This window comes from Polaromonas sp., from assembly GCF_029945925.1.
GTDB lineage: Bacteria > Pseudomonadota > Gammaproteobacteria > Burkholderiales > Burkholderiaceae_C > Polaromonas.
In genome coordinates, this window is the sequence record NZ_JAQSDN010000039.1 from 111324 (window position 1) to 167837 (window position 56514).

The 56514-nt window shown below is 64.0% G+C and carries 51 protein-coding genes (2 of these 51 running past the window's edge); 32 read left to right on the top strand and 19 right to left on the bottom strand.

All coding sequences use genetic code 11. From position 1 onward, the window contains the following. Window positions 1–1036, bottom strand: the 5' portion of a protein-coding gene (locus PSV40_RS11930; protein ID WP_300537709.1) for a DEAD/DEAH box helicase. 215 nt of this gene lie to the left of the window's left edge; the window shows 1036 of its 1251 coding nt (coding positions 1–1036); it begins with the start codon at window positions 1034–1036; the stop codon falls past the left edge of the window. A gap of 175 nt (window positions 1037–1211) precedes the next feature. Here PSV40_RS11930 and PSV40_RS11935 point away from each other — a divergent pair, with 175 nt between their 5' ends. Continuing rightward, complete coding sequence (locus tag PSV40_RS11935) at window positions 1212–1544, top strand: DUF6172 family protein (protein WP_300537711.1); 333 nt, start codon at window positions 1212–1214, stop codon at window positions 1542–1544. An 8-nt stretch (window positions 1545–1552) separates the two neighbouring features. Further along, window positions 1553–1852 carry a hypothetical protein gene (locus tag PSV40_RS11940; RefSeq protein ID WP_300537712.1) on the top strand — a complete coding sequence of 100 codons (300 nt, stop codon included), beginning with the start codon at window positions 1553–1555 and terminating at the stop codon, window positions 1850–1852. Between the two features lie 3 nt (window positions 1853–1855). On the opposite strand, the gene PSV40_RS11945 is transcribed toward PSV40_RS11940, so the two are convergent. The 5 genes from PSV40_RS11945 to fdxA form a co-directional block, all read right to left on the bottom strand. After that, window positions 1856–2461 carry a 3'-5' exonuclease gene (locus PSV40_RS11945; RefSeq protein WP_300537714.1) on the bottom strand — a complete coding sequence of 202 codons (606 nt, stop codon included), beginning with the start codon at window positions 2459–2461 and terminating at the stop codon, window positions 1856–1858. A 15-nt stretch (window positions 2462–2476) separates the two neighbouring features. Continuing rightward, complete coding sequence (locus tag PSV40_RS11950; protein WP_300537716.1) at window positions 2477–3673, bottom strand: amidohydrolase family protein; 1197 nt, start codon at window positions 3671–3673, stop codon at window positions 2477–2479. A gap of 56 nt (window positions 3674–3729) precedes the next feature. After that, a complete protein-coding gene (locus PSV40_RS11955; RefSeq protein WP_300537718.1) occupies window positions 3730–4419 on the bottom strand; it encodes a TetR/AcrR family transcriptional regulator in 690 nt (229 codons plus the stop codon). 138 nt (window positions 4420–4557) lie between these two features. Continuing rightward, the gene (locus PSV40_RS11960) at window positions 4558–5331 is read right to left on the bottom strand and encodes a ferredoxin--NADP reductase (RefSeq protein WP_293593975.1); all 774 of its coding nucleotides are present in this window, start codon (window positions 5329–5331) and stop codon (window positions 4558–4560) included. Window positions 5332–5370: 39 nt separating this feature from the next. Beyond that, a complete protein-coding gene (fdxA, locus tag PSV40_RS11965; RefSeq protein WP_300537721.1) occupies window positions 5371–5700 on the bottom strand; it encodes a ferredoxin FdxA in 330 nt (109 codons plus the stop codon). 261 nt (window positions 5701–5961) lie between these two features. On the opposite strand from fdxA, the gene PSV40_RS11970 reads away from it, so the two are divergent. From PSV40_RS11970 to PSV40_RS11990, 5 genes are all read left to right on the top strand, one after another. Continuing rightward, window positions 5962–7596: a 6-hydroxynicotinate reductase gene (locus PSV40_RS11970; RefSeq protein WP_300537723.1), complete on the top strand. Its 1635-nt coding sequence runs from the start codon at window positions 5962–5964 to the stop codon at window positions 7594–7596. 12 nt (window positions 7597–7608) lie between these two features. Next, a complete protein-coding gene (locus PSV40_RS11975) occupies window positions 7609–8526 on the top strand; it encodes a UPF0280 family protein (RefSeq protein WP_300537725.1) in 918 nt (305 codons plus the stop codon). A gap of 22 nt (window positions 8527–8548) precedes the next feature. Continuing rightward, window positions 8549–9190 carry an amino acid synthesis family protein gene (locus PSV40_RS11980; protein WP_300537727.1) on the top strand — a complete coding sequence of 214 codons (642 nt, stop codon included), beginning with the start codon at window positions 8549–8551 and terminating at the stop codon, window positions 9188–9190. A gap of 40 nt (window positions 9191–9230) precedes the next feature. After that, a complete protein-coding gene (locus PSV40_RS11985; protein ID WP_300537729.1) occupies window positions 9231–9815 on the top strand; it encodes an amino acid synthesis family protein in 585 nt (194 codons plus the stop codon). A 79-nt stretch (window positions 9816–9894) separates the two neighbouring features. Further along, window positions 9895–11070, top strand: coding sequence for an ABC transporter substrate-binding protein (locus PSV40_RS11990; RefSeq protein ID WP_300537846.1), 1176 nt, complete (start codon window positions 9895–9897; stop codon window positions 11068–11070). Here the strand turns inward: PSV40_RS11990 and PSV40_RS11995 are convergent. Continuing rightward, a complete protein-coding gene (locus PSV40_RS11995; RefSeq protein WP_300537731.1) occupies window positions 11067–11225 on the bottom strand; it encodes a hypothetical protein in 159 nt (52 codons plus the stop codon). The genes PSV40_RS11990 and PSV40_RS11995 overlap by 4 nt on opposite strands. Between PSV40_RS11995 and PSV40_RS12000 the strand changes: the two genes are divergently transcribed. The 6 genes from PSV40_RS12000 to PSV40_RS12025 all read left to right on the top strand — a co-directional run bounded on the left by PSV40_RS12000 (window position 11224) and on the right by PSV40_RS12025 (window position 19775). After that, the gene (locus tag PSV40_RS12000) at window positions 11224–13122 is read left to right on the top strand and encodes an ABC transporter permease (RefSeq protein WP_300537733.1); all 1899 of its coding nucleotides are present in this window, start codon (window positions 11224–11226) and stop codon (window positions 13120–13122) included. The genes PSV40_RS11995 and PSV40_RS12000 overlap by 2 nt on opposite strands. After that, window positions 13119–13901 (top strand): ABC transporter ATP-binding protein, encoded by a 783-nt coding sequence (locus tag PSV40_RS12005; protein ID WP_300537735.1) that lies wholly within the window; start codon window positions 13119–13121, stop codon window positions 13899–13901. The genes PSV40_RS12000 and PSV40_RS12005 overlap by 4 nt, the downstream gene beginning before the upstream one ends. Then, complete coding sequence (locus tag PSV40_RS12010; protein WP_300537737.1) at window positions 13898–14635, top strand: ABC transporter ATP-binding protein; 738 nt, start codon at window positions 13898–13900, stop codon at window positions 14633–14635. Before PSV40_RS12005 ends, PSV40_RS12010 begins: the two co-directional genes overlap by 4 nt. Window positions 14636–14684: 49 nt before the next feature. Continuing rightward, window positions 14685–15410 (top strand): bifunctional nicotinamidase/pyrazinamidase, encoded by a 726-nt coding sequence (pncA, locus tag PSV40_RS12015; RefSeq protein ID WP_300537740.1) that lies wholly within the window; start codon window positions 14685–14687, stop codon window positions 15408–15410. A 190-nt stretch (window positions 15411–15600) separates the two neighbouring features. Continuing rightward, on the top strand, window positions 15601–16098 hold the full coding sequence (locus tag PSV40_RS12020) for a (2Fe-2S)-binding protein (protein WP_300537741.1): 498 nt from the start codon (window positions 15601–15603) through the stop codon (window positions 16096–16098). Then, window positions 16095–19775 carry a molybdopterin cofactor-binding domain-containing protein gene (locus tag PSV40_RS12025; RefSeq protein ID WP_300537744.1) on the top strand — a complete coding sequence of 1227 codons (3681 nt, stop codon included), beginning with the start codon at window positions 16095–16097 and terminating at the stop codon, window positions 19773–19775. Before PSV40_RS12020 ends, PSV40_RS12025 begins: the two co-directional genes overlap by 4 nt. A 134-nt stretch (window positions 19776–19909) precedes the next feature. On the opposite strand, the gene PSV40_RS12030 is transcribed toward PSV40_RS12025, so the two are convergent. Continuing rightward, window positions 19910–21121: a CaiB/BaiF CoA-transferase family protein gene (locus PSV40_RS12030; RefSeq protein WP_300537746.1), complete on the bottom strand. Its 1212-nt coding sequence runs from the start codon at window positions 21119–21121 to the stop codon at window positions 19910–19912. Between the two features lie 4 nt (window positions 21122–21125). Continuing rightward, the gene (locus PSV40_RS12035) at window positions 21126–22316 is read right to left on the bottom strand and encodes an acyl-CoA dehydrogenase (protein ID WP_300537747.1); all 1191 of its coding nucleotides are present in this window, start codon (window positions 22314–22316) and stop codon (window positions 21126–21128) included. Window positions 22317–22497: 181 nt separating this feature from the next. Between PSV40_RS12035 and PSV40_RS12040 the strand changes: the two genes are divergently transcribed. Then, window positions 22498–23403, top strand: coding sequence for a LysR substrate-binding domain-containing protein (locus PSV40_RS12040; RefSeq protein ID WP_300537749.1), 906 nt, complete (start codon window positions 22498–22500; stop codon window positions 23401–23403). On the opposite strand, the gene PSV40_RS12045 is transcribed toward PSV40_RS12040, so the two are convergent. After that, window positions 23400–23912 carry a hypothetical protein gene (locus tag PSV40_RS12045; RefSeq protein WP_300537751.1) on the bottom strand — a complete coding sequence of 171 codons (513 nt, stop codon included), beginning with the start codon at window positions 23910–23912 and terminating at the stop codon, window positions 23400–23402. The genes PSV40_RS12040 and PSV40_RS12045 overlap by 4 nt on opposite strands. Window positions 23913–24163: 251 nt before the next feature. Here PSV40_RS12045 and PSV40_RS12050 point away from each other — a divergent pair, with 251 nt between their 5' ends. Next, window positions 24164–25225: a DUF6352 family protein gene (locus PSV40_RS12050; RefSeq protein ID WP_300537753.1), complete on the top strand. Its 1062-nt coding sequence runs from the start codon at window positions 24164–24166 to the stop codon at window positions 25223–25225. A 96-nt stretch (window positions 25226–25321) separates the two neighbouring features. Beyond that, complete coding sequence (locus tag PSV40_RS12055) at window positions 25322–25486, top strand: hypothetical protein (protein ID WP_168173476.1); 165 nt, start codon at window positions 25322–25324, stop codon at window positions 25484–25486. Between the two features lie 287 nt (window positions 25487–25773). Here PSV40_RS12055 and icmF read toward each other — a convergent pair whose 3' ends face one another. The 5 genes from icmF to PSV40_RS12080 all read right to left on the bottom strand — a co-directional run bounded on the left by icmF (window position 25774) and on the right by PSV40_RS12080 (window position 33840). Next, entirely contained in the window at window positions 25774–29067 is a 3294-nt protein-coding gene (icmF, locus tag PSV40_RS12060) for a fused isobutyryl-CoA mutase/GTPase IcmF (protein ID WP_300537754.1), read from the bottom strand. A 46-nt stretch (window positions 29068–29113) separates the two neighbouring features. Continuing rightward, the gene (locus PSV40_RS12065) at window positions 29114–29959 is read right to left on the bottom strand and encodes a PPK2 family polyphosphate kinase (protein WP_300537755.1); all 846 of its coding nucleotides are present in this window, start codon (window positions 29957–29959) and stop codon (window positions 29114–29116) included. Window positions 29960–30072: 113 nt separating this feature from the next. After that, window positions 30073–32019, bottom strand: a complete 1947-nt coding sequence (locus tag PSV40_RS12070; RefSeq protein WP_300537756.1) for a TRAP transporter large permease subunit — start codon at window positions 32017–32019, stop codon at window positions 30073–30075. Beyond that, window positions 32016–32636 carry a TRAP transporter small permease subunit gene (locus tag PSV40_RS12075; RefSeq protein ID WP_300537757.1) on the bottom strand — a complete coding sequence of 207 codons (621 nt, stop codon included), beginning with the start codon at window positions 32634–32636 and terminating at the stop codon, window positions 32016–32018. Before PSV40_RS12075 ends, PSV40_RS12070 begins: the two co-directional genes overlap by 4 nt. 82 nt (window positions 32637–32718) lie before the next feature. Beyond that, the gene (locus PSV40_RS12080) at window positions 32719–33840 is read right to left on the bottom strand and encodes a TRAP transporter substrate-binding protein (protein WP_300537759.1); all 1122 of its coding nucleotides are present in this window, start codon (window positions 33838–33840) and stop codon (window positions 32719–32721) included. Between the two features lie 379 nt (window positions 33841–34219). Here PSV40_RS12080 and PSV40_RS12085 point away from each other — a divergent pair, with 379 nt between their 5' ends. The 3 genes from PSV40_RS12085 to cqsA all read left to right on the top strand — a co-directional run bounded on the left by PSV40_RS12085 (window position 34220) and on the right by cqsA (window position 38269). Then, a complete protein-coding gene (locus PSV40_RS12085) occupies window positions 34220–35341 on the top strand; it encodes an MBL fold metallo-hydrolase (RefSeq protein ID WP_300537760.1) in 1122 nt (373 codons plus the stop codon). Window positions 35342–35551: 210 nt separating this feature from the next. After that, window positions 35552–36862, top strand: a complete 1311-nt coding sequence (locus PSV40_RS12090; protein ID WP_300537762.1) for an acetylornithine deacetylase/succinyl-diaminopimelate desuccinylase family protein — start codon at window positions 35552–35554, stop codon at window positions 36860–36862. A gap of 147 nt (window positions 36863–37009) precedes the next feature. After that, the gene (gene cqsA, locus PSV40_RS12095; protein WP_300537764.1) at window positions 37010–38269 is read left to right on the top strand and encodes an alpha-hydroxyketone-type quorum-sensing autoinducer synthase; all 1260 of its coding nucleotides are present in this window, start codon (window positions 37010–37012) and stop codon (window positions 38267–38269) included. A gap of 23 nt (window positions 38270–38292) precedes the next feature. Here cqsA and PSV40_RS12100 read toward each other — a convergent pair whose 3' ends face one another. Both PSV40_RS12100 and PSV40_RS12105 read right to left on the bottom strand, forming a co-directional pair. Then, window positions 38293–39270 (bottom strand): response regulator, encoded by a 978-nt coding sequence (locus PSV40_RS12100; RefSeq protein ID WP_300537766.1) that lies wholly within the window; start codon window positions 39268–39270, stop codon window positions 38293–38295. A 20-nt stretch (window positions 39271–39290) separates the two neighbouring features. After that, window positions 39291–40628: a HAMP domain-containing sensor histidine kinase gene (locus PSV40_RS12105; RefSeq protein WP_300537768.1), complete on the bottom strand. Its 1338-nt coding sequence runs from the start codon at window positions 40626–40628 to the stop codon at window positions 39291–39293. Between the two features lie 51 nt (window positions 40629–40679). Between PSV40_RS12105 and PSV40_RS12110 the strand changes: the two genes are divergently transcribed. Then, window positions 40680–41354 (top strand): helix-turn-helix transcriptional regulator, encoded by a 675-nt coding sequence (locus PSV40_RS12110; RefSeq protein WP_366915011.1) that lies wholly within the window; start codon window positions 40680–40682, stop codon window positions 41352–41354. On the opposite strand, the gene PSV40_RS12115 is transcribed toward PSV40_RS12110, so the two are convergent. Next, on the bottom strand, window positions 41324–42796 hold the full coding sequence (locus PSV40_RS12115; RefSeq protein ID WP_300537770.1) for an amidase: 1473 nt from the start codon (window positions 42794–42796) through the stop codon (window positions 41324–41326). The genes PSV40_RS12110 and PSV40_RS12115 overlap by 31 nt on opposite strands. 99 nt (window positions 42797–42895) lie before the next feature. On the opposite strand from PSV40_RS12115, the gene PSV40_RS12120 reads away from it, so the two are divergent. From PSV40_RS12120 to PSV40_RS12150, 7 genes are all read left to right on the top strand, one after another. Beyond that, the gene (locus PSV40_RS12120; protein WP_300537772.1) at window positions 42896–44479 is read left to right on the top strand and encodes an ABC transporter substrate-binding protein; all 1584 of its coding nucleotides are present in this window, start codon (window positions 42896–42898) and stop codon (window positions 44477–44479) included. A 97-nt stretch (window positions 44480–44576) separates the two neighbouring features. Beyond that, window positions 44577–45530, top strand: coding sequence for an ABC transporter permease (locus PSV40_RS12125; protein ID WP_300537774.1), 954 nt, complete (start codon window positions 44577–44579; stop codon window positions 45528–45530). Then, window positions 45530–46417 (top strand): ABC transporter permease, encoded by an 888-nt coding sequence (locus PSV40_RS12130; protein ID WP_300537776.1) that lies wholly within the window; start codon window positions 45530–45532, stop codon window positions 46415–46417. Before PSV40_RS12125 ends, PSV40_RS12130 begins: the two co-directional genes overlap by 1 nt. Continuing rightward, a complete protein-coding gene (locus PSV40_RS12135) occupies window positions 46414–48060 on the top strand; it encodes an ABC transporter ATP-binding protein (protein ID WP_300537777.1) in 1647 nt (548 codons plus the stop codon). The genes PSV40_RS12130 and PSV40_RS12135 overlap by 4 nt, the downstream gene beginning before the upstream one ends. Window positions 48061–48065: 5 nt before the next feature. Beyond that, window positions 48066–49565, top strand: coding sequence for a M81 family metallopeptidase (locus PSV40_RS12140; RefSeq protein ID WP_300537849.1), 1500 nt, complete (start codon window positions 48066–48068; stop codon window positions 49563–49565). A 40-nt stretch (window positions 49566–49605) separates the two neighbouring features. Continuing rightward, window positions 49606–51060 (top strand): amidase, encoded by a 1455-nt coding sequence (locus tag PSV40_RS12145; protein ID WP_300537779.1) that lies wholly within the window; start codon window positions 49606–49608, stop codon window positions 51058–51060. Window positions 51061–51148: 88 nt separating this feature from the next. After that, window positions 51149–51922, top strand: coding sequence for a type III pantothenate kinase (locus PSV40_RS12150; RefSeq protein ID WP_300537781.1), 774 nt, complete (start codon window positions 51149–51151; stop codon window positions 51920–51922). A gap of 85 nt (window positions 51923–52007) precedes the next feature. Here the strand turns inward: PSV40_RS12150 and PSV40_RS12155 are convergent, their stop codons facing one another. Beyond that, window positions 52008–53540 carry a wax ester/triacylglycerol synthase family O-acyltransferase gene (locus PSV40_RS12155; RefSeq protein ID WP_300537783.1) on the bottom strand — a complete coding sequence of 511 codons (1533 nt, stop codon included), beginning with the start codon at window positions 53538–53540 and terminating at the stop codon, window positions 52008–52010. A 124-nt stretch (window positions 53541–53664) separates the two neighbouring features. On the opposite strand from PSV40_RS12155, the gene PSV40_RS12160 reads away from it, so the two are divergent. From PSV40_RS12160 to PSV40_RS12180, 5 genes are all read left to right on the top strand, one after another. Continuing rightward, a complete protein-coding gene (locus tag PSV40_RS12160; RefSeq protein ID WP_300537785.1) occupies window positions 53665–53919 on the top strand; it encodes an acyl-CoA-binding protein in 255 nt (84 codons plus the stop codon). Window positions 53920–54238: 319 nt separating this feature from the next. Then, window positions 54239–55030 carry a pyridine nucleotide transhydrogenase gene (locus PSV40_RS12165; protein WP_300537787.1) on the top strand — a complete coding sequence of 264 codons (792 nt, stop codon included), beginning with the start codon at window positions 54239–54241 and terminating at the stop codon, window positions 55028–55030. After that, window positions 55027–55863, top strand: coding sequence for a TIM barrel protein (locus PSV40_RS12170; protein WP_300537788.1), 837 nt, complete (start codon window positions 55027–55029; stop codon window positions 55861–55863). Before PSV40_RS12165 ends, PSV40_RS12170 begins: the two co-directional genes overlap by 4 nt. Beyond that, window positions 55860–56216, top strand: a complete 357-nt coding sequence (locus PSV40_RS12175) for an EamA family transporter (RefSeq protein ID WP_300537790.1) — start codon at window positions 55860–55862, stop codon at window positions 56214–56216. The genes PSV40_RS12170 and PSV40_RS12175 overlap by 4 nt, the downstream gene beginning before the upstream one ends. Before the next feature lie 21 nt (window positions 56217–56237). After that, window positions 56238–56514, top strand: the start of a protein-coding gene (locus PSV40_RS12180; protein WP_300537792.1) for a glycosyltransferase family 2 protein. 539 nt of this gene lie beyond the right edge of the window; 277 of the gene's 816 nt are visible here — the first part of the coding sequence; the start codon lies at window positions 56238–56240; its stop codon lies off the right edge, out of view.

A 56514-nucleotide genomic window follows, 5' to 3' on the forward strand; every position in this document is an offset into this window, starting at 1 on the left:
GGGCGACGCCGCTTTCTCCGGCGCGGCCGGTGCGGCCGATACGGTGGATGTACTCCACCGCCGAACGCGGCAGGTCGTAGTTCACCACCACCGGCAGCTGTGCAATGTCCAGGCCGCGGGCCGCCACATCGGTGGCGATCACCACCTTGAGCCGCGAGGCCTTGAAGTCGGCCAGCACCTGCGTGCGTTTGCCCTGGCTCAGCTCGCCATGGAAAGGCTCGGCGTTGATCCGCACCTTGCGCAGCTTGTCGGCCACGATTTCGGCCGCGTGTTTGGTGGCCACAAAGACCAGCACCCGGCGCCAGCCGTTGGTCTGGATCAGGTGGCGCAGCAGCTGGGTGCGCCGTCCGGCGTCCACGGCAATGGCCCGCTGCACGATGTCGGGTGCCTGCTCCGGCTCGGACAGGACTTCGATACGCACGGGTTCGCGCAGCAGCGTCTGCGCCAGGGCCTGCACGGCGGGCGGCAGGGTGGCCGAGAAAAACAGGTTCTGGCGCTGCGGCGCGAGCAGGGCGAGGATGCGCCCGAGTTCGTCGGCAAAACCGAGCTCGAAGAGCCGGTCGGCCTCATCGAGCACCAGCGCCGTGACGCCGGACAGCACCAGTGCGTTGTGGTCCACCAGGTCCAGCAGGCGGCCGGGGGTGGCGACCACGATGTCGGCCCCGCCGCGCAGGTTCATCATCTGCGGGTTGATGGACACGCCGCCAAACACAGTCGCCACCTTCAGGGCCTGCGGCAGCTGCTGCGCCAGGCTGCGGACGGTCTCGCCGACCTGCGCCGCGAGTTCACGTGTGGGGACCAGGACCAGCGCGCGTACCCTGCGCGGCTTCTGGTGCGGGCCCGCCAGCAGTTGCTGCAGCAGCGGCAGCACAAAGGCCGCCGTCTTGCCCGAACCGGTTTGCGCCGAACCCAGCACATCACGGCCCTGCAGGATGGCGGGAATCGCGGCGGTCTGGATCGGTGTGGGCGCCAGATAGCCCCTGGTGCCGACGGCGTGCAGCAGGGCGGGGGACAGGCCCAGTGAGGAAAATGGCATGAAAAGGGAGCTTTGAGGGAGCTTGGTGAGGGTGAAGGTGGTTCCGGAGAGCGCCCGCCGTAAAGGCCCAGTTTAAGCGCTTGCGACCCGGGGTCGCGGAGCAGCGCAAGCCGCATAATCAAGGGCACACAAATCACGTCCGTCCGGGCTGATACCAGACCCCCGAAAGGCACCCGTGAAAAAGACATTCCAGCTCAACATCGAAGGCAAAAACCGGGATCGCGTGCTCGATGCCGTCAAGCACGAAATCCGAAAATACGTCAAAAGGCAACGCCGGGTGCCGCTGCCCGAGGGCGTGGACTACTGGGATTTCGACTGCCGTTTCGGCACCACTCCGGACAAGGCCGCCGTGGTGCATTTTGCGACCATCATGGGATTGATCGATGCAGTGGCCGCGGAAGGCGGCGCTGCGTTTTACCTCGAACTGCTCGCCAAAGAGGGGCACCGCACGGCCAGACCCGCCGCGGCCCCCGCGGAAAGTGCGGATGGACAGGACGCATCGTCCTGAAGCACCCTTTGCATTTCCTCGAGTTCGATTACAGCGAAGACGCGCAGGGCGTGGGGACTTTCGACGCGATGGCGTCTGTCCGGCCCGACCAGGTGGCGGCCGTCCGCACGGAAATCGTGCAGGTGCTGGAGTGGGCACATTCGGCCTTCCCGGGCCTGCAGGCGCCGCTGGACGATGGCGGGGAGTGGGACTTCAACCTGCAGGAGCAGGAAGAGGAGGCGGGCGACCGCTGGTACACGCTGACCCTGTCGATGGGCGGCAGCCCGCAGTTCTGTGCCGCCTTCAGGCAGCGTTTTGTTTACGCGTGAATCTCAAGCCTGCGGCGGCGGCAGGCCCAGCGCGTGAAAGACCTGGATCGCCGCCCAGGCGTCGTTGGCTGAATACACGATCTGGCTGTCCGTCAGCTGCCGGTTCGCCCAGTTCGAGGTGGTGGCTTTTCTCGACTTGATGAAACGCCGGTTGAACACCACAGCTACCGCGCCGCGGACGCCGATCTCCTTGGCGTAGCCGCGACTCCTGAACACCGCGTTGAGGTCCAGCACATTGCGCGGAGAAACGCCCAGGGTGCGCCGGATCTGCTGATGGTCGCCAGCCAGCCCGAAGCCCACCTTGGCTGCCGTTTCCAGCTCGAGAAGGGCCGACACGGTGTCGCGGCATCCTGCGTCATGCAACTGGAACACCCAGGCCTTGTGCAGGGTGGAAAACTGCACGACGTGCGGGCCTTCGGACACCTGGTCCCTGAAGAAGGTGGGTTTGGATTCGGTGTCAAAGCCCAGCACGGCGCTGGTCGCCAGTGACTGGAAGGCTTCATCGGCCTGCTGGCGCGTGGAGACCACAAAAATATCGGGCAAACCGAGCTGCGCCAGGGGCTCGAGCCGTGCAAGCTCCTCCTTGGTCGGCGACGGCAGGTGCGACATGCGGGGGGCAGGCGGTCAGGCCGGGGTGACGACGCTGGGGATGTCCGTGGCCGGCGGCGTGTTGCGGCTGCGGCCGCTGCGCACGATGCCGTCAATCATCACCATGCCCACACCGGGAATGTCGCCGCGCTGCACGCTGTCGAGCAGGTTCAGGCCGGACGAGTGCTGGGCCTTGTCCATGAACACGAAGTCGGCATCGCGGCCGACCTCGATCAGGCCGCAGTTGAGCTGGCGTATACGCGCCGTGTTGCCGGTGGCAAAACAGAAGGCCAGCTCCGCCGGAATGTTGCCCAGGCTGGACAGAAGGGCGATGAGCCGCAACATGCCCAGCGGCTGCACGCCGGAGCCGGCGGGCCCGTCCGTGCCGAGGATCACCCGGTGCGGGCATTTGAGCTGCAACGCGGCCTGCGCCGCCGCAATGGCGACCTTTTCGTTGCCGTTGTGCACGATCTCGATGGCGCGCGAGGACTTTTCACAGAGCTCGCAGACATGCTGCTCCGACAGGGCGGTGTGCCCGCCGTTGATGTGGCCGATCACGTCGGCGTCGGCCTCGAGCACCACGTCCTTGTCGATCAGGCCGGAGCCGGGAATCGACGGGCCACCGGTGTGGATGGTGCTCTGGATGCCGTACTTGCGGGCCCAGGCCACCATCTCCCTGGCTTCGTAGCCGGCCTTGACCGAGCCCAGGCCGACCTCACCGAGCAACGTGACGCCGGCTTCGGCCAGCTCCTTGAAGTCCTGCTCGACCATGCCTTTTTCGATGATGGGGGCGCCGGCCAGCACCTTGACGCCGCCGGGGCGGAAGTTGTCGAAAGCCCGCTGCGCGGTGATGGCCAAGGCTTTGAGCCCGACGATGTCCTTGGGGCGGCCGGGCAGGTGCACTTCGCCGGCTGAAATCATGGTGGTGACGCCGCCGTGCATCGTGGAATCAATCCAGCCGATCTGGTTTTGCCGCGGCGTCCAGTCCCCGAACACGGGATGGACATGGCTGTCGATCAGCCCCGGGCAGACGCAGGTCTGGTGCGCATCGATGATGGTCTGCGCGCCCTCGGTGTCGCAGTCCTTGGCCTTGCCGACGGCGACGATCAGTCCGTCGTTCACGACAATGGTGTCTGCGTCCAGAATCGGCTTGTCGATGTCGCCGGACAGCAGTAGTCCGATGTTTTTGATCACCACTTTTCCGGATTTTCCGGTCGATACAGCTTCAGCCATGTTGTTTGCCCTCTCAAAGGTCGTGGGTGGGAATGTCCGCCGGCGGCGCGGAGGTGTCAGGGGTTGAGCATCACGGTGCGCAGCACGGTGCTGGTGATGAAGGCCTGCCAGTCGGCCAGGGCCTCGGGGGTCTGCAGGTCTTCCCCGAGGAAGGCCGACAGCGTGTGGCGGTTGGAGATGTAGAAATAGCCGGTTGCCGCGATCAGCAGGTAGACATTTCGTGCGGAGATGTCAGGGCGAAACACCTTTTTTTTCACCCCGCTTTCCAGCAGCTTCTGGATAATCGCGATGGCGGGCGACGAGTACTCCCGGGCGCGCATGGACTTGGAGATGTGTTTGCCGCGGTGCAGGTTTTCCGTGTTGAGCAGCGTGATGAACTCCGGGTTCTTGCTGTAATAGGTCACGACAAAACGGATCACTTCCTTGAGCGACTCCACCGGCTGCTCCAGGTCAAGGTCGAGCTCCAGCTCGGCATCGTTCATCCGGCGGTACATGTCTTCCAGCACTTCGATGAACAGGCCTTCCTTGCTCCCGAAGTAGTAGTAAATCATCCGGTCGAAGGACTTGGCCGACTGCGAGATTTTTTCCACGCTGCCGCCTTCGTAGCCATACCGCGCAAAGACCTTGGTGGCGGCACGCAGGATGTTGTCGCGCGTGGTCTGCGCGGCCTGCTCCCGCACACCCGGCCGCTTTGCCGAGGCGAGCCGGGCAGTCGCCGAGCGTGGGGATGTGGTTTTGGTGGCCATGGCGTCAGTTAGCAGGCGATAAGCGTGGAGGTCTTCTCTTCGCCAGCCGGGGCCGCGGAGCCGGCTTTGCCGGGCCGCAGGCGCAGCGCCCCCTCGGGGGGCAGCGTACTACGCGAAGCGAGAAGCGTGGGGGCCATATTATTGCTCGGCAAACGCACGTTCGATCACAAAGTCGCCGGGTCTGGAGGTGTTGCCCTCCACAAAACCGCGTTTCTCGAGCATGTGTTTCAGGTCCTTGAGCATGCCCGGGCTGCCGCAGATCATGACGCGGTCCTGCGCGGGGTCCAGCGGGGGCAGCTTCAGGTCTTCAAACATCTTGCCGGTTTCCATCAGGTCGGTGACGCGGCCCATGTTGCGGTAACTCTCGCGCGTCACGGTCGGGTAATACAGCAGCTGCCTGGACACCATCTCGCCGAGGAACTCGTGCTGCGGCAGATGGTCCACGACCAGGTCATGGTAGGCCAGCTCGTCGGCCTGGCGCACGCCGTGCACCAGAACGATCTGCTCGAACTGTTCGTAAGTCGCCGGGTCGCGGATGATGCTCATGAAGGGCGCCAAACCGGTTCCGGTGGACAGCAGGTACAGCCGCTTGCCGGGAAGCAGGTAATCGATCACCAGGGTGCCGGTCGGCTTGCGCCCGACGATGATGGTGTCGCCCACCTTGATGTGCTGAAGCCGCGACGTCAGGGGGCCGTCGGGCACCTTGATGCTCAGAAACTCCAGATGTTCCTCGTGGTTGGGGCTCACGATGCTGTAGGCCCGCAGCAGCGGCTTGTCGTTGACCCGCAGGCCTATCATCGTGAAATGGCCGTTGCTGAAGCGCAGCGACTGGTCGCGGGTGGTGGTGAAAGTAAACAGGCGGTCGGTCCAGTGGTGGACGGACAGGACACGTTCTTCGTTGAAGGCGCTCATGGTGGTGGATGCAGGGGCTGGAGGTTCGGGTTGAATGGTTCAGCCGGCGAGATGGATGCTCGCCAGCTTGCCGGTTTTGTCTTTCCATTGCTCCGCCGTCGCCAGGGGCGCGATGCGCCTGGAAATGGTGGGCCATTGTCTGGCGAGGCGCTGGTTCAGCTCGAAAAAGGGTTCGAATTGGGCGGGCGTGTCCGTGTCGGCGTAAATGGCGTTGACCGGACATTCGGGAATACACACGGCGCAGTCAATACACTCGTCGGGATCGATCACCAGAAAGTCGGGACCTTCCTTGAAACAGTCGACCGGACAGACGTCCACACAATCCGTGTATTTGCATTTGATGCAGGCATCGGTGACGACGTGGGTCATGAGGTCCTTGAGGAGGTCTGCCGGGAAGGCCGCCGGCGGTCGATGGCATCAATGTGCCATACAAATGTAGTGAACGCAACATTTAAATGTAGCGCCCATAACATTTTTTGCCGAATTCCGGATTTGACGTGTAAACACTATTGCACCGGCCATGCGTATGCGCTACATTGATTTCAAATGTAGCAAGTGCAACATTCTAATTAAGCAAGCGCTACATCGGGAGTGACGCGCGGGATGACCGGCAGGACGAAGGCAAACACGATGACCGAGCATACAAAGACGGACGGATTACCAGGCATGAATTCCCCGGGGCTTCCCCAGGTTCTGGAAAAGGCCCGGCCGCGCAGCGAGCGGATGAACAGCGAGAAGATTGAGTGCAACGCCTGTCCGGTGTTGTGCCAGATTTCCGACGGCCGCAGCGGCGCCTGCGACCGGTATGCCAACCACGGCGGCACGCTGGTTCGGGTCGATCCCGTGCTGTTGCTGCGCCGTACCCTGGACGGCGGGGAGCCTGTGGTCGTGCCGTTCACCGCCCGACCCGTCGCCGCGGGCGCGCCTGATCCGGTTGCGTTGCCGGATGCCGCGCCGGAGGAAACATCCTGGAACGGTGACCTGTTACTGGCCGACGAGGTGTTCATCACCGGCGTGGGCTCCTCGACGACCTACCCCGACTACAAACCGGCGCCTTTCATCGTGTCGTCCAGGGCGGCGGGTGTTGACATGGTGACGGTGGTCACCGAAGGCATCTTCAGCTACTGCAGCCTCAAGGTGAAGATAGACACCGACCGCTTCCTCGGCGCCGAGCAGGCCAATGTGCGTTGCAAGGGCGAGGTTGTGGGCCATGTGACCACGGCGGAGTATGGTTCCCAGATGTTGTCACTGGGTGGCGTGCATCACCTGACCGGAGGGAGCAAGAAAGAGGGCCGCGTGACGGTCGAGATGATGATGGCGCTGGGCAACAAGCAGCCGGCCGAACTCACGATTGATGGCGGCTCCCAGATCCTGATTCAGGCCGGCCGTGCACCCATCGTCAACGGGGTGGAGGAAAAGCGCATGCGTGTGGGCTGCGGCTCGGCCACCATCGGCATTTTTGCGAAGCAGTTTTTTGGCAAGCTCGACGAGGTGGTGGTGGTTGACGATCACATCACCGGTGTGCTGACCGAGCACCAGGCCGGCCGTTGCCTGGACATGCGACCCTCGGGGATCAGGATGCGCGGCCGCAAATCCACGCCGGGACGTTATTTCCAGGTGGCCAACCCCGGAACAGGATGGGGTGGGACGGACATCGCCGATCCGCTGGCCATCATCGAAAGCTGGGAGACCGAGGCGGCCTGGCCCGGCCTTCGGCTGCTCATGACATCGACCACCGGCGAGCACGCGAGCTGGTATGTTCTCGACGACAAGCTCCAGCCGGTGGAGCAGGACATGCCCGAAGACGTGCGTCGCATTGTCGAGCGCATCGGCGAAAACTGCGAGCCTTCGCTGACCACCGTGCTTTTCCTGGGCGGCGCCGGCGGCAGCCTGCGTGCCGGGGTCACGGAAAACCCGGTTTTGCTGACGCGCGCCATCAAGGACGCGCTGGTCAATGTCACCTGCGGCGGGGCGCCTGCTTATATCTGGCCGGGCGGCGGGATCACCGTGATGGCCGATGTCATGCGCATGCCGGACAACAGCTTCGGCACCGTGCCCACACCGGCCATCGTCGCACCCATTGAATTCAGCATGAAGCTCGACGACTACCGTGCGCTGGGCGGTCATATGGATCATGTGCGCACGCTGGAAGATGCACTGCGCCGGGGAGCGTGGCACAACGAAGGTGCGCCCACGGCCCGCAAGTGGGTGCCCTTGCCCCCAGCCAATCCGTGGCCGCTCGCACGGCCACCACTGCTGGGCTGAGGCAGGCGACGCATGAATGCCCAACGCACGCACCTGCCCGACGGCCGCTGGCATTTCCAGCACGGTCCGATGGACATCGTCATTGGGGCAAGCGGCCGTCCGGCCTGTGTGGAGGCTGCCCATGCCGCGGCGTGGGAGCGCTTCACCGGCGTGCTGGGTGAATTGGTGCAGGAGTTCGCTGCCCTGCGGCAACCGGTGAACGGCGACTGCCCCTTGCATGGACCCATTGCACGGCGCATGTGGCATGCCTGCCAGCCTTATCAAAGCAGTTTCATCACCCCGATGGCCGCGGTGGCCGGCGCTGTGGCGCAGGAACTGGTGGCCTGTTACGCCGTCAGCGGCGTGGCGCGGGCCTGGGTCAACAATGGCGGCGACATCGCCCTGCATCTCACGCCCTCCCAGTCGGTGCGCATCGGCCTCTATGCCGATCTTTCGCGGCTGGGCATGGGCGAAATTCTGGATGGTGTGCAGACCGATGGCCAGTTCGAGGTGGCGAGTGTGCTGCCCGTGCGCGGCGTGGCCACCAGCGGCTGGCGCGGCCGCAGCTTTTCACTCGGCATCGCCGACAGCGTCACGGTTCTCGCACGCACCGCGTCCGAGGCCGATGCCGCGGCCACCGTGATTGCCAACGCGGTCGATCTGCGCGATACACGTATCCGGCGCAGGCCGGCCTGCGAATTGAAGGATGATTGCGATCTCGGCGCCATTCCCGTCACGGTGGATGTGCCGCCGCTGGAGCCGGCGCTGGTGCAGCAGGCCTTGCGGGCGGGCCTGAAGCGCGCGCAGGCCTTGCGCGCCGCGGGCCTGATCTGGTCGGCCGCGCTGGTTTGCCAGAATCAGGTGATTACCACCGGTGCGGCGGACACGCTTGCCCTGGAAAACCGGCATGCCGACGGACGGGGCATGCAAGTTGGTTCAGTATTTGCTTAATGAAATGGATGGACGCAAACAGATGATTGAAATACGACGCATCTTTACGCATGTGGAGCAGATCTGGCACGAGTTTGGCCCGGTCGCCCCGGTGCCGCTGATGCGCGGCGCCATTGCTGCCGTGCTGACCAATCCATTTGCAGGCCGCTACGAGCCCGACATCCTGCCGATGATGGACGCGCTTGGGCCCGTCGGCATCGACATGGCCGAACGGCTGCGCGCGGCGATGGACGTGCCGGTGGAACGTATCGAGGGTTACGGCAAGGGGGCGATCGTCGGTGCGGCGGGCGAGCTTGAGCACGGTGCACTCTGGCACGTTCCTGGTGGTTACGCGATGCGCGAACTGCTGGGCTGGAAGGGTGATGCGGCGGCGTATGCCAAAGGGCAGGGCGAGGAAAAATCCGGACGCCCCGGCAATGCCCTGTCCATCGTGCCCTCGACCAAGAAAGTGGGCGGGCCCGGCGCGGCGCTGGACGTGCCGATGACACACATCAATGCCGCCTACGTGCGCAGCCATTTCGACGCCATAGAAGTTCGGGTCCCCGGCGCCCCCCTGCCGGACGAAATTGTCTTTATTCTTGCCATGAGCACTGGTCCCCGTGTCCATGCGCGGGTGGGTGGACTGGCAGCCCAGGCCATCAGCAAGTGGGACGGCCTGCGCTGAGGCGCCATCGACACAACAACAACACGCAAGGACACACAACATGACAGCCACGATCAGAAAAATCATTGTCCAGGTGGACGAGACCCGGATGGAAATGGGGCAAGCGGTCCATCCGCCGACACGGCGGGCGTTGGCCATGGCGGTGATCGCCAACCCTTTTGCCGGCAAGTACGTCGAGAATCTCGACGAGCTGATCGCCATCGGGGAAGAGCTTGGCGGCCTGCTGGGCGCCAAATGTGTGCAGGCGCTGGGCATTTCGCCCGGTCAGGCGCAAAGTTACGGCAAGGCGGCGATTGTCGGCGAAGCCGGAGAACTGGAGCACGCGGCAGCCATCCTGCATCCCAAGCTGGGTGCGCCCCTGCGCCTGGCGGTCGAAAAGGGCGCGGCCCTCGTGCCCTCCAGCAAGAAGCGGGGCGGCCTGGGTACCGCGATCGACGTTCCGCTCGGACACAAGGACGCGGCTTTTGTACGCAGCCATTTTGACGCCATGGAAGCGCGTGTCGCCGACGCACCGCGTGCCAATGAAATTGTGGTTGCTGTCGTCGTCACAGACAGCGGCCGACCACTACCGCGCGTGGGCGGCTTGCAAGTCCACGACATCAAGGGCGAGGACGGGCTCCGGTAAGCGGCGCTCCTCACCAACCATTCCGATCCACGACAAGCAGGAGTTTTTTATGAAGATGCAATACAAGATGCTGGGTACCATGACTTTTCTGGGTCTGATGGCCTCGCTGGGGACCGCCCACGCGCAGGGAGTCATCAAGATCGGCGAGATCAACAGCTACAAGGCCCAGCCCGCCTTTCTCGAGCCCTACAAGAAGGGGATGGAGCTGGCTGTCGAGGAAATCAATGCCGCCGGCGGTGTCAACGGCAAGAAGGTCGAGCTGATTGTCCGTGACGACAACGCCAACCCCGGTGACGCGGTCCGTGCTGCCGAGGAGCTGGTTTCGCGCGAGAAGGTGGATGTGCTCACCGGCTCCTTTCTCTCGCACATCGGCCTGGCACTGACGGACTTCGCAAAACAGAAGAAATTTTTCTTTCTCGCTGCAGAGCCGCTGACCGACAAGATCGTCTGGCAAAACGGCAACCGCTACACCTACCGCCTGCGCGCTTCCACCTACATGCAGGTGGCCATGCTGGTGCCCGATGCGGCCGCGATGAAGAAAAAACGCTGGGCCGTGGTCTACCCCAACTATGAATACGGCCAGTCCGCGGCCGCCAGCTTCAAGAGGCTGCTCAAAGAAGCGCAGCCCGATGTGGAGTTCGTCGCCGAGCAGGCGCCGCCTCTGGGCAAGGTGGACTCCGGCAGCGTGGTGCAGGCCCTGGCCGATGCCAAGCCGGACGCCATCTTCAATGTGCTTTTCGGTGCCGACCTGTCCAAGTTCGTGCGTGAGGGCAACACCCGCGGCCTGTTCCAGGGCCGCGAAGTCGTCAGCCTGCTGACCGGCGAACCCGAGTACCTCGATCCGCTGAAGGACGAGACGCCCAATGGCTGGCTGGTTACCGGTTACCCGTGGTACGGCATCCAGACGCCCGAGCACAAGGCCTTCTTTCTGGCTTACCACGGCAAGTACAAGGACTATCCGCGCCTGGGTTCCGTGGTGGGCTACAGCGCCATCAAGTCGCTGGCCGAAGGCATGAAAAAAGCCAAGTCCACGGATACCGAAAAGATGATCGCGGCCTTCAGCGGCCTGAAGGTCAGCACGCCTTTTGGTCCCGTGGTCTACCGTCCTGAAGATCACCAGTCCACCATGGGTGCCTACGTCGGGCGCACCAAAAACGAGGGCGGCAAGGGTGTGATGGTGGACTACCGCTACATGGACGGCGCGAAGTTCCAGCCGTCAGCCGCAGAAGTCAAGAAGCTGCGCCCCGCCGACTAAGCAGCCTGGCGCACGGCGAAACCACGTTCGGTCCCGCGCCTGGCGCGCGGGTGCCGGCCGCAGGTGTCGCCGTCGATGGACTCCTGCACGGCGGCCTGCCTGTCATGGCCCTTGCAAGAGGCTGTCTCCTCCCGTAAAAAAAGAAGGTAATTCATGAGCTTTTCAGGCTTTGTCGTCCAGTTGCTCAACGGTCTGGCCGGTGCGTCGTCGCTGTTTCTGGTGGCGGCCGGGCTGTCGCTGATCTTTGGCGTGACGCGCATTGTCAACTTCGCGCACGGCTCATTTTTCATGGTCGGCATTTATGTGGCCTATTCGCTGGTGGCCACCCTGGGCGGCACGGTCGGCTTCTGGCCGGCCCTGCTGCTGGCCGCGCTGGCCGTCGGTGTGCTTGGTGCGCTGGTCGAGGTCCTGCTGCTGCGCCGCATTTACCGCGCACCCGAACTGTTCCAGTTGCTGGCCACCTTTGCGCTGGGCCTGGTGATCAAGGACGGGGTGTTGTGGTTCTGGGGGCCCGAAGAGTTGCTGGGCCCGCGGGCGCCCGGCCTGACAGGTTCGGTGTCCATCCTTGGCCGGCAATTTCCGTCCTACGACCTGTTCCTGATCGTTGCCGGCCCGGTGGTTCTCGGCCTGCTCTGGCTGCTGCTGACCAAAACCCGCTGGGGCACGCTGGTGCGTGCCGCCACGCAGGACCGGGAGATGGTCAGCGCGCTGGGTGTCAACCAGGCCTGGCTGTTCACCGCGGTGTTTGCGCTGGGTGCGCTGCTGGCTGGCCTGGGCGGCGCGCTGCAGCTGCCGCGCGAACCCGCCAACCTCGAGATGGACCTCAACATCATCGGCGCCGCCTTTGTGGTGGTGGTGGTCGGCGGCATGGGCTCCATCCCCGGTGCCTATGTGGCAGCGCTGCTGATTGCCGAGTTGAAGGCCATCTGCATCTGGCTGGGCCTGGTGGAAATCTGGGGCGTCAGCATTTCTTTTTCCAAACTCACGCTGGTGGTGGAGTTTCTCGTGATGGCCGTCGTGCTGGTGGCCCGGCCCTGGGGCCTGTTCGGCCGGCCCCAGGCGACCAGCCGCCATGCGGGCACGGCCGAGGAGCCGCTGCGCCCGCCCGATCGCCTCTACAAGTTCGGCGGCGCCGCCCTGCTGGCCCTGCTGGTCCTGATGCCTGCGCTGACCGCACAGTCGCCCTACGTGACGGTCCTGCTGATCGACCTGCTGGTGGCCGTGCTGTTTGCGGCCAGCCTGCACTTCATCATGGGCCCGGCCGGCATGCATTCCTTCGGCCATGCGGCCTACTTCGGCCTGGGTGCCTACGGCGCCGCTCTGCTGGTGCGCAGCCTGAACCTGCCGATGGAGGTGGCCCTGGTTGTTGCGCCTGCGCTGGCGGCGCTGGGCGCTTTCATCTATGGCTGGTTCTGTGTCCGCCTGTCTGGCGTGTACCTGGCCATGCTGACGCTGGCCTTTGCCCAGATCACCTGGGCGATCTGTTACCAGTGGGATGCCTTCACCGGTGGCAGCAACGGGCTGACCGGCGTCTGGCCGTCCGAATGGCTGGCCGACAAAAAGATGTACTACTACCTGACGCTGGCGCTGGTGGCCGGGGCGGTGCTGATGATGCACCGCATGCTGTATTCACCCTTTGGCTACGCCATGCGTGCTGCACGCGATTCGGTGCTTCGCTCTGACGCGATCGGCATCGACGTCAAGCGCATGCAATGGGTGGCTTTTGTCATCGCCGGCACGTTCGCGGGCCTGGCCGGTGCGCTGTATGCCTTCTCCAAAGGCAGCATTTCCCCGGAAAGCCTGCATGTGAGCAAATCCATCGACGGCCTGGTCATGGTGCTGCTGGGCGGCGTGCAGACGCTGGTGGGGCCCATCGTCGGCGCCGTCACCTTCACCTGGCTGCACGACACGGTGGCGCGCAACACCGACTACTGGCGCGCCATGCTGGGCGCCATCATCCTGATCCTGGTGCTGCTGTTTCCGCAAGGGATCGCCGGTTTTGTCCAGCAACTGCTGTCGCGCCTGCGCGGCGCGAAGGAGGGGCAGTCATGAGCTTGCTCAAAGTATCCGGTCTGGGAAAATCGTTCGGGGGCGTCAAGGCGGTGGACGGCATCAGTTTCGAACTGGCCGCCGGCGAGTTGCTGGCGCTGATCGGGCCCAACGGCGCCGGCAAGTCGACCACCTTCAACATGGTCAACGGCCAGTTGCGGGCCGATGCCGGCTCGATCCAGCTCGGCGGCCAGGAGCTGATTGGCCTGGCCCCGCGCGACATCTGGCGGCTTGGCGTGAGCCGGACGTTCCAGATTGCAGAGACCTTTTCGTCACTGACGGTCGTGGAGAACGTCCAGATGGCGCTGCTGTCATCTGACCGCAAGCTGTTTTCCATGTGGCGCCGCGCCGCCGACCACAAGCGCGAGGAGGCGCTGGTGCTGCTTGACCAGGTCGCCATGAAGGCTCAGGCCGACCGGCCCTGCAGCGTGCTGGCCTACGGCGACGTCAAGCGCGTGGAACTCGCCATGGCCATGGCCAACAACCCCAAGCTGCTGCTAATGGACGAACCCACGGCCGGCATGGCGCCCAGGGAGCGCAACGACCTGATGGCCCTGACCAAGCAGCTGGTCGTCGACCGCGGCATGGCTGTGCTGTTCACGGAGCACAGCATGGATGTGGTGTTTGCCTATGCCGACCGCATGATCGTGCTGGCGCGGGGGCGGCTGATTGCTGAAGGCAAGCCGCTGGAAATCCGCGACCACCCCAAAGTCCAGGAGGTCTATTTCGGCAGCGGCAAGACCTTCGAGAAAAAGACACTGGAAAAGGATGCCGCCTCATGAGCGCTGTGAACGAAGTCTTGCTGCAGGCCCGGGGCCTGTGCGCCTGGTATGGCGCCGCCCAGATCCTCTACGACGTGGGCATCGAGGTGCGGCGCGGTGAAGTGGTGGCACTGATGGGCCGCAACGGCGCCGGAAAATCGACGACGCTCAAAACGCTGATCGGCATGCTGGACAAGCGGCGCGGCAGTGTTTCGTTTCTGGGTACCGACATCTCAAAAAGCGAACCCCACCATGCGGCGCGCATGGGCCTGGGCTTTGTACCGGAAGACAGGCGCATCTTCACCGACCTGACGGTGATGGAGAACCTGGAAGTGGGGCGGCAGCCGCCGCGCCGCTGGCCCGACGGCAGCCAGGCGCCGGTCTGGACACCCGAGCGGCTGTTCAAGCTGTTCCCCAACCTCGGCGAGATGCCGGACCGCCAGGGGGGCCGCATGAGCGGCGGCGAACAGCAGATGCTGACCGTCGCGCGGACCCTGATGGGCAACCCCTACCTGGTCCTGCTCGACGAGCCCTCGGAAGGGGTGGCGCCAGTGATCGTCGAGCAGATGGCGCACATGATCCTGGAGCTCAAGTCGCAGGGCGTCAGTATTTTGCTGTCCGAGCAGAACATGCATTTTGCGGAACTGGTGTCGGACCGGGCCTATGTGCTCGAAAAAGGCCAGATCCGTTACGAGGGTTCCATGGCCGAGCTGTCGGCCAACGAAGAGGTGCGGCGCGCCTACCTCAGCGTTTAGTGCGCCAGTTGTTGTCAACGTCATTCAACCCGTTCAAGGAGATCGCATCATGCATCCCGCTACCCGCAGAACCCTGTTGAAAACCCTGTCCGGCGCCGGCCTCGTGGCGGCTGCCGGCCTGGCCGGCCGCGTGGCCTTTGCCGCCGGCATCAAGCCCGACGCCAGAAGCGCGCTGATTGTGGTCGATGTGCAGAACTGTTTTGTGACCGGGGGCACCCTGCCGGTCAAGGGCGGCGAAGAGGTGGTGCCGGTCATCAACAAGCTCGCCGCGGCTTTCGAGAACATCGTGATCACGCAGGACTGGCACACCAAGGGCCATGCGTCCTTCGCCAGCACCCACGCGGGCAAGAAACCCTTCGAAGTCAAAAAACTGGCCTACGGCAACCAGGTGCTGTGGCCGGACCACTGCGTGCAGGGAACGGACGACGCGGCCCTGCACAAGGACCTGGCGCTGCCCACGGCCCAGGTCATCGTGCGCAAGGGCTACCACCAGGAAGTGGACAGTTATTCGGCCTTCACCGAGGCCGATGGCAAGACGCCGACTGGCCTGGGTGGTTACCTCAAGCAGCGCGGCATCAAACGCGTTTTCGTGACCGGGCTGGCGACCGACTTCTGCGTCGCCTGGACGGCGATGGATGCGCGCAAGGCGGGTTTCGAGGTCTATGTGATCGAGGACGCCACGCGTGCCATTGACCTGAACGGATCGCTGGCGGCGGCCTGGAAGCAGATGACGGCCAGGGGCGTCAAACGAATCCAGTCCACCGACCTGGCCTGAAGCGCGACCTGACTTGCCAACAGTAGGCTGAATCAATGAAGTTCACCGTCACTCGACCGCCCCTCGCCGCGCCATGCGGCGTTGCAAATGCGCGCCGGGCCTGCGGGCCCGCCTGTGCTTTGCGCCTTGCCTGGCACACCGCTGGGCAGCCGCTTGCCGGCGATTTCACTGATTCAGCCTACTAGATCCGATGAGCTCGCAGATCGTGACCTTCAGCGTCAACCGCTTGACGCGGACGCTGACGGTCCCGGCGCAGGCCTCCCTGCTGGGGGTGCTGCGCAACGACCTCGAACTCAACAGCCCCAAATACGGCTGCGGCCTGGGTGAATGCGGGGCCTGCACGGTGCTGGTGGACGGCGTGGCCGCGCGAGCCTGCGTGATCCCGGCCACCGGTGTGGCCGGCCGCGAGATCACCACGCTGGAAGGTCTCGGGTCCCTGGCGGCGCTGCATCCGGTGCAACAGGCTTTTATCGAAGAGCAGGCCGCCCAGTGCGGTTACTGCCTGAGCGGCATGATCATGATGACCACTGCCTTGCTGGCGCGCAAGCCGGATCCGACGGACGATGAGATACGCCGCGAGTTGTCCGGCAATTTATGCCGCTGCGGTACCCATCTCGAAATCGTGAACGCCGTGCTGCGTGCGGCAGAGCTCACGCGGCAGGCCCGTGCCAAAGACCCCCGGCCATGACCCGCCGCGCCGACACCCCCCTCACACGCGCCGACTTCCACGCAGCCGGCGGCGTGTTGCTGGTCACGCGTGAGCCGCCGCCTGCGCCGCCGCCCACCCCGGGCCAGCCCGCGCTGGTCAGCGGCAATCCGCTTGAAGGGGTGGAAATATTGCTGGCTGTCTGGGACGACGGCAGCGTGACGGCCCTGAACGGCCATGTGGACCTGGGCACCGGCATCCGCACGGCGCTCGGCCAGATCGTCGCGGAAGAGCTCGACGTTGCGCTGGCCAGCGTCAACATGGTGCTGGGCGATACCACCCGCGCGCCGAATCAAGGTGCCACGATTGCCAGCGCGTCGATACAGATTCACGCCGTGCCCTTGCGGGCGGCCGCCGCCCAGGCGCGCGCCTGGCTGGTGGACCGGGCCGCCGGTGTGTTGCAGGTGGACAGGGCGCTGCTGACGGTGCGTGACGGCCAGGTGTCGGTGATCGGCAGTGAAAACCGGTCGGTGGCCTACGGCGCCCTGGTGGCGCAGCAGCATGTGGAACTTTCACTGGCGCTGGATTCGCCGCTGAAATCCCCGGAGGACTACCGCATCGTCGGCACCAGCTCGGCGCGCGTTGACATTCCGGCCAAGGCCACCGGCGCGTTGACCTTTGTGCACGACATGCGGGTACCGGGCATGCTGCACGGCCGCGTGGTGCGGCCGCCGTATGCCGGGGCCGACCACGGCGACTTTATCGGCAACACGCTGGCGTCGGTCGATGAGTCCTCGATTGCGCATATTCCGGGCATTCGTGCGGTGGTGGTCATCCGCGATTTCATCGGCATCGTCGCCGAGCGCGAGGAACACGCCGAGCAGGCGCTGCGCGAGCTGCGTGTTCAATGGAAGCCCTGGCCGGGACTGACGAACCTCGACGATCTGGAAACGGCCATCCGCGCCAACCCGGCGACGCAGCGCAAGCTGATTGACGAGGGTGATGTGGATGCCGCGATGGCGGGCGCGACCCAGCGTTTGCCGCGCAACTATGTCTGGCCCTACCAGATGCACGGCTCCATCGGTCCTTCCTGTGCGCTGGCCGATTGGCGTGGAGAGTCTCTGACGGTCTGGGCCGGCAGCCAGAACCCGCACGTGCTGCGCGCCGACCTGTCGCGCCTCATGGGGCTGGCGGACATGGACATCGACGTCATCCGCATGGAGGCGGCCGGCTGTTACGGACGCAACTGTGCCGACGATGTGGCCGCCGATTCGGCCCTGCTCTCGCGCGCGGTCGGTGCGCCGGTGCGGGTGCAGCTGACGCGCGAGCAGGAGCATGCCTGGGAGCCCAAGGGCGCTGCCCAGCTGATGCAGGTCAACGGCGGGCTCAATGCCGACGGCTCGGTCGCCGCCTATGACTTCCAGACCTCCTACCCGTCCAACGGCGCACCGACGCTGGCGCTGCTGCTCACGCGCACCGTCGAGCCGGTGGCGCGCGCCTACGAAATGGGCGACCGCAGCGCGCGCCCGCCTTACGACTACGAGAACCTGCGTGTGTCGGTCAACGACATGCCGCCCATGCTGCGCGCTTCGTGGCTGCGCGGTGTGTCGGCTTTGCCCAATTCCTTTGCCCACGAGTCTTACATCGACGAGCTGGCTACAGCCGCCGGCGTGGACCCGGTCGAGTTCCGCCTGCGGTACCTGAGCGAGCCACGTGCCGCAGAACTGTTGCGTGCCACGGCCGATCGTGCTGGCTGGAAAGTGCATACCCAGCCGCAGCAACAGGCCGGGGAACAAGGTGAGGCGTCCGACATCGTGCACGGCCAGGGCGTCGCTTACGCGCGTTATGTGCACAGCAAATGGCCGGGCTACGGCGCGGCCTGGGCCGCCTGGGTGGCCGATGTCGAGGTCAACCGCAAGACCGGTGAAGTGCAGGTCAGGCGTGTGGTGGTGGGGCATGACGCCGGCACGCTGATCAACCCCGCCGGTGTGCAGCACCAGATCCATGGCAACGTGGTGCAGACCACCAGCCGGGCGCTGACCGAGCAGGTCACCTTGAATCCGAAGACCAACACCGTGGCCAGCCTGGAGTGGGGCAGCTACCCCATCCTGAGTTTCAGGGATGTGCCGGTGATCGAGGTGGTGACCATGGCGCGCCCGGGTGAGCCGCCACTGGGCGCGGGGGAGTCGGCCTCGGTGCCCGGCACCGCTGCCATCGCCAATGCGATTTTTGACGCGACCGGCGTGCGCTTTCGCCAGCCGCCGTTCACCGCGGAAGTGGTGCGTGCCGCACTGCAACCGGCGCCGGACCAGGTGCCGGCCGCATCGCCCGCCCTGGCCGCAGCGCCGCCGCTGGCCCGCCCGCCCGGCAACGCGCCCTGGCCCCAGGGCCTGGGCCGCTGGTCGCGTGCCGGCGCGATGCTGGCTGGCGTGTTTGGCCTGGCGGCGGCGCTGCTGGGCTGGCGGCCCGCGATTGCACCGGTGGTGTCCGGTGGTTCATCGATCTACACCGCGGCAACGATTGAACGCGGCCGGCAACTGGCGGCGGTCGGTGACTGTGTGGTGTGCCACACCGCACCCGGCGGTAGTCCGAATACCGGCGGCCGCGCCATGGACACGCCCTTCGGCAAGATATTCACCACCAACCTGACGCCCGATGCACAGACCGGCATCGGCCTGTGGTCCTTCAGCGCCTTCCAGCGCGCCATGCGTGAGGGCATTTCGCGCGATGGCCACCACCTGTACCCGGCCTTTCCCTACACGGCCTTTGCCAAGACCAGTGATGAGGACCTGACCGCGCTGTACGCCTACCTGATGGCCCAGCCGGCCGTGTCTTCGGAGACGCCGGCCACACAGGTCGCATTCCCCTTCAATGTGCGTCCCCTGATGGCGGTCTGGAATGCGATGTTCCATGACCCTTCGCCCTACCAGGCGAACCCGGCGCAAACGGCCGAGTGGAATCGCGGCGCCTACCTGGTCAACGGCCTGGGGCATTGCGGTGCCTGCCACACGCCGCGCAATGCATTGGGTGCCGAACGCGGTGGCCCGGCCTTCCTGTCCGGCGCGGTGGTCGATGGCTGGGAGGCCCCTGCGCTGACGGCCCTGTCACGCGCGCCCGTGCCCTGGACCTCCGGCGAGTTGTACCGCTACCTGCGCCAGGGCTACAGCCTGCAGCATGGCGCTGCCGCCGGCCCGATGGGTCCTGTGGTCAAGGAACTCGGCGCCTTGCCCGACGACGATATCCGGGCCATGGCCAGCTACCTGACCTCGTTCAACCAGCCCCTTGCCGAGCCCGCGAGTGCCGAGCGTGCCAGGCAGGTGGTGCTGGCGGCGCAGCAGAGCGGCGCGGCGCTGCCCGGCCCCGGCCAGCGCCTGTTCAATGGCGCCTGCGCCTCCTGTCACCACGACGGGGACGGACCGAAGTTGCTGGGTGTCAACACGCCGCTGGCCTTGAACAGCAAGCTGCACAGCGAGCGGCCCGACAACCTGGTTCGTGTGATCCTGGACGGCATTCGCGCACCCGCGACGGCAGCGATTGGCTTCATGCCGGCTTTCCGCCATAGCCTGGACGATGACCAGATTGCCACGCTGGCAAGCTACATGCGCAGCCGGTATGCGCCGGATCAGCCGGCCTGGCAAGACCTGCCGGCCGCCGTGTCGCGCCTGCGCGCCACGGCAGGAAGCCATGAGGGCACAGCTGATTTGCTATCGAATAAATAGCTGCTAGCGCCCGCCAGTATTGGGCTGGAGGCCATTTTTATCTCAAAGCGTAACTGCTCAGATCGTCTGGGCTGGTTTTACGCCCTCTCCCCCTGGGAGAGGGCGAGGGGGCAAGAATTTTCCGGTCCTGGCGCTCAGCCGGCTGTTGGTACACCCAGCCATTGCGTAAGCACTTCGGCCGTGTGTTCGCCCAGCATGGGCGGCGGCCGCTGGTAAGTCACTGGGGAGCCGGACAGCCGGATCGGGTTGGCCACCAGCGGCACGCTGCCCGCCAGCGCGTGCGGCATGTCAATGTGCAGGCCCCGCGATTGCACCTGCGGGTCCGCAAACACCTCATCGATGCGGTTGATCGGACCGCAAGGCACGCCAGCGGCTTCGAGTGCTGCAATCCATTCGGCCGACGTCCGCATCACCGTGGCCTGGCGCAGCAAAGGCACCAGCACGGCGCGGTTTGCCACGCGCTGCGCGTTGGTGGAAAAACGTTCGTCGGCCGACCATTCGGGGTGGTCCGCGACCTTGCAGAATTTGGCGAACTGCTCGTCGTTGCCCACCGCGAGGATGATGTCGCCGTCGGCCGTCGGAAAGTCCTGGTAGGGCACGATGTTCGGATGCGCATTGCCCATGCGGCGCGGCACGATATTTCCGGCCAGGTAGTTGGAGGCCTGGTTCGCCAGGCAGGCAATCTGCACGTCCAGCAGCGCTAGGTCGATGTGTTGTCCCAGGCCGGATTTTTCGCGCTCGGCCAGGGCGGCCTGCACGGCAATCGTGGCGTACAGGCCGGTCATGATGTCGGTCAGCGCCACGCCGACTTTTTGCGGGCCGGCGCCGGGCTCGCCATCGGGTCGGCCGGTCACGCTCATCAACCCGCCCATGCCCTGGATCAAAAAGTCGTAACCGGCGCGCGCCGCGTAAGGACCGGTCTGGCCGAAGCCGGTGATCGAGCAGTAGACCAGGCGCGGGTTGGCCGCGCTCAGGCTCGCGTAGTCCAGCCCGTAACGCTTGAGCCCGCCGACCTTGAAGTTTTCCAGCACCACGTCGGCCCGCTGGGCCAGGGCGCGCACCTGCGCCTGCCCTGCGGGCGTGGCGATGTCGATGGCGACCGAACGCTTGTTGCGGTTGGCGCAGAGAAAGTAGGCGGCTTCGGTGGTGTCCCGGCCCGCGCCGTCCTTCAGGTAGGGCGGGCCCCAGGCGCGCGTGTCGTCACCGCCCTGCGGTTTTTCGACCTTCACCACGTCGGCGCCCAGGTCGGCGAGCAGCTGCCCGGCCCAGGGGCCGGCGAGCACACGCGACAGATCCAGCACCCGGACGCCGGTCAGCGGCGGCGGGCGAACAGCGGGGCCTGTCATGGCTTCAGGAAAACGCGGCGATGCCGGTGATCGCGCGGCCCAGGATCAGCGCATGCACGTCGTGTGTGCCTTCGTAGGTGTTGACCACTTCGAGGTTGACCAGGTGCCGCGCCACGCCGAACTCGTCGCTGATGCCGTTGCCGCCCAGCATGTCGCGCGCCATGCGGGCGATGTCGAGTGCCTTGCCGCAGGAGTTGCGTTTCATTATGGAGGTCACTTCAACGGCAGCCGTGCCTTCATCCTTCATCCGGCCCAGGCGCAGGCAGCCCTGCAGGCCGAGCGCGATTTCGGTTTCCATGTCGGCGAGTTTTTTCTGGATCAGCTGGTTGGCGGCCAGCGGGCGGCCGAACTGCTTGCGGTCCAGCGTGTACTGGCGCGCCTTGTGGAAGCAGTCTTCGGCCGCACCCAGCGCGCCCCAGGCGATGCCGTAACGGGCGGAGTTGAGGCAGGTGAACGGGCCCTTGAGGCCGCGCACGTCGGGAAAAGCGTTTTCTTCCGGGCAGAAGACTTCGTCCATGACGATTTCGCCGGTGATGGAGGCGCGCAGGCCGACCTTGCCGTGCACGGCCGGTGCGCTCAGGCCTTTCCAGCCTTTTTCCAGCACAAAGCCGCGGATGGCGCCTTCATCGTCCTTGGCCCAGACCACAAACACGTCGGCGATCGGGCTGTTGGTGATCCACATCTTGGCGCCCGAGAGCTTGTAGCCGCCGTCCACCTTTTTGGCGCGCGTGATCATGCTGCCGGGGTCGGAGCCGTGGTTGGGTTCGGTCAGGCCGAAGCAGCCAATCCATTCGCCGGTGGCCAGTTTCGGCAGGTACTTCTGTTTCGTGGCTTCGTTGCCGAACTCGTTGATCGGCACCATCACCAGCGAGGACTGCACACTCATCATGGAGCGGTAGCCGGAGTCGACGCGTTCGACCTCGCGCGCGGCCAGACCGTAACAGACGTAGTTCAGGCCGGCGCCGCCGTAGGCTTCGGGAATCGTGCTGCCCAGCAGGCCGAGCGAGCCCATCTCGCGAAAAATCGCTACATCGGTTTTTTCATGGCGAAAGGCTTCCAGCACGCGCGGCGCCAGTTGCTCCTGGCAGTAGGCGCTGGCGGTGTCACGCACCATGCGTTCGTCGTCTGTCAGCTGCTGGTCGAGCAGCAAGGGGTCGGCCCAGTGGAAGCTGGCTTTTTGGGGGCTGGGGCTCATGGGGAATCTCCAAAGGGGGTGGGAGGCCTGTCTGTGTGCATAAATCGCAACTCAGAAGGCCGGGGCAAGGATGACGATGGCTCAAGCATACGCTTAGCCAACCGCCGGGCGCAACCGATGATTTGGCACGGGTTTGTGCAAAAATGGAACTCCAACCAAGCCGCCCAGGCAGGAGCCCGCCATGCGACGAAAAATCCCTTCCACCACGGCGCTGGCGTTGTTTGAATCAGCCGCGCGGCACCAGAGTTTTACCCAGGCGGCGCAGGAGCACGCTGTCACCCAAAGCGCGGTGTGCCGCCAGATCGCCGGTCTGGAAGACTTCCTGAGCGTCAAGCTGTTCAGGCGCACCAAACGCGGGGTGCTGCTCACCGAAGCGGGCACCAACTACGCGCGCAACGTGCGTGCACGCCTCGACGACGTGGAGCGCGACACGCTGGCATTGATGGCCAAGGGCGGTGCCGGCGGGGCGCTGGAGCTCGGTGTGGTGCCGACCTTTGCTGCCAAGTGGCTGGTGCCGCGGCTCGGTGATTTCCAGCGCCTGCACCCAGATATTGCGGTGCACCTGTCGTCGCGCACCCGACCCTTCCTGTTTGCCGATACCGCGCTGGATGCGGCCATTTTTGCGGGCGACGCCGGCTGGCCGGGCACGGCGTCCTGTTTCCTGATGGACGAACGCCTGGTGGCGGTGGGCAGCCCGGCGCTGGTCAAGACGCGGCGCACGCTGAAGGCCGCCGACCTGGCGCACCTGCCGCTGCTGCAGATGAGCACGCGGCCTTATGCCTGGCGACAGTGGTTTGAGTCGCTGGGCCTGCACATCGACAACGACCTGGCCGGCGCGCGCATGGAGCTGTTTTCCATCACCACCGAGGCGGCCATTCACGGGCAGGGTCTGGCGCTGATTCCGCGCTTCCTGATTGAAGAGGAGTTGAAACAGGGCCGCCTGGTGCCGCTGATCGAGCACGAGTTTGTCAGCGACCGGCGTTATTACTTCATTTACCCGGAACAGAAGTCCGACAACACGGTGCTGGCGCTGTTCCGCAGCTGGCTCGACGACCAGGCCACCCGTTATCGCGAGGCGCAGCCCTAACGCCTGTCACCGCTGGAGATGCGGCCCTGTTCGCGCCGGTTCTGCGCCTGCTCGCGCAGGGCGCGCTGGCCCAGCGACTCCTCGCTCTGCCGTTGCCGCTGGTCATCCTGGCGTGTCAGCTCGCGCTGCTGCCGCCATTGGTCCCGCTGCAGCTGCTGTTGTTCACGCCGGGCCTGCTCCTGGTCGCTCAGGCCGGGCCGCTGCGGCACCCAGTTGCCGTTGCGCTGCGCCTGCTCCCGCAGCGCCCGTTCGCCCAGGCTCTCCTGGCTCTGCCGGATCTGGGCATCCTGCTGGCGCGTCAGCTCACGCTGGCGCCGTTCCTGCTCGCGCTGCAGCTGCCATTGTTCCCACTGCGCTCGCTCGATGGCGCTGTAGTCCGGCGGCGGGCCGGTGCCGGTCCAGGTTTCGGTCCGGGTGGTGACGGTCGGCAGTTGAGCCCAGGCGGGCGCCAGCGCCAGCACCAGCAGGCCGGTGCCTAGCCACACATGCGATTTCAGAATGGGGGTCATCAGTGTCTCCATCAGCCGCGCGCTGCGCATTTCAACACCCTACTGTACGCAAAGCGAGAAACAGCGTCGGCCACCCGGATGCCGGACCGGTCGCTTGCTGCGGTCGCTTTTGCCACGGCTGCGCGCCGCCCACCCGGCTTGCGGTGGCGTTTTACATGAAAAATACCCTTCCAGCCCTTGCCCCACTAGCGGCAGCAGCTATTTAATTCATAGCAAATCGCCTGCCGACGCAATGTGCGACGATGGCCCCCATGCAAAATTTCTGGCCTTCCAGCGGCTTCCACCAGCTTCAGATCACCCCACGGGGCTGGCTGGCGCCCACCGACGACTACCTGCGCCTGTTTCTGAACCGGCCCGAACTGGCCCCGGTGCCCGAGTCCTGCGCGGCCGAACGCGCGCTGCATGCGGCCTTGCTGGCCGCGCCGTCGCGGCCGGTGCCCGAGGCCGAACTGCAGGCCCTGCAGGACGCAGACGCCCGCGAGAGTTACGGCCTGTTTTTGCGCTTTCGCGATGGTTTGCTGGCGGCCGGCACGCTGGAGGCTTATTACCTCGGTTTGTTCCGCAGCGGCAGCATCAGCATTCCACCGCTGTTCATCGACCTGCTGGCCCAGGCCATCCTGCGCAAGGTGCTGGACGAAACCACCGATGCCTACGAAGTGCGTGCCGCCGAGATGCTGTTTCGCGCCCAGCGCATCACCACGCAGGACGGCCAGGTGCTGGCCGGCGACCGCGACGTGCTGGACATGCTCAACGAAACCGGCGGGCTGGGCGACTTCGGGCGATTTCTGGCGGAAGCCCAGGCGCCCCTGCGCAGCATCGACATGCAGGTGCTGACGGACGCCAACGCGCCGGATTACTGGCCAGCCAGTGATCGCCACAACTTCCTGCTCGACCTGACGCATGAAATCAGCAACGACCTGAGCCACGGCCTGGTGTTCACCATGACGCGCGCCCGCTCGGGCCTGACGGCGCTGGCCCGGGTGCTGGAAAAGTGGGTGCGGCATTTTCTCGGCGTGGACGTCAGCATCCGGCCGCTGCAAAAGGTCGATGACGCCGCCTGGCGCTGGCATGTGGGGCTGGACGTGGAGGCGACCGCGCTGCTCAACGACCTGTACGAAGGCCGGGAGGTGGAGGCCGAACGTTTGCAGCGCCTGGTCAGCCTCTTCCGGCTCGATTTTGCGGATCCGCAGGAGATGCGCGCCGATGTGGCCGGCAAGCCGGTCTACCTGGGCCTGATGATGAATGCCGGCCAGTCGGTGAAGCTCAAGCCGCAGAATCTGCTGCTGAATCTGCCGCTGGTGGGGGCGATGTAAATCGGTTCCGGACGGCCGGCTGGCCTTGCGCTGACCCAACCGGGGCGCGGTAGCTTAAAATGCCGGGTTCTGCCAATTTTTAATCCGGAGTCTTCCATGTCCAAAAAAATCCGCGTCGAAGCCGACATCTGCGCACCCAAGCCCGTTCCCGCCCCCGGCATGACCCGCACGGCCGGCCGCGGTCAAAAAATCAGCCTGGAGCGCGGCACCTGGACCCGCAGCAAAAAGAACCCGGGCAAGCGCCCACACAAAGGCGGCTAAGCCCTTGGCCCCACCGGGGTGGCTTGAGCGCAAGCTGCCCACACCCGGGCCTCTGACATCGCGTCGGGGACGGGTTCTGTCTCCTGTTTTGCCTCATGCGCCCAGGGCGACATGACGGCCCTGCATTCCACGCCTGCCATTGCCGGACGGTCCGGGTCTGGTTGTGAAGCCAAATTGGCATCCAGCCCTTGATGGACGGGCGCCGGTAGCTCCTGAATTCATAGTGAATCGCGCCCGCCCTAGCGCAGGCGCGCGGCCGTGAGGCCGGGGTGCCGGGGTGCCGAAGCCTACATATTCCGCCGGTACTGCCCACCGACCTCGAACAGCGCGTGGGTGATCTGTCCGAGCGAGCAGACGCGTACCGCGTCCATCAGCACCTCGAACACGTTGTCGTTGGCAATCACCGCCTGTTGCAGGTGCTTGAGCATGGCCGGGGCTTCCTTGGCATGGCGCTGATGGAAGTCCTGCAGGCGTGCCAGCTGGCTCTGCTTTTCCTCGTCGGTGGAGCGGGCCAGCTCCAGCTTGTCCTGCACGGCGTCGCCGTGTGGGTTGCGGAAGGTGTTGACGCCGATGATGGGCAGCTCACCCGTGTGTTTGAGCATCTCGTAATGCATCGACTCGTCCTGGATGCGGCCACGCTGGTAGCCGGTTTCCATGGCGCCCAGCACGCCGCCGCGTTCGGCAATGCGCTCGAACTCGCTGAGCACCGCTTCTTCCAGCAGCTCGGTGAGTTCCTCGATGATGAACGCGCCCTGTGACGGGTTTTCGTTTTTCGCCAGGCCCCACTCGCGGTTGATGATGAGCTGGATCGCCATCGCGCGGCGCACCGACTCTTCGGTCGGTGTGGTGATGGCTTCGTCGAACGCATTGGTGTGCAGGGAGTTGCAGTTGTCGTAAATCGCAATCAGCGCCTGCAAGGTGGTGCGGATGTCGTTGAACTGGATCTCCTGCGCGTGCAGGCTGCGGCCACTGGTCTGGATGTGGTATTTGAGCTTCTGGCTGCGTTCGTTGGCACCGTATTTTTCCTTCATGGCGACGGCCCAGATGCGGCGCGCCACGCGGCCCATCACGGTGTATTCGGGGTCCATGCCGTTGCTGAAGAAAAAGCTCAGGTTGGGCGCGAAGTCGTCGATGTGCATGCCGCGCGCGAGGTAGGCTTCGACGAAGGTGAAACCATTCGACAGGGTGAAGGCCAGCTGGGAGATCGGGTTGGCGCCGGCTTCGGCGATGTGGTAACCGCTGATGGAAACGCTGTAGAAGTTGCGCACGCGGTTGTGCACAAAATACTCGGCGATGTCACCCATCACCTTGAGGCTGAACTCGGTCGAGAAGATGCAGGTGTTCTGGCCCTGGTCTTCTTTCAGGATATCGGCCTGCACCGTGCCGCGCACGTTTTCCTGCACCCATTCGCGGATTTTTTCGGTTTCGGTGTCCGTCGGTTCGCGGCCGTTGTCGGCCCTGAATTTTTCGAGGTTCTGGTCGATGGCGGTGTTCATGAACATCGCCAGGATGGTGGGCGCCGGGCCGTTGATGGTCATGCTGACCGAGGTGCTGGGGCTGCACAGGTCAAACCCGTCGTAGAGCACCTTCATGTCGTCGAGCGTGGCAATCGACACGCCGCTGTTGCCCACCTTGCCGTAAATGTCGGGCCGCAGGTCGGGATCGTTGCCGTACAGCGTGACCGAGTCAAAGGCCGTGCTCAGGCGTTTGGCGGCCATGCCCTGGCTCAGCAGCTTGAAGCGTGTGTTGGTACGGAAGGCGTCGCCTTCGCCGGCAAACATGCGGGTCGGGTCTTCGCCCTCGCGCTTGAAGGCGAAGGTGCCGGCGGTGTAGGGGTAGCTGCCCGGCACGTTGTCCAGCATCAGCCACTTGAGGATTTCTCCGTGGTCTTCGTACTGCGGCAGTGCCACCTTGCGGATGGTCGTGCCCGAGAGCGACTTGCTGGTCAGTGCCGTGCGGATTTCCCTGTCGCGGATTTTGACCACGTATTCTTCGCCGGCATAGGCCTGCTGCATGGCGGGCCACTGGGTCAGCAGCTTGCGTGCGGCCGGGTCCTGGACCTGCTCGCGCTGCACCGCCAGGTCAATGGCCGCTTCCGCGGCCCTGGCCTTGTCGGGCTTGCCGACGGTGAGCATGCCGGCGGCGGCCCGCAGCTGCTGGATTTCACGCGCCAGCGTGGCCTGTTCCCTGCCGCGTTTCTTGTAGCTGCGCACCGTGTCGGCAATTTCCGCGAGGTAACGCGTGCGCGCGGCAGGCACCACCGGCGTCTGGTTGGTGCTGTGGCGCACATCGACGGCGGGCAGGGCGCCTTCCGACAGCTTCAGGCCGAGCCCGACCAGGCGCGGTTTGAGGGCCTGGTACAGCGCGGTGACGCCGTCGTCGTTGAACCGCGCGGCCATGGTGCCGAACACCGGCATCTTGTCGGGCGCCGTGCCCCAGGCTTCCTTGTTGCGCTGGACCTGCTTGGCCACATCGCGCAAGGCGTCGAGCGAGCCCTTGCGGTCGAACTTGTTGATGGCGACAAACTCGGCGAAGTCCAGCATGTCGATTTTCTCGAGCTGGCTGGCGGCGCCGAACTCGGGCGTCATCACATACATGGGCACGTCTACCAGCGGCACGATGGCGGCATCGCCCTGGCCGATGCCCGAGGTTTCGACCACGATCAGGTCAAAGCCGGCCACCTTGCAGGCGGCAATCACTTCGGGCAGCGCCTTGCTGATCTCGCTGCCGAATTCACGCGTCGCCAGGCTGCGCATGAAGACGCGCTGGCCCTGCTGCCACGGACTGATGGCGTTCATGCGGATGCGGTCGCCGAGCAGCGCGCCGCCGCTCTTGCGCCGTGAGGGGTCGATGCTGATGACGGCCACGCGCAGCTGGTCGTTCTGGTCCAGCCGCAGGCGGCGTATCAGCTCGTCGGTCAGCGAGGACTTGCCGGCGCCGCCGGTGCCGGTGATGCCCAGCACCGGTATCTTTTTGATAGCAGCTTGCGCCCGCAGCGTCTCGACCAGCGCCGGATTGGCCTTGTCGTTTTCAAGCGCGGTGATGAGCTGGGCCAGCGCGCGCCAGGCCATCTCGCCGTGGCCTTCGATCACCTGGATGTCCGCGGGGGCAAAGCCGGTCAGGTCCTTGTCGCAGCGCATGACCATCTCGCCGATCATGCCGGCCAGGCCCATTTTCTGGCCGTCTTCGGGGCTGTAGATGCGCGAGACGCCGTAGGCATGGAGCTCGCGGATCTCCGGCGGCACAATCACCCCGCCACCGCCGCCGAACACCTGGATGTGCTCGCCGCCGCGGCTCTTGAGCAGATCGACCATGTACTTGAAGTACTCGACATGGCCGCCCTGGTAGGAGCTGATGGCAATGCCCTGCGCGTCTTCCTGCAGCGCCGCCGTGACGACTTCATCCACGCTGCGGTTGTGGCCCAGGTGAATCACCTCGGCGCCCATGCCCTGCAGGATGCGCCGCATGATGTTGATGGCGGCGTCATGGCCGTCAAACAGCGAGGCGGCGGTGACAAAACGCACCTTGTGCGTGGGCCGGTAGCTGGCAAGGGCCTGGTATTCGGCGGACAGGTCGGTCATGGCGGCGCTCTCTGGAGGTTGTCTCGTGGCTTGGGTGCGGGAGGGATTATTCGATCTTCAATCCGGCCAGCGCCGGATCGTCAGGCGGGTAGCGCAGGTCCAGTGACTTCAGCTTGTCGCGTACCAGCGTGGCCACCATCAGGTTGCGGTGGGTCTTGGAATCAGCGGGCACCACGGTCCAGGGTGCCCAGGGGGTGCTGGTCGCCCCCAGCAACGCCTCGTAGGCCTTCTGATAGTCGGCCCACTGCTTGCGCACCTCCAGGTCGCCCATGCTGAACTTCCAGCGTTTGGTCGGGTCGTCCACCCGCTCCTGCAGGCGCTGGCCCTGTTCCTCGAAGCTGATGTGCAGCATGAACTTGAGGATCACCGTGCCGGTTTCGGCCAGCAGGCGTTCGAACTCGTTGATGTGGGCAAAACGCTGCGCGGTCTGCTCGGGGGTGATCCAGCCTTTGACCACCGGGACCAGCACGTCTTCGTAGTGGCTGCGGTTGAAAATCATGGTTTCGCCCGCCCCCGGCATCTGGCGGTGGATGCGCCACAGGTAGTCGTGTGCCCGCTCTTCCTCGCTCGGTGCCTTCCAGCCCACGGTGTGCACGCCCAGCGGGCTGGTTCGGCTGAACACGGCGCGAATCGTGCCGTCCTTGCCCGAGGTGTCGGTGCCTTGCAGCAGGACCAGCAGCTTGTAGCGCTTGTCGGCAAAAAACAGGTCCTGCAGGCCGTCAAGCTCCATCGCCAAGGCGTCCACGGCGGCCTTGTCATCGTCTTTATCCCCGGTCGTCAAAGGCTTGGCCGAGGCCTTGAGTTCGGACAGCCCAAACGGCCGGCCCTGCCCGGTGGTGGGTGGTTGCCAGGGGGCCAGCAGGGCCGCACGCTTGCTGTTGCCGTTGGACATGGCTGTCTCCGTGTGGGTGATTGACGTTTACGTAAACGTCAATCTTACCGTTTTTCCAAAACAAAAGGGCGCCTGCGCGCCCCTTTGTTTCCCGACAGGTGGGCGGCCCCCGCTTATTTGTACAGCAGCTGCGGCAACCACAGGCCGATGGCAGGGAACTGGTACAGCAGGAAGATGGCCAGGATCTGGATGCCCATGAAGGGCAACATGCCGGCGAAGATCTGGTTCAGCGTGACGTGTTTCGGTGCCACGCCCTTGAGGTAGAACGCGGCCATGGCCACCGGCGGGCTCAGGAAAGCCGTCTGCAGGTTCAGGGCGACCAGCAGGCCGAAGAACAGCGGATCGACGCCGAAGTTGTCCAGCAGCGGGATGAAGATGGGCATGAAGATCACGATGATCTCGGTCCACTCCAGCGGCCAGCCGAGAATGAAAATAATCGCCTGGCTCATCACGAGGAACTGCGTCTTGCTCAGGTTCATGCTGAGCACCCAGGTCTCCACCAGCTCCTGGCCGCCCAGCAGCGCAAAAGCCGCCGAGAAGATGGCCGAACCGACAAACAGCCAGCACACCATGGCCGAGGTTTTGGCCGTGAGGAACACCGACTCCTGCAGCACCGACAGTGTGAGCCGCTTGTAGGCCGCCGCCAGCAAAAAACCGCCGAGGGCGCCCATCGCGGCCGCCTCGGTCGGAGTGGCCAGCCCCATCACGATGGACCCGAGTACCGAGATGATGAGAACCATCAGCGGAAAGAAGGAGGTCAGGAGCATCTTGAAGATTTCCAGCCGCGCAAAACTCAGGAACAGGTAGAAGAGGGCAACCAGCGCGCCGAAAATGGCAAAACAGACCCACCACCAAGTGGGCGCGTCGCGTGTGGTTGCGGCGGCTGGCGCCTTGTCGGCGCTGACTGTGGCTAAGGCGGGAGGCGCGGCCACACTGGCTTCGGCGGCAGGTGGCTCCTTGACATCACCCGACGGGGGTTCCTGCAGGCCGCCCTCGGCAACCGGCTCTTTCAGGCCACCTTCCTGGGGAGGTTCCTGCAAACCGCCGGTGTCAGCGCTTGGGGCGCTTGACGAGCTGGAGGCGCCTATCTGCTGGATGTCGTAGACCGCCTCGGCGTTGACGGTCGTGACCGCCCGATAGCTGGTCACGAGTACCAACAGGAATAACAAGCCCGGTAGCACCACAATCGCCAGTTGCCGCAGGATATGGCCAAGCGGCACGTCGGCATTGCGTTTTCCCTTGAGTGCACCGAAGAGTCCTGTGAGCGCGTATTTGTCCGTGCCAGTGGTCAGCTGCTGTGTCAACGGCGGCAGCGTCACCGCGCGGTCCGCGGCCGACAGCGGAGGGGCCCATTGGGGCTTGATCTTGGCGACCATGATGACGTAGAGGATATACAGGCCGGTCAGCATCAGGCCCGGGAAAAACGCACCAGCGTACAACTGAACGACGGAGACGCCGGCGGTGGCGCCGTACACGATCAGCAGCACCGAAGGCGGAATCAGGATGCCCAGGCAGCCGCCCGCCGTGATGGCGCCGGCCGCCAGCGGGACGCTGTAACCGGCACGCAGCATCGCCGGCAAGGCCAGCAGGCCCATCAGCGTGACCACCGCACCCACGATGCCGGTGGCCGTCGCAAAAATCGCGCAGGTGACCAGGGTCGCCACAGCCAGTGAGCCGGGAATCCGGGCCATGGCCAGATGCAGGCTCTTGAAGAGTTTTTCAATCAGGTTGGCCCGTTCGACCAGGTAACCCATGAAAACAAACAACGGTATCGCAATCAGCACGTCGCTGGCCATGGTCTTGAAGGCCGCCTGCACCATCAGGTCCAGCGTCTTCGTGGTGTCCCGGTTGTAGGCCAGCCAGGTGAAAATCATGCCCATGCCCATCAGCGTGAAGGCCGTCGGAAAACCCAGCATGATGGCGGTCACCACCAGGGACAGCATCAGCAGCCCCAGGTGCCCGTTGGTGATTTTCTCGACGCTCAGAAGCAGCGTGGCGGCGCCGATGATGACCAGCGCCATGAAGGTCAGGCCGAACCAGAGTTCTTTGCGGATCTTCATTTGTGGTTCTCCTTGAGGGCCAGATCGCGCTCGAGCGCTGCCATGTCTTCGTCTTTCACGTGCACCATTTCCTTGAGTTTTTCCACGTCCACTTCCTCCACGTCGCCTTCGCGCACCGGCCAGGCGCCGGTCTGTATGCACTGGATGCAGCGGATGATTTCCACGATGCCCTGCAGCAGCAGCACAAAGCCCGACACCGGGATCACGAACTTGAACGGATAGACCGGAATCGGGTCGGCGTTGAAGGTCTGCTCGCGGATCGCCAGCGACTCATTGGCATAGGTCCAGCCGGCCCAGGTCAGCGCGATGACGCCAGGCAGGAAAAAGAGGATGTACAGCGTCAGGTCGACGATCGCCTGCGTGCGCGGCCTGAGAAAGCCGTACAGCACGTCGCCGCGCACATGGCCGTTTTTGCTCAGGGTGTAGGCGCCCGCCATCATGAAGAGCAGGCCGTAAAGCATGATCTGGGCGTCGAGCACCCAGGCGTGGGGGCGGTTGAGCACGTAGCGGCTGAACACTTCCCAGCTGATCAGCAAGGTCAGCAGGACCACGCTCCAGGCGCAGGCCTTGCCGATCCAGGTGGAAAACCGGTCCACCGCCAGTAAAAACGATTGCATTGCAACTCCTAGCGCCGCCAAAGGACGGTCCCTGAAAAAATAAAGGGGCACCCAAGGTGCCCCTTAGATGCCGAAGCTTGATTTAAGCCTTTTTGCCTTTGCTGAAATAATGGTTATAAGCCATCTTGAAGTCGACCGTGTAGTCGTTTTGCCATTGGCCTGCACGTTCTGCAAAGACCTTCTGCGAGTCGAGCACCTTCTTGAACAGCGCGTTCTCTGCCCCCTTTTTGACCATGATCTTGTCCCAGGAAGCTAGCTGGGCGCGCAGGATGGCGTCGGGCGTCTTGTAAAACTTGACGCCGGCCTTCTTGAGCTCAATGTAGTCCTTGGAGTTGCGCTCAATGGCCTTCCAGCTCATGTCTGCGCTGGCTGCCTGAACGGCGTAGTCGATGATGGCCTTGAGTTCGGCAGGAAGGGCGTTGAGCTTGGTCTTGTTGAACAGGATCTCGAACTGCTCGCCGGACTGGTGGAAGCTCTGCAGCATGCAGTTCTTGACCACGTCAGGGAAGCCCAGAAGCTTGTCCGATGAAGCGTTGTTGAACTCGGCGCCATCGATCAGGCCGCGGTCCAGCGCCGGCACGATTTCGCCGCCCGGCAGCGGATTGACGGCCGCGCCCATGTCGGTGTACATGTCGACGGCTAGACCCACAGTACGGAACTTTATGCCCTGGATGTCAGAGACCTTGGAGATCGGCTTCTTGAACCAGCCGAACGGCTGGGTCGGCATGGGGCCATAGAGATAGGACACCACGTCCATGTTGATCGATTTGTAGATCTCTTCCAGCAGGGCCTTGCCGCCGCCATAGTTGTGCCAGGCCAGCAGCATGTTGGGGTCCATGCCGAAGGACGGGCCGGAACCCCACAGCGCGAGCGCCGAATTCTTGCCGTAGTGGTAAGCAACCACGCCGTGACCGCCGTCCAGCGTGCCCTTGTTGACGGCTTCGAGCAGTTGGAAGGCAGGAACGACAGCGCCCGCAGGCAACACTTCGATCTTGAGCTTGCCGCTCGCCATGTCATTGACTTTTTTGGCGAAGTCGGAGGCGTACTCGTGGAAGATGTCTTTCGACGGCCACGTGCTCTGGAAGCGCAGCGTGGTGGCGGTTTGCGCGGTTGCCAGCATCGGTGCGGACATGGCTCCGGCGCCAGCGGCGACGGCTGCACCCTTGAGCAGGCTGCGGCGGCGAGGGGTCTTGATATCGGTCATGGCTTGTCTCCTGTTGTGAAAGAACGTTAGCGCACTATCTTTTGTCATCAACGCTTTACGCGTAAGAGGGTTTTTACCAACGGCCCGGTGCAAATTGCGCCTAATTGGGGTGAAACTGTTTATCAGGACTCTGCCAAATGATGCGCTGTCAGCTTTCCGTCAAGTTTTGGGGCCGGTGCCCGTGGCTGACCCGGCGACCGGGGGTGGCGTCCCTTTATGAACTATTTTTGCCTGCAGCCCTTATCCGGCGCGCGCCAGCAGCTACTGAAAGTGGAGCAGCCGGAACAAGGGTCAAACTTTGCAGCAGCGAGCCCCGAGGTTCTAAACTTGCTGTGTATGCCGGTCGGCCTGTTGCCTGTCCCGGCCCTGGAAACATGCCATGACACCCATTCAACTTTTTGACCCTGCCTCCAGCACCTATACCTATGTCCTGTTCGATCCGTCCACGCGTGAGGCCCTGATCATCGATCCGGTGGACCAGCAGGTCGAGCGCGACCTCGCGGCGCTGCGGGAGCACAAGCTCAAGCTGTTGTGGACGGTGGAGACGCATGCCCATGCCGACCACATCACCAGCGCCGGGCAACTGGCGGAACACACCGGCGCCCGCACGGCGGCGCCGCAAGGCTGTGGCATTGCAACGGCCGCCCGACAGCTCGGCGACGGTGATGTGCTGCAGGTCGGCGGTGAACAGGTCCGCGTCCTGCACACCCCGGGGCACACGGCCGGCAGCGTGAGCTACCTCTGGCGCAACCATGTGTTCACCGGCGATACGCTGCTGATCAACGGCTGCGGCCGCACCGACTTCCAGTCCGGCAGCGCCGAAGACCTCTACCAAAGCATCACCGGGCGGCTGTTCACGCTGCCGGACGACACCGTGGTCTGGCCGGGCCACGACTACCAGGGCCGGACCCATTCGACGATTGCGGCCGAGAAGACCGGCAATGCCCGCATCGCCGGCAAAAGCCTGGCCGAATTTGTGGCCACCATGGCGCAACTCCAGCTGCCCCGGCCCGCGCGCATGGACGAAGCGCTTCCTGCCAACCAGAGTTCCGGCATGGGAACCGGCCGCCACGATGCCGGTGGGGCCGACGTGTTTCAGGTTCTGCCGGCCGATGGTTATGCCGGCAATGTGTCGCCCGAACTGGCCTGCCAGTGGTGGCAGGCCGGCCAGGCGGTGCTGGTCGATGTACGCACCGATGCGGAGCGTGAATGGGTGGGTTTTGTGCCTGGTGCGGTGCCGCTGGCCTGGAAACAATGGCCGGGCATGGCCATGAACCCGCAGTTCGACGAGGGCCTGCAGGTCGCCGTGCCGGCCGGCCAGAAGGCCGTGCTGCTTTGCCGCAGCGGTGTACGTTCGATTGCCGCCGCCAGACGTGCCACCGAACTGGGGCTGGAGGCCTACAACATCCTGGAGGGGTTCGAAGGCGACCCCGATGCGCAGGCCCATCGTGGTGCACGCGGCGGCTGGCGCTACCGCGGCCTGCCGTGGCGGCAGAACTAGAGCCCCCACGCTCCCCACTGCGTGTGGTCGCTGCCCCCGAGGGGGCGCTGCGCCTGCGGACTGGCATAGCCAGATCCGCGGCCCCGGCTTGTAAAGAGCAAGCCACGCTGGTCGCTTGGACCGTTCGCCTTGAGCCTGTCGAAGGGTGCCCCCGAGCCGCGAATGGAACCGCCGCGAGACAGCGCGGCCTGGTTCCCCTAAACTGGCTGCATGAACAATGACAGCCTGCTCAAACGCATTGAATCGAAACGCGACGAGGTGATTGCGCTCACCCAGGACCTGGTTCGCATTCCCACCATCAACCCGCCAGGGGACGCTTACGAAGCCTGCGCCCGCCTGCTTGGCGAGCGGCTGAAAAAGCGGGGCTTTGCCGTCGAATACATCCGGGCCGACGGTGCACCGGGCGACCGCAACTCCCATCCGCGCATCAATGTGGTGGCGCGTTACGAGGGTCAGCCCGGCGGGGAGTGTGTGCATTTCAACAGCCACATCGACGTGGTGGAAGCCGGTTCCGGCTGGACCACCGATCCCTTCGGCGGCGAGGTCAGGGACGGCAAGGTCTACGGCCGCGGCACCTGCGACATGAAAGGCGGACTGGCGTCCAGCGTGATTGCCTGCGAGGCGATTCTCGAAGAAGGCCTGCCGTTTGCCGGCGCGCTGGAAATTTCGGGCACGGTCGATGAGGAGTCGGGCGGCTTCGCCGGCGTGGGCTACCTGGCCGAGCGCGGTTATTTCACGAAACCGCGCGTGCACCATGTGATCATCCCCGAGCCGCTGGGCGTGGACCGCATCTGCCTGGGCCACCGCGGCGTCTGGTGGGGTGAGGTCGAGACCCTGGGACGGATTGCCCATGGCTCCATGCCTTTTCTGGGCGACAGTGCCATCAGCCACATGAGCGCCTTCATCCATCTGCTGGAGACGCAGCTGCAGCCGCGGCTGTCCGGGCGCCATACGGCCGAACCGGTGGAGCCGCCCGGCGCGAGGGTCAGCACGCTCAACATCAACAGCCTGCACGGCGGACAGGTGGAGCAGCTGTTTTCCCTGGACGCGTACGGCCGCCCCACCGGCGACCTGCCGGCACCGGTGGTGGCGCATTCCTGTCGCGCCGTGCTGGACCGCCGCTTCATTGCTGAAGAAAACCTGGAGGCCGTGAAGGCCGAGATTGTGGCCATGCTCGACGAACTCAAGCGTAGCCGCCCCGGCTTTGACTACGGCATCCGGGACATCATGAGTTTTGTGCCGACGGCCACGCCCAGGGACGCGCCGGTGGTGCTGGCCACCGCGCGTGCCATTGCCCGGGTGCTGGGCCGCGAAGCCAGCTACATCTCCAGTCCTGGCACTTACGACCAGAAACACATCGTGCGCACCGGCAAGCTCGATGCTTGTATTGCCTACGGCCCGGGCATTCTCGATCTGGCGCACCAGCCCGACGAATATGTGGGCATTCAGGAGCTGGTGGACAGCGCGAAAATCATGGCACTGGCCGCTTTAAGCCTGACCAGTGGTCGCCAACCAACATAAAAGTAATACCAAGGTAGTGATTTAGGGCAATCACTACACCGGAATCTGACTTTCCGGCACCGACCCCTGTCAATGTTGACAGGGGGGGCAACCCTGAATTTGTTAAATTCATCTTCAATGGTGGTACTTTTTCACAAGGTAACCACCATGCACGCTCAACTTCTCGAAAAATCCCCTGCACAACTCGTAACAAAAACTGTTACCAACCCGGGCATCTCCCCGCATCTGCAGCAGCGCATTGCGCGCGAATTCACGCCCCGCTGGCAACAGCAATGGGGTGGCAAGTTTGTCCTTCACGGCAGAACGGCCGGTCCCGATGCCGTTCGGCTCGACGGCAACGATTACCTCAGCGTGACCGGCCACCCCGACATCGTCAGCGCCCAGGTGGCGGCCCTGCGCAACGACCGGGAGTTCGTGATCCAGTCCGGCGTGTTTGTGCATGGCGAACATCCCGCCCGGACACTGGAAAAAAACCTGGCCCAGTGGGTCGGAAAGGAAGACGGGTTTGTCTGCCAGTCCGGTTATGCGGCCAATGTGGGTTTGCTGCAGGCGATTGCCGACCCGCAAACCCCGGTGTACCTCGATACCCTGGCGCACACATCGCTGTGGGAAGGTGCGCATGCGGCGCGCGCCCCGGCGCATCCGTTTCGCCACAACGACCCGGACCACCTGGACCGGGTGTTGTCGCGGCACGGTCCGGGTGTGGTGGTGGTGGACTCGGTGTACAGCACCACCGGCGCCTTGTGTCCCCTGCGCGAGATGGTGGAAGTGGCCGAGCGCCACGGCTGCATGATCCTGGTGGACGAGTCGCATTCGCTCGGCACCCATGGACCCGGCGGTGCCGGGCTGTGCGCCGAACTCGGTCTGACGGACCGGGTGCATTTCATCACGGCCAGTCTGGCCAAGGCCTTTGCCGGACGTGGTGGTTTTTTCACGGCGCCCGCCGAGTTGCGTTACTACATCCTCAGTTCCAGCTACCCCAATATCTTCAGCTCCTGCCTGCTGCCCCACGAGATCGCCGGCCTCGGCGCCACACTCGCCGTGATCGGCAAACGCGATGAACAACGCCAGCGCCTGCGGGCCCATACGCTGCGGCTGCGCCGCAGCCTGTCTGACATGGGTTACCCGATCCACCAGGGGACGGAGCAGATCATTTCCCTGGAGGCCGGCACCGAGCCTGACACCATGGTGCTGCGCGACCACCTGGAGGAACGCGGTGTTTTTGGTGCTGTGTTCTGTGCCCCGGCGACCAGCCGCAACCGGGCCATGGTGCGCCTGACCCTGCACGCGGGGCTGACCGATGCGGAGCTCAGCCACGTGGAAGCGGTCGCTTACGAGGTCGCGCCGCTGGTGAAGCCCTGGGACTGGCCGATTGCCAGGCGGGCACGGACCGCTGAAACCAGTTAAGTCTGCTGGAAGGCTCCGGAAGACTAGTCCCGCACGGTGCGCCGGCCGTGTTTTTTGAGCCAGTGTTTGTAGCCGGTCAATCCCGGTGGACTGGCGGCCAGCTCGACCGGAAACAGGGCCCCCAGCACCGTGCCTTCGTGACCAATGGAAAACGCCGGAATCAGCCGCGCCGGTCCGGGTTGCCCCAGGGCTTGCTGAAGCTCGAGGTCCACCAGGTGGCGGCCGGCCCGGATGTCCTCAGCAGCGGCCGCCTTCAGGCCCTGCGACTCTGCCAGCTCCGCCAGATCGGCCAGGCCCGCGGCAGACTCCAGCTGCAGCCAGCTGGCGCGTCCGTCGGCGTCCATGCCCAGAATGCCGAAGGGCTGGCCAATGACCACATGTTCGACCCAGTGGCTGCTGGCCAGACTGGCGAGCTGGCGGGCCACCGACGGCACCTGCAGCAGGGCGTGCTGGGGCTGGGTCAGCGCGGCGCGCCAGATCTGCGAATGGCGCATTTGCGGCTGGGCCAGCATGCGCTGGATGACGGTGATCAGGTGCTGGGAGATATCGACGGTCTGCTTGGCAATGAACTGGTCGATCAGCCCCCGGTTGAAGGCGCTCACCGCCACATGTTCATCGGCCTGTCCGGTCAGCAGCACCCGGCCTCCCGGCCAGTCGGTCAACTCGCCCAGTGCCTGCAGGCCGTCCATGCCGGGCATGGCGTAATCGAACACGCAGACCCTGGCCAGACCGAAACGTTCGGTATGGTTGGCCCAGTAGTTCAGGATTTGCGGAATCAGCGGACTGCCGGCGCGCCAGCGCTCGATCATCTCCTGCTGCGTCCATGCGTCGGCCTCCCACAGCGGCGGCTCCTGTTGCAGCTGGTTGATGCAGGTCTGCGGCCGCAGATACAGTTTGACGTGCCACTGGCGCGGCAACACCATCGCCAGCATCTCCAGATAAGCCGGGTCATCGTCAAGAAAAACGATGGCGCCCGGGCGATGGAACAAGGGAAAACTCATGGGTGCGCGTGTGGGTTGTGTTACCTGAGAACCGGAAGCTCGATGATGAAGATGGCGCCGCGTCCGGGTTCCGACTTCACCCGGATGGTGCCGCCGGCACTTTCCACCACCTGCTGGCAAAAAGCCAGTCCCAGGCCGTGGCCGGTACCGCGATCGGTTGAGAAAAACGGCTCGAAAATGCGCGCCTGCAATTCCGGCGCGATGCCGGTGCCCTGGTCGGTGACGATGATGCGCCCGTAACCGTTGAGCACCCCGACTTCGATGCGCAGGTCGCCGGGTTTGGCTGCCGAACTGGTTGCCGCCAGCGCGCGAAAGGCGTTTTTGAGCAGGTTGTTGATGACCTGCGCGAACAACCGGTAGGACGACTCGAAGGAAAAATCCTTGCGCAGCACCAGCACCACGCTTTCGCGTTCCCGCGAATTGCGATAAGGGTAGTCCTTGACCACATTGCGCAGCAGCGCAGCGGCGGCCACGGATTCCCGGTGCGTCGGCAGGCGCAGCAGGCGTGCGTTGGCAATCTGCGTGTCGATCTGCTGGTTCATGTTGCGCACGAGGGTGTGCAGCCTGACGACCAGCTGGTCCAGCCGCTGGCCGCCACCGGGCTCCGTGACCTGCCGGCTTTCATTGCGCACGGCGTCGCCGATCAGCGACATCGTGGCCAGCGGCGTACGCAGTTCGTGCGCCATGATGCCCATGGTGGTCAGCGTGTGCTGCAGGTGCTCGCGCCGCAGGTTGGCCGACGACAGTCCCAGCAGCAGGGCGCTGGCCCAGCTGAACGCGATGACGACGGCGTTGATGGAAAACTGCTGCTCACTCATGGAAGGAAGGGCCGGGCCGAAGGCCTTGAACAGCGTCCAGGCCAGCAGGGCGCCGCTGACCGTCCCCAGGGTGGCCGCACGCCAGTCGGTCACATGGTAATAAATCAGCACCATGGCGCAAAAGCTGGCCAGCCAGACCGTGTTGCCGTTGTTGCAAAGATACATCCAGCTGAAAAAAACCGGCAGCTGGATCCAGAAAACCACGGAAAAAATCCGCGCCGAAAGTTTGCTGGAAGGATCGTTGGTGATGCTCTCCGAGATCAGCAGCAAGCCCAGCGTGCCCATGACAGCGCGAAGCGCGGGGCTCTCGTAGGGCTGGGGTAACCACTGTCCCCAGATCCACCCAAACAGGGGATGTCCCACCAGCGTGAACAGCCCGAGCCAGCGCAGGCGCCAGCGCGACGGGTGCAAAATGAGAACCAGCTGCTCCTGGAGCAGTTCAGCCCTGATTCGCGCAAACCACAGCCGCGCCCACGCGCCGGGGCTGCTCCACAGCGTGCGAATCTTTTGTTTGATCCTGGCGGGTACTCCGGAAGTCATGCGTAAATTTTCGAACATATCACAATGCATTGTCACAGTTCCGGAGCAAGAATGACGATGCGTCCCCCTGTCAACTTTGACAGTATTGCGCTGGACAGCATGTTGAGCGACTGGATCTCCGCATTGCGCGAATTTTCCGTCGAGGCGGTGGTGGTCCTGAGCCCGGACCCGTTTGGCCAGCGGCAGGACCGGCTGGTGGCAGCAGTCCACCCACCCCGCTTTATCGACGCAGCGCTTGCGCTGGCAGAAAGCCAGGACTTCGGCGCGCCGTGGCGCGAATCGGATGCATCCCTCGTGGCCTGGCAGCACATTGGCAAGGCAGAGGCCGGCAACACCAGCCGCTGGCGCCTGTTATGGCTGGCCCACGGTTTCCAGAGTGTGGTGCGCATCGAGTTTCCCCTGCCATCAGGGCGGGCCTTCGAGTGTTTCATTTTCAGTCCACGCCAGTTTCACGACCGCGCCGAGGCTGCGGCGCTGGTCTGGTCGGCCCTCAATATCTGGCCCTTGTTCAAGCGCACGATGGCCCAGGCCAGCAGCCCGCTGAGCCCGCGCGAGGGCGAATGCCTGGCGCTGGCCTTTGAAGGCCTGACGGCGCGCCAGAGCGCCGAGCGCCTGCATTGCGCCGAACGTACGGTGAACTACCACCTGTCCAACGCCATGGCCAAACTCAAGGTGGACAACAAGATGTCGGCGATTCAACGCGCCTGCTGGCTCGGCGTGATCTGAAGGATGTCCTGCGCCACACCTTCGTAGGCCTGCGCCAGTTGCAGCACGGCCCGGTCGCCCCGCGGTTTGCCGATCAGCTGCAGGCCCATCGGCAGGCCGTGCGGGCCGAAGCCCGCGGGCACGCTGATGCAGGGCAGGCCGGCGAAGGTGGCGTAGATCACCACTTCCATCCAGCGGTGGTAAGTGTCCATGGGGTGACCGTTGATCTGGGTAGGCCAGCGCTCGCCCGCATCGAAGGGCCACACCTGCGCCGCCGGCAGGGCCAGAAAGTCATACCGCTCGAACAGCGTGAGCATGTGCTGGTAGAACGCGGTGCGCTGGGCACTTGCCGCTGAAAACCCGCTGGCGCTCTGGCCCTGGGCCTGGTCGTATTCCCACAGCGCTTCCGGCTTGATCTTTTCGCGGTTGCTGCCCTGGACCAGAAACGGCGCAATGCGCGAGGCGACGAGGGCACGCCGCCACACCAGCCAGGCCTGCCAGACCCGGTCGGCGGGCGTGCCCAGCGCCGCTGCCTCCACCGCACAGCCGAGCTGCTCAAAACGCCGCAGGGCCTGCTCGCAGGTGGCCAGGATGCCGTGCTCCATCGGCAGGTAGGCCCCGAGGTCGCCCAGCCAGCCAATCCGGAGCTTGGTGGCGTCCAGCGCAGGCAAGGTCAGGAACTGGGTACCGTCTTCCGCAATCGACAGCGGCGAACGCGCATCCCAGCCGGCCTGGATGCTCAGCAGCCTGGCGACGTCCTCGACGGTTCGGCCCATGGGCCCTTCGGTCCCCAACTGGCTGAGATACACATCCTGCACCGGCCACATCGGCACACGGCCCTGGCTGGGCCGCAGGCCAAACACGTTGTTCCAGGCGGCCGGGTTGCGCAGGCTGCCCATGAAGTCACTGCCATCGGCCACCGGCAGCATGCGTGTGGCAAGCGCCACCGCCGCACCGCCGCTGCTGCCGCCCGCGCTTTTTGACGGGTCATACGCATTGCGCGTGACGCCGAACACCTCATTGAAGGTGTGCGAGCCCAGCCCGAACTCCGGGGTGTTGCTTTTGCCGATCACGATGCAGCCCGCGGCTTTCATGCGCGACGCCATGAGGCCGTCCTCCCGGGAGACAAACGCCCGCATCAGGGGCGAGCCCAGCGTGGTGGGCAGACCCTGCACGGCGGCCAGGTCCTTGATGGCCTGGGGCATGCCGTGCATCCAGCCCATGCTTCCCGTGCGCGACTTGCCGGGCGCAAGCTGTGCATCGCGTGCGTCGGCCTGCGCCAGCAGATTGTCCGGTTCCTGCAGGCTGACCAGCGCGTTGTGAAGGGGGTTGACCTGGGCGATGCGTTCCAGGTAGGCCTGCATCACTTCGCGGCAGGAAACCCGGCGTGCATGGATGGCGCGTGACAGTTCGGTGGCGGTCCAGGTGGTGACGGGGTTGCCGGGCTGTGTGCTGTTTTTCATATGGCTTGAATATTGCATCAAAAGTGTGGTTACATTACGAAGCAGCTTTCTGATTGCTGCCTGACTGTCCCCAACTCTTGTTGCCAAGGAAAAATTGTCATGAAACGTCGCTCCCTTTTCACCCTGGCCGCTTCGGTGGCCCTGGTTTCCGGCCTGCTGTTGCCGCTTGCGGCGCAGGCCCAGGCAAAAACGCTCAAGGTCGTGCCGCATTCGAATATCACCATTCTGGACCCGATCTGGACCACCGCGTTTGTGACCCGCAACCACGGCTACATGATTTATGACACGCTGTTCGGCACCGACCTGACAGGCAAGGTCAAACCGCAGATGGTGGACACCTGGAGCGCTTCCAAGGACAACAAGGTCTGGACCTTCACGCTGCGTGACGGCCTGGAGTTCCACGACGGCAAACCCGTCACCAGCGAGGACGTGGTGGCATCGCTCAAGCGCTGGGCCAGCCGCGACAGTTTCGGCGGCGTCATGGCCAAGAGCCTGGCGAGTTACGAAACCCCCAATGCCAAGACCTTTGTCGTGAAGTTCAACCAGCCCTTTGGCGTGATGCTCGAGGCGCTGGGCAAACCTTCGTCGAACGTTCCCTTCATCATGCCTGCCCGCATCGCGGCCACACCCGGCAGCGAGCAGATCAAGGAAAACATCGGCTCCGGTCCCTACAAGTTCGTCACGGCCGAGTACAAGCCGGGCGAGAAACTGGTTTACGTCAAGAACGACAAGTACAAGCCCCGTGCCGAAGCGCCGGACGGCACCACCGGCGGCAAGGTTGTTTACCTCGACCGGGTCGAGTGGATCATCATCCGCGATCCGCAGACCCAGTTCAATGCCCTGATTGCCGGCGAGGTCGACCTCATCGAGCAGCCCGCGTTTGAGCAGTACGCCTCCCTGAAGGCCGCCAAGGATGTGCAGATTGTGGATGCCCAGCCGGCCGGCCTGCAGTACATCTTCCGCTTCAATCACCTGCATGCACCGTTTGACAACGTGAAGATCCGCCAGGCCGCCATGGTGGCGATGGGCCAGGAGGCTTTCCTGAGAACACAGGTGGGCGCGCCCGGCATGTACAAGTTCTGCAAGAGCATGTTCCCCTGCGGCACGCCTTATGCCAGCGACAACACCGGTATCTACACCGGCATGGCCAATCCGGCCAAGGCCAAGCAGATGCTGGCCGAGGCCGGTTACAAGGGCGAGCCCATCGTGCTGATGCGGCCAACCGACCTGGCCTCGATTGCCAAGTTGCCGCTGGTGGCCAAGCAGCAGCTCGAAGCCGCCGGCTTCAAGGTGGACATGCAGCAGTCAGACTGGGCCACGCTGCTGGCCCGCCGCGCCAAGAAAGATGCACCGGACAAGGGCGGCTGGAACGCCTTCATGACGGCCTGGACCGCCGGCGACATCCAGAACCCGCTGACCATGGCCATGCTCAACGCCACCGGCGACAAGGGCTGGTTTGGCTGGCAGGATGACAAGGTCATTGAAGAGCTGAAGGTCAAATTTTCCCAGGCCGGCACCGAGGCCGAGAAGAAAAAACTTGCCGAACAACTGCAGTTGCGTGCGATCGAGACCGCCACGCACGTGCATCTTGGGCAATACAACAACCCGGCGGCTTTGCGCAGCAATATCTCCGGCCTGGTTCCAGGCGGTGCGCAGGTGTACTGGAACATCAAAAAGAACTGATCCACCGGACCGGTCCGGCGATTTTCACCACAGGCCAGGCCGCAGCCCGGCCTGTGGATAGCCAGACCTTGTCCCCAGTTGTCATGCCCGTCCCCCCATGCTGAGATTTCTACTGCAGCGCCTGCTCGCGACTATTCCCGTCCTGTTGGTCGTGGCCGTCGTGGTGTTCCTGATCCTGCGGCTGACGCCCGGTGATCCGGCCGCCGTGATTGCGGGCAACAACTCGACCAACGAAGACATCGAGAAGATCCGCGAGACCCTGGGCTTGAGCAAACCTCTGCTGACCCAGTTCTGGATCTGGTTCAGCGGTGTCTTGCAGGGTGATCTGGGCTACTCGTTTTACCTGAACAAGCCGGTCACCGAACTGATCACCCAGAGGCTGGAGCCCACGCTCAGCCTGGCGGCGGGCACGCTTGTGCTGGCGGTGCTGGTGGCCGTGCCGCTGGGCACCATTGCCGCCTGGCGCATGGGGGGCTGGCTGGACCGGGTGCTGTCGGGCTTTTCGGTGGCCGGGTTTTCGATTCCGGTGTTTGTCACCGGCTACCTGCTGATTTACGTCTTTGCGGTGCAACTCGAATGGTTCCCCGTGCAGGGTTACCGCCGGTTGTTCGGCGCCGACGGGCAGGGCGTCTGGGCCTGGGCGCGCCAGCTGGCCTTGCCCTGGCTCACGCTGGCCATGATTTACGTGGCGCTGATCGCCCGAGTCACCCGCGCCAGCGTTTCCGAGGCGCTGACCGAAGACTACATCCGCACGGCACGGGCCAAGGGTCTGGCTGAATCGACCGTGCTGATGCGCCATGCGCTGGCCAATGCGGCGGTGCCCATCGTCACCGTGATCGGCATCGGCGTCGCGCTGCTCATCGGCGGCGTGGTGGTAACTGAAACGGTTTACGCCATTCCCGGCCTCGGCTCGCTCACGGTGGACGCCGTGCTGAACCGCGACTTTCCGGTGATCCAGGGGCTGGTGCTGTTTTTCAGCCTGCTTTATGTGGGGGTCAATCTGCTGGTTGACGTGAGTTACCTGTTTCTGGACCCGAGGATCCGTTACTGATGCCCGTCTGGCAACTTCTTTCCCAGCGGCTCTGGCGCAACAGCGCTTTCCGCTTCGGCGTGCTGGTGCTGGGCGTGTTGCTGGCGCTGGCCGCGCTGGCGCCCTTTCTCGGCACGGTGGACCCGGCGGCCATGGATTCGGCCCATATCAACACCGCCGCCGGGGTGCGCGGCGAGTTTGCGCAGCTCGACGGCACGGTGGTGGCGCACACCTTCTGGATGGGCGCCGACAACTTCGGTCGCGACATTTTCAGCCGCGTGTTGTACGGCACGCGCACCTCGCTACTGGTGGCTGCCTTTACCGCGGCGGTGGCGATTGGCGTGGGTGCGCTGCTGGGCATGCTGGCCGGCTACTTTCGAGCCGTGGATGCCGTGCTGATGCGTTTCATGGACGGGCTGATGGCCATACCGGCCATCCTGTTGGCGATCGCACTGGTGGCGGCGCTGGGCGCGCAGCTGTGGACGGTGGTGGTGGCGATTGCGATTCCTGAAATCCCGCGCGTGACGCGCCTGGTGCGGGCCATGGTGCTGACCCTGCGCGAAGAACCGTTTGTGGAAGCCGCACGGGCGTTGGCCACGCCGACGCCGGTGATTTTGTGGCGGCACATTTTGCCCAATGCCATGGCGCCGCTGATCGTGCAGGGTACTTTTGTGGCGGCCTCCGCCGTGTTGACCGAAGCCATTTTGAGTTTCCTGGGCCTGGGCCTGCCGGCCGACATTCCGACCTGGGGCAACATCATGGCTGAGGGCCGGGTGCAGTTCACCCAGTACCCGGGCAATGTGCTGTTTCCCGCGCTGTTCCTGGTGCCCACGGTGCTGGCCATCAACCTTCTGGGTGACGGGCTGCGCGATGTGCTGGACCCGAAATTTTCGAAACGTACTCCATGACCGACAACTTGGCGCCTGTCCTGGTCATCGACAAACTGCATGTGGCCTTGCCGCCCGGCAGCGACCGGCCTTATGCGATCGAGAACGTCAGCCTGAGCATCCATCCGGGTAAAACGCTGTGTGTGGTGGGGGAATCCGGTTCCGGAAAATCGGTCATGGCTACGGCGATCATGGGATTGCTGCCCCGCGAGCTCCAGCCGGGCCCGGGCCGTATTCTGCTGCGCGGCGAGTCGCTGCTGGACGCGCCGGCGCAGCACCTGCGCGCCTTGCGCGGCCAGGCCATGGGCATGGTGTTCCAGGAGCCGATGACCGCGCTGAACCCGGTGATGACCTGCGGCGACCAGATCGACGAGCTGTTGCAACAGCACACCGACTGGGGTGCCAAACGCCGCAGCGAAGCGGTGCTGGACATCCTGCGGCGCGTCAAGCTGCCCGAGCCTGAACGCATGATGCGCAGCTACCCGCACCAGCTCTCGGGCGGTCAGCGCCAGCGCATCGTGATTGCCATGGCCGTCATTTTGCAGCCGGCCCTGCTGATCTGCGACGAGCCGACCACGGCTCTCGATGTCACCACGCAAAAGGAAATTCTCCGGCTGATCGAGGAGCTGCAGGCGGACCTGTCGGGTGGCCACCGCTGCGCTGTGCTGTTCATCACGCACGACATGGGCGTCGTCGCCGAGATTGCCGATGACGTCCTGGTCATGCACCAGGGCAGGGCGGTCGAATACGGCACGCGTGATGCGGTGCTGCAGACACCGCAGGCCGACTACACCAAGATGCTGCTGGCGGCCGTGCCCAGCATGACGCCGCCGCCGGCCCGGCCGGCGCCGCTGGGCGCGCCGCTGCTGCGCGGCCAGGACGTCAGCAAAACCTACAGCGCCCGCGACTGGCTGGGCCGCAGCCGGCTGACGCATGCGCTGAAGGCCGCGTCGGTGGCCGTGTCGGCCGGGGAAACCGTCGGCATTGTCGGCGAGTCCGGGTCGGGCAAGTCGACGCTGGCGCGCTGCCTGATCCGGCTGATCGACCCGACCGGTGGCCAGGTCCTGTGGCGCCAGAACGCACGAGGCGGGGACGATGCCCTGCTCGACGTGGCCCGGTTCAGCGAAGGCCGGCTCCGGCCGCTGCGCAGCCAGGTGCAGGTAGTGTTCCAGGACCCGAATCGCTCGCTCAACCCGCGCCGCAAGGTCGGTGATTCCATCATCGAAGGCGCTATGAATTTCGGAGCTACCCGCGCAGAAGCCATGGCGCTTGCAGCCAGTTTGATGGATAAGGTCCGGTTGCCCGCCGACGGCCTGCAACGTTACCCCAGCCAGTTCTCGGGCGGGCAGCGCCAGCGCATCGCGATTGCGCGCGCGCTGGCCTGCCGCCCGCGTGTGCTGGTGGCCGACGAAGCGGTCAGCGCCCTCGACGTGAGTGTGCAGGCGCAAATTTTGAAACTGCTGCGCGAGATCCAGACCGAGCTGGGCCTGGGCATGCTGTTCATCACACACGACCTGCGCGTGGCGGCGCAACTGTGCGACCGTGTGATCGTCATGCACCAGGGCGAAATTGTGGAAGAGGGCCCGACCACCGGGCTGTATGCGCGACCGCAACACGAGTACACACGCCGGCTGTTTGCGGCCGCACCCGGAGCGATATTTTGAAAAGCCTGAAAGTCCTCGTCGCTGGCTACCAGCATGAAACCAACACCTTTGCGCCCTCCAAGGCCGACTGGGCGGCGTTCAACCGGGGCGATGACTTCCCTGCCTTTATCCATGGCCAGGCGATGCTGGACAGGCTCACCGGCGTCAATCTGCCGGCGGGGGGCTTCATCGATGCTGCCAAAACCCGGGGCTGGCAACTGGTGCCCAGCAGCTGGTGCGGCGCATCGCCCTCGTCCTATGTGACGCAGGATGCGTTCGAACGTATCAGCGCGGCCGTGCTGTCCGACGTGGGCCGGGGCGGCTTCGACGCGGTTTACCTGGACCTGCACGGGGCCGGCGTGGCAGAACATGTGGACGACACCGAAGGCGAGCTGATCACGCGCATCCGCCAGGTGGTGGGCCAGGACATTCCCATCGTCGCCAGCCTGGACCTGCATGCCAATGTGACGCAGCGCATGCTGCAGCAGGCCGATGCGCTGGTCTCCTACCGGACCTATCCCCACATCGACATGGCAGCAACCGGCGAACTGGCGGCGCAACTGCTGGCACGCCGCCTTCAGCTGGGCCGCAAGGAGCCGCTGCACTACCGGCGTCTGCCTTTCCTGATTCCGCTGAACGCACAGAGCACCTGGATGCAGCCCGCCGCAGACCTCTACGATGCCTTGCCGGAGCTGGACCGCGATTTCGGCACCTGCCTGAGTTTTTGCATGGCGTTTCCGGCGTCCGACTTTGCTGAGTGTGGACCCATGGTCTGGGCGCATGGCGAACATGCGGCAGAAGCAGTGGATCGCCTGTTTGCCCTGGTGGCCGAGCCGACACAGTGGACCCTTGAATTTCTTTCTGCCCGTGACGCCGTCGCGCAATCACTGGCGCGGGCGGAGCGGGCGGGCAAACCGCTGGTCATTGCCGATACGCAGGACAACCCCGGCGCCGGCGGCGACAGCAACACCACCGGCCTGTTGCATGCGCTGCTGCAACAGGGCGCCGGGAAAAAATTTCCCGGCCAGATTGCGCTGGGGCTGATGTTCGACCCGCAGGCTGCACAGGCCGCGGCCGCCGCCGGGGTGGGGGCGACGATTTCGATCACCCTGGGGACGGCGGTGCCCACCTTCACCGGTCAACACAGCGACCCGCCGGTACAGAGCCAGTTCAAGGTGCGCGCTGTCAGCGATGGCACGGTCACGCTCAAGGGGCGGATGATGACCGGGCACACGGCGAACCTCGGTCCCTGTGCCTGTCTGGAAGTTGACGGCATCCTGGTGGCGGTGGCCAGCGGGCAGATGCAGATGCTGGACCGCGAGCTGTTTCGCATGGTCGGCATCACGCCGGAGGCGATGAAAATCATCGTCGTCAAAAGCTCCAACCACTTCCGCGCGGACTTCACGCCGCTGGTGGAGAATGCGGCGACCGACATCCTGATTGCCAAAGCCGCGGGGCCGATGGCGGCGGACCCGGCCGACCTGCCCTGGAAAAACCTGCCCAATTCGATCCGGCGCCGTCCTTGAAGGACGGGTCGTCCTGACCAAGCAACGACTGGAGTAGCTGATGACCCCTTCCCCCACTTCCCCCACTTTGCCTGATCTGGCCGACTGCACGGCGACCGAACTGTTGCAGCTGTACCAAAGCGGCCAGGCCTCACCGGTCGAAGCCACCCGCGCCGTGCTGGCGCGTATTGACGCGCTCAACCCCGCCCTCAACGCCTTCTGCCTGGTGGCGCAGGAGTCCGCGCTGCAAAGCGCCCGGGACAGCGAGGCACGCTGGCAGCGTTATCGTCAGGGTGGTGCGCCCTGCGGCGAACTCGACGGTGTACCGGTGTCCATCAAGGACCTGATCCTGACCCGCGGCATGCCTACCCTGCGCGGCAGCCACACGGTGGACGCCAGCCAGCCCTGGGAGGTGGACGCACCGGCCACCGCGCGGCTGCGCGAAGCCGGTGCGGTGATTCTCGGCAAAACCACCACGCCGGAGTTCGGCTGCAAGGGCGAAACCAATTCACCGCGCACCGGCATCACGCGCAACCCCTGGGATGTCAGCAAGACCCCGGGCGGCTCCTCCGGCGGCGCGGCGGCGGCGGTGGCGTCCGGCATGGGGCCGCTGGCCATAGGCACAGACGGCGCCGGCTCGGTGCGCATTCCGGCGGCGTTTTGCGGCAACTTTGGCCTCAAGCCCAGTTTTGGTCGCGTACCGGCCTACCCGCTGTCGCCGTTCGGTTCGGTCGCGCACCTGGGCCCGCACAGCCGCAGCGTGTCTGATGCGGCCCTGATGATGAACGTGCTCAAAAAGCCGGATGCCCGGGACTGGACCTCGCTGCCGCCTGACAGCAGCAACTACCTGCAGGGGCTGGAAGACGGCATCCGCGGCCTGCGCATCGCCTGGTCGCCGGCGCTCGGTTATGCGCGCAACGTGGATCCCGAAGTGGCCCAATCCGTGGCCCGTGCCGTGGCGCTGCTGGCCGACCTTGGCGCGTTGGTGGAGCAGATCGATCCGGGCTTTGAAGACCCGCTGGAGATCACCACCGGCCTGTGGTTTGCCGGCGCGTGGACCGTCTGGAACACGCTCACCCCCGCGCAGCAGGCGCTGACCGACCCCGACTTTCGCGCCGAGGCGCTGCTCGGTGAAAAATTCAGCCTGCTCGACATCCAGCGCCTGCACCTGCAACGCGGCGCGCTGGGCTCGCACATGCGCCAGTTCATGCAGCGCTTCGACCTGCTGGTCACGCCCAGCGTGGCGGTGCCGGCATTTGAGGCGCGGCCCGCCGGGCACAGCCCCATGGACCCGGCCGCCATGCTGGGCTGGACGCCGTTTTCCTACCCCTTCAACCTGACCCAGCAGCCGGCCAGCACGGTGCCCTGCGGCCTGACAGCGGCGGGCCTGCCCATCGGCCTGCAGTTTGTCGGGCCGATGTTTGGTGACGCGCTGGTGCTGCGTGCCTCGCGCGCCTACGAAGCCGCACGGCCTGCCGATGTTGATTTCAAGCGACCGGTGATCGTTGCACCCTGAAGGGCCCGCGGTTTGCGCCGCCATTTACTGGAAAACCTCTAGGCCTGCCGCCGCCCCAGACCCCAGAAGCTGTTCATAATCGGGTGGCATGACTTTTTTAGCACTCGATGTGGGCAACACCCGGTTGAAGTGGGCCCATTACGCGGCCCCGGTGGTCGGGTCGCCCGTGCTGGCCCATGGCGCGGTGTTTCTGGAAAACATCGACAAGCTGGCGGACGAGGAGTGGCGCGGCCTGCCCACGCCGTCGCACATCCTGGGCTGCGTCGTGGCCGGCGACGCGGTCAAACGCCGTGTCGAGGAGCAGATGGAGCTCTGGGATGTCATGCCGCGCTGGGTCGTTTCCAGCGCCCAGGAGGCCGGCGTGACCAACGGCTACGACCACCCGACCCGTCTTGGTGCCGACCGCTGGGTCGCGATGATAGGGGCGCGGCACCGGCTTCTGGGCCGCGGCATCCGCAAACCCTGCGTGGTGGTGATGGTGGGCACGGCGGTCACGGTCGAGGCCATCGACGCCTCCGGCAAATTTCTGGGCGGCATCATCCTGCCTGGCCACGGCATCATGCTGCGTGCGCTCGAGTCCGGCACCGCCGGGCTGCATGTGCCCACGGGCGAGGTGAAAGACTTCCCCACCAACACCAGCGACGCACTGACCAGCGGCGGCACCTTTGCAATTGCGGGCGCCGTGCAGCGCATGGTGGAAAACACCACCCGGCATTGCGGTGAGGCGCCCGAATGCATCATGACCGGCGGCGCGGGCTGGAAGATGGCGCCCAGCATGTCGGTCCAGGTGGAGCTGGTGGAAAGCCTGATTTTCGACGGCCTGCTGGAAATCGCCGCACAACGGTTTGCCGTCTCCGCCTGACTGATTGACTGCGGCGCCGATTGCTATAAATTCAATAGCTGGTTGCGCTTGTTCCATAAGGGCTGGAGCCCGGAAACACTGACAATCACGACGCGTCGTCACCCCAGGGCAGCATCAGCGTCACGATGGACAGCTTGGCAAACTCCGGCACAAACTCGTCAATGATGCGCTGCGGCTCCGGGCACAGCGTGCTGTCGGTGATCACGCCGAACTGCACGCTCCCCCCGTAACTCAGGATGGACACGCCCAGCCCGACATCACCCGACTGCGGCACCCAGAACATGCTTTGCTCCAGCGTGGCGCCGCAGAACCTGAGTTTTTCGCGCGGGCCCGGCACATTGGTCATCACCGCCGTGGTCTTTTTCGAGAACAGGTTGAGCATCGCGTCCTGCGCCGGCTTGATCAGCAGGCCGGCAATCGCCAGCAGGCTGAAAGCCAGCAGCGGCTGGTAGCTGCCCTTGAGTGCCGCCATGCGCCGCCGCACCTCGTAGACACGCTCCACCGGGTTGTCCACGCCGATGGGCAGCACCAGCGGCACCAGGCCGAAGCGGTTGCCGAGTTTGTAGGCGTGCTCGATGGGCCGCAGATTCACCGGCACCATGGCGCGTATCTCCTGGCCTTTCACGTCGTCGCCGTGCGACTTGAGGTATTCGCCAATCGCACCGGCCACGCAACTGAGCAGCACATCGTTGATCGAGCAGTTCAGCGCCTTGCCGATGGCCCGGACTTCGTCCAGCGGTATCGGCTGGCACCAGGCCACTTTTTTGGTGGTGCCCGGCTTGCCCTTGAGCCGGGTTTTTGAGTCGTCGGGCATCAGCGCGAGGGCGGCGCTGTCCTTGAGCACCTGCAGCATGACCTTGGCCATGTCGATCGAGCCGGCCATGCCTTTGTGCGGGTCGCTCAGCAGGTGCAGCGACCTGGCGGCACCCTCACCGGCGGCGCCCAGCGCCTTGACCGTCAGATCGGTGAAGGGTTTGAGCAGGGTCTCGGCGATCCAGTCGTCGGTGCCGCCGCCGGCTTCTTTCTTGCGCCGCTCGGGGGGGGGCGCGCCGCCATCGACCAGTGACATGGTCACCGAAATCAGCGCAATGCCGTCGGCAATGCAGTGGTGGATGCGCACAATCATGGCGCTGCCCTTGACGCCATCGGGGCCGGTGTAGTCCTCGACCAGGTGGATTTGCCAGAGCGGGCGCTTGCGGTCCAGCGGCTGCATGGCGAGTTCGGCCACGCGGTCCTGCAGCGCTTCCTGCTCCTTGCCCTTCGCCACCTTCGGCAGCCTGTCGGCAACCACGTGGTTCTGCAGGTCGAAGTAGCGGTCCTCGACCCAGGTCGCGCCGGCGGCGTCTTCCATCACCCGCTGGCGAAAGCGCGCGTACTTGAGCAGGCTGGCCTCGATGCGCTCGCAGACCACCGCATGGCTCACGCCCGGCTGCAGGGACCAGACGCCGACAATCATCATCAGGTTGGACGGCGTGTCCATGCGCAGCCAGGCCGTGTCGACCTTGCTCATGCGCTCACCCGACAGGCCCAGCGTGCCCGAGACGGCGCGCTTGACGTTTTTCCGGACGTTCTTCGCGACTTTTTTGCCTGCGGCCTGGGCCGAAACGCGTGTGACCATGAAAACTCCGTGTACCAAGCACCCCGGATGGGGTGAATTCCCTATTCTGCAGGCAAGGCAGTGGCTAAGATACCGGGCAGTTACCCGAATTCATCCTGACTTTCAACCGCAACGGAGCACTCTCATGGCAGACATCAAGGCAGCATTCGACAAGGCAATGGCCGATTCCAAGAACCTCAGTGAGCGCCCCGACAACGCCACGCTGCTGAAGATCTACGCGCTCTACAAGCAGGGCAGCAGCGGTGACAACGCCGACAAGAAGCCCGGCTTTAGCGACATGGTGGCACGCGCCAAGTGGGATGCGTGGAACAAGCTCAAGGGCACCTCGCAGGAAGATGCGATGCAGCAGTACATCGACCTGATCGAATCACTGAGCTGAAAATCAAGAAGTTACTTGTCAAGCTTTGCTGCTATTGCAAGTGATCGAGTGTTTGGAACGGCAACGAGTACTTGCAAGCCTGTTTTCTATCAGGTTGCATTTGTTCTGCTTTTTTTCAGAGTTCTTGGGATTCTCGATATGCTTTCCCATGTGGGAGCCGGCATCTCGCTCTACACTTGTCCGAAGATTATTTCGCTATCATTTTTGATAGAAGCGAAATTTCACGCGCTTTGCGGTCCGATGCGGCATCGCCGGCAGCTTTTTGTGCCGGTTAACTGATTTCGTTGAATTTCGGACGTGCTTCCGAGTCAAGATATATATGAACGCACTAATTGGATTTTCAGGATTTGTAGGAAATACGCTTCTTAGGCAGGCGCACTTCGAGGCCCTCTATCGATCAACCAATATATCTGATATCGACCATCTTTCGTTCGATACTGTTGTGTGCGCCGGTGCCCCTGCACAAAAGTGGATCGCAAATCGCGAGCCCGACGCAGATCGCCGGAAGATTGAAGGGCTGATTTCGCACTTGAAAACTATCCAGTGCAAAACTTTTGTCCTGATTAGCACAGTCGATGTGTTTAAAAGCGCGATAGGGGTTGATGAAAACACGGTTGTTGACGAGTCCGGTCTTAACGCTTACGGCCTGAATCGTCGTCGACTTGAAAAATTTGTGGAAAATAATTTTGAAAATTATCTGATCGTTCGCCTGCCGGGTCTGGTTGGTCCCGGTCTACGTAAGAACGTGATTTATGATTTTCTAAATGGCATCAATCTCGACGCGATTGATAGTCGCAGCATTTTCCAGTTTTACCCGATGGTCAATCTCTGGTGCGATATCCAAATTTCTCTCAACGCCGGTTTGAAGGTGGTGCATCTCACTGCAGAACCGGTCAGTGTGGCCGATGTTTCAAAACAGGGCTTTGGCATAGTTTTTGACAATACCTTGGGTAGCACTCCGGCGAGCTACGACATGCGCACCGTTCATGCTCAAATTTTTGGTTCCGGGGGGCATTGCCAGTACAGTGCACGTGAAACCATGCAAGCCGTTAGGGCTTACGCGCAGTCTGAGCCACTCGCGATCAAGTTCAACCCGGAGGTAAGCGCATGAGACTAGCAATTTCAAACATTGCTTGGGATATCGATGAGGATGAAGCCGTAGCTAAATTACTTCATCGGTATCATGTTGATGCGATCGATGTTGCACCGGGTAAATATTTTCGCGAACCAGCCAAGGCCAGAGACAAGGATATCGTTTGCATCAAGAATTGGTGGGCTGAACAGGGCATTGAAATCACGGGCATGCAGTCGCTTTTGTTTGGTACAAGTGGTTTGAGTATCTTCGGCTCATCGGAAGTCGAAGATGCCACGCTACAGCATCTCACGGCAGTTTGCCGCTTTGGGGCAGGTCTGGGTGCCAAACGATTGGTGTTTGGTTCGCCCAAGAATCGAGACCGCACTGGCTTAAGTGATCAACAAGCCATGGATTTAGCCGTCTCTTTTTTTCAACGCCTCGGTAATGTTGCCAAAAAATGTGGTGTGGTGATCTGTCTGGAGCCAAACCCAAGCTGCTACGGTGCCAATTTCATGATCAACAGCGCTGAAACGGCCCAGGTGGTGAGACAGATCGCCCACCCAGCGATCAGAATGCAATTGGATACTGGTGCTCTCGCAATTAACGAGGAAGATCCCGGTGCTGTGCTAAAAGACAGCGCCTCCCTTATTGGGCATATTCATGCCAGTGAACCGAACTTGCTTCCTTTGGGGGACGGGGGAGCTGACCATGCCAAAGTGGTTGTAGCTCTGGTTGAGCATCTGCCCAATCATCTGGTTTCCATCGAGATGCTGGCGACAAAAAATGAACCCCACCAGCAGTCGATCGAGCGCGCACTGAATGTGGCGATCCGACACTACCGAAATAGCGAAGTTGGGGCCAGCGCGTGAAGTGGCTGATTCTGGGTTTCGGTATCGCCTTCAACGCCTCGGCCAGTGTTCTGATAAAAATGGCTGTGACGCCACCTCGAAAGATTCCTTCTCTTGCCGACATGATGGCGGCGCTGGGCAACTGGCCATTCTGGCTCGGGCTGGGACTATACGGTGCATCCTTCCTGCTCTACGCTGCCGCCTTAGAGCGGCTCCCTTTAAATGTTGCGCATCCTGTCCTGACATCGGGCGCGGTCGCAACAGTTGCAATCCTTTCGGCGGTTATTTTCAGAGAGCCTTTCCACTGGACAACAGGAGCCGGGATTGCACTTGTCCTGGCTGGTGTTGTACTGATTACGGTTAAAGTGACCTGATTGGCACCGGGACAAACAACAATGACGCTTGGCATTACCCCGGAAATTATTGCTAGTTGGGAAGTTCCCGCGTTTGAGACGCCCCTATGGCTTGGGCGACAGCACCTTTGGTGCGTCGTGATCCCGGTCATTAACGAAGGCGCAAGAATTAAGAACTTACTTTCTAGAATGGCGAGCCTCAAAATCAACGAAATTGCCGACATTGTCATCATCGACGGCGGCAGTACGGATGATTCGCTTGGACTGGAGTTGCTGCGACAAAAAAGCGTGCGCGGGCTGCTGGTTAAAACCGGCCCTG

What these genes read in the sequence shown, in the direction of transcription:
- PSV40_RS11945 (WP_300537714.1), bottom strand. Translation starts at nt 2,461, where the DNA reads ATGTCGCACCTGCCGTCGCCGACCAAGGAGGAGCTTGCACGGCTCGAG.
- PSV40_RS11950 (WP_300537716.1), bottom strand. Translation starts at nt 3,673, where the DNA reads ATGGCTGAAGCTGTATCGACCGGAAAATCCGGAAAAGTGGTGATCAAA.
- PSV40_RS11955 (WP_300537718.1), bottom strand. Translation starts at nt 4,419, where the DNA reads ATGGCCACCAAAACCACATCCCCACGCTCGGCGACTGCCCGGCTCGCC.
- PSV40_RS11960 (WP_293593975.1), bottom strand. Translation starts at nt 5,331, where the DNA reads ATGAGCGCCTTCAACGAAGAACGTGTCCTGTCCGTCCACCACTGGACC.
- fdxA (WP_300537721.1), bottom strand. Translation starts at nt 5,700, where the DNA reads ATGACCCACGTCGTCACCGATGCCTGCATCAAATGCAAATACACGGAT.
- PSV40_RS11970 (WP_300537723.1), top strand. Translation starts at nt 5,962, where the DNA reads ATGACCGAGCATACAAAGACGGACGGATTACCAGGCATGAATTCCCCG.
- PSV40_RS11975 (WP_300537725.1), top strand. Translation starts at nt 7,609, where the DNA reads ATGAATGCCCAACGCACGCACCTGCCCGACGGCCGCTGGCATTTCCAG.
- PSV40_RS11980 (WP_300537727.1), top strand. Translation starts at nt 8,549, where the DNA reads ATGATTGAAATACGACGCATCTTTACGCATGTGGAGCAGATCTGGCAC.
- PSV40_RS11985 (WP_300537729.1), top strand. Translation starts at nt 9,231, where the DNA reads ATGACAGCCACGATCAGAAAAATCATTGTCCAGGTGGACGAGACCCGG.
- PSV40_RS11990 (WP_300537846.1), top strand. Translation starts at nt 9,895, where the DNA reads ATGACTTTTCTGGGTCTGATGGCCTCGCTGGGGACCGCCCACGCGCAG.
- PSV40_RS12000 (WP_300537733.1), top strand. Translation starts at nt 11,224, where the DNA reads ATGAGCTTTTCAGGCTTTGTCGTCCAGTTGCTCAACGGTCTGGCCGGT.
- PSV40_RS11995 (WP_300537731.1), bottom strand. Translation starts at nt 11,225, where the DNA reads ATGAATTACCTTCTTTTTTTACGGGAGGAGACAGCCTCTTGCAAGGGC.
- PSV40_RS12005 (WP_300537735.1), top strand. Translation starts at nt 13,119, where the DNA reads ATGAGCTTGCTCAAAGTATCCGGTCTGGGAAAATCGTTCGGGGGCGTC.
- PSV40_RS12010 (WP_300537737.1), top strand. Translation starts at nt 13,898, where the DNA reads ATGAGCGCTGTGAACGAAGTCTTGCTGCAGGCCCGGGGCCTGTGCGCC.
- pncA (WP_300537740.1), top strand. Translation starts at nt 14,685, where the DNA reads ATGCATCCCGCTACCCGCAGAACCCTGTTGAAAACCCTGTCCGGCGCC.
- PSV40_RS12020 (WP_300537741.1), top strand. Translation starts at nt 15,601, where the DNA reads ATGAGCTCGCAGATCGTGACCTTCAGCGTCAACCGCTTGACGCGGACG.
- PSV40_RS12025 (WP_300537744.1), top strand. Translation starts at nt 16,095, where the DNA reads ATGACCCGCCGCGCCGACACCCCCCTCACACGCGCCGACTTCCACGCA.
- PSV40_RS12030 (WP_300537746.1), bottom strand. Translation starts at nt 21,121, where the DNA reads ATGACAGGCCCCGCTGTTCGCCCGCCGCCGCTGACCGGCGTCCGGGTG.
- PSV40_RS12035 (WP_300537747.1), bottom strand. Translation starts at nt 22,316, where the DNA reads ATGAGCCCCAGCCCCCAAAAAGCCAGCTTCCACTGGGCCGACCCCTTG.
- PSV40_RS12040 (WP_300537749.1), top strand. Translation starts at nt 22,498, where the DNA reads ATGCGACGAAAAATCCCTTCCACCACGGCGCTGGCGTTGTTTGAATCA.
- PSV40_RS12045 (WP_300537751.1), bottom strand. Translation starts at nt 23,912, where the DNA reads ATGACCCCCATTCTGAAATCGCATGTGTGGCTAGGCACCGGCCTGCTG.
- PSV40_RS12050 (WP_300537753.1), top strand. Translation starts at nt 24,164, where the DNA reads ATGCAAAATTTCTGGCCTTCCAGCGGCTTCCACCAGCTTCAGATCACC.
- PSV40_RS12055 (WP_168173476.1), top strand. Translation starts at nt 25,322, where the DNA reads ATGTCCAAAAAAATCCGCGTCGAAGCCGACATCTGCGCACCCAAGCCC.
- icmF (WP_300537754.1), bottom strand. Translation starts at nt 29,067, where the DNA reads ATGACCGACCTGTCCGCCGAATACCAGGCCCTTGCCAGCTACCGGCCC.
- PSV40_RS12065 (WP_300537755.1), bottom strand. Translation starts at nt 29,959, where the DNA reads ATGTCCAACGGCAACAGCAAGCGTGCGGCCCTGCTGGCCCCCTGGCAA.
- PSV40_RS12070 (WP_300537756.1), bottom strand. Translation starts at nt 32,019, where the DNA reads ATGAAGATCCGCAAAGAACTCTGGTTCGGCCTGACCTTCATGGCGCTG.
- PSV40_RS12075 (WP_300537757.1), bottom strand. Translation starts at nt 32,636, where the DNA reads ATGCAATCGTTTTTACTGGCGGTGGACCGGTTTTCCACCTGGATCGGC.
- PSV40_RS12080 (WP_300537759.1), bottom strand. Translation starts at nt 33,840, where the DNA reads ATGACCGATATCAAGACCCCTCGCCGCCGCAGCCTGCTCAAGGGTGCA.
- PSV40_RS12085 (WP_300537760.1), top strand. Translation starts at nt 34,220, where the DNA reads ATGACACCCATTCAACTTTTTGACCCTGCCTCCAGCACCTATACCTAT.
- PSV40_RS12090 (WP_300537762.1), top strand. Translation starts at nt 35,552, where the DNA reads ATGAACAATGACAGCCTGCTCAAACGCATTGAATCGAAACGCGACGAG.
- cqsA (WP_300537764.1), top strand. Translation starts at nt 37,010, where the DNA reads ATGCACGCTCAACTTCTCGAAAAATCCCCTGCACAACTCGTAACAAAA.
- PSV40_RS12100 (WP_300537766.1), bottom strand. Translation starts at nt 39,270, where the DNA reads ATGAGTTTTCCCTTGTTCCATCGCCCGGGCGCCATCGTTTTTCTTGAC.
- PSV40_RS12105 (WP_300537768.1), bottom strand. Translation starts at nt 40,628, where the DNA reads ATGACTTCCGGAGTACCCGCCAGGATCAAACAAAAGATTCGCACGCTG.
- PSV40_RS12110 (WP_366915011.1), top strand. Translation starts at nt 40,680, where the DNA reads ATGACGATGCGTCCCCCTGTCAACTTTGACAGTATTGCGCTGGACAGC.
- PSV40_RS12115 (WP_300537770.1), bottom strand. Translation starts at nt 42,796, where the DNA reads ATGAAAAACAGCACACAGCCCGGCAACCCCGTCACCACCTGGACCGCC.
- PSV40_RS12120 (WP_300537772.1), top strand. Translation starts at nt 42,896, where the DNA reads ATGAAACGTCGCTCCCTTTTCACCCTGGCCGCTTCGGTGGCCCTGGTT.
- PSV40_RS12125 (WP_300537774.1), top strand. Translation starts at nt 44,577, where the DNA reads ATGCTGAGATTTCTACTGCAGCGCCTGCTCGCGACTATTCCCGTCCTG.
- PSV40_RS12130 (WP_300537776.1), top strand. Translation starts at nt 45,530, where the DNA reads ATGCCCGTCTGGCAACTTCTTTCCCAGCGGCTCTGGCGCAACAGCGCT.
- PSV40_RS12135 (WP_300537777.1), top strand. Translation starts at nt 46,414, where the DNA reads ATGACCGACAACTTGGCGCCTGTCCTGGTCATCGACAAACTGCATGTG.
- PSV40_RS12145 (WP_300537779.1), top strand. Translation starts at nt 49,606, where the DNA reads ATGACCCCTTCCCCCACTTCCCCCACTTTGCCTGATCTGGCCGACTGC.
- PSV40_RS12150 (WP_300537781.1), top strand. Translation starts at nt 51,149, where the DNA reads ATGACTTTTTTAGCACTCGATGTGGGCAACACCCGGTTGAAGTGGGCC.
- PSV40_RS12155 (WP_300537783.1), bottom strand. Translation starts at nt 53,540, where the DNA reads ATGGTCACACGCGTTTCGGCCCAGGCCGCAGGCAAAAAAGTCGCGAAG.
- PSV40_RS12160 (WP_300537785.1), top strand. Translation starts at nt 53,665, where the DNA reads ATGGCAGACATCAAGGCAGCATTCGACAAGGCAATGGCCGATTCCAAG.
- PSV40_RS12165 (WP_300537787.1), top strand. Translation starts at nt 54,239, where the DNA reads ATGAACGCACTAATTGGATTTTCAGGATTTGTAGGAAATACGCTTCTT.
- PSV40_RS12170 (WP_300537788.1), top strand. Translation starts at nt 55,027, where the DNA reads ATGAGACTAGCAATTTCAAACATTGCTTGGGATATCGATGAGGATGAA.